This window comes from Microcoleus sp. BR0-C5, assembly GCF_036705045.1.
Classification (GTDB): Bacteria; Cyanobacteriota; Cyanobacteriia; order Cyanobacteriales; family Microcoleaceae; genus Microcoleus.
On record NZ_JAUBTR010000042.1, the window covers coordinates 1 to 57,671 of the forward strand.

Genomic DNA, 57,671 nt, shown 5'->3' on the forward strand with positions numbered 1-57,671 from the left:
ACGGGACGAAATCCGTTGGGAGAGAAGGCTCTCCACTCAGAACACGTAGCTTAACTACGTCGCGCAATGAGTGTGAAAGGGTAAAGCCTGAAAACTTTACAGTTGCCAACCTTTAACAGTTTGCGTGCCAAAGATGGTTTGCATGGTGTTAGTGGTTTGCGGTTAGCATCTAGAACAAAAACGTAATATGGTTGGATAGACATTGTTGTGTCCCTTCGATTTCTCGTAAAGTTCGCTTTGCCAATGTTATAAGGGCTTTTTACGCTTGCAACACTATTCCAGTGACCTGAGAATTGTTTAATTCCAAACAACAGATCGGAAAACTAGCGTCGCATTTTCCGGTGTTTTGACCCCAACAACGTAGCCAGTTAAGGCTTAGGCGGGTAAGCACGGCTTTAGCTTATTTGCCAAAGCCCCGTGTCTTCAGACCGGGGTTGCTTACTTTCAGTATTTAGCCGCAGGAAAGAATAGTTTTGAGATAGTCGCGCCGCACTCCCAACGTTGGGAGCATTTAACTTCTAAAATAACTCACCACTCAAAAATTATAACTACTGTTTCGCCGGCCAGGGAATCATGGGATCTTGAGCCAACCGCTTAGACACTGCAACAGCACCGTAACGGTTGAGGTGGCTGGGGTCGGAAAAAGATTCTCGCGCCTGGGGCCACAATAAACTCTTATCTAGGAAAATTAGTCCGCTTTGAGCTGCTAATTCTTGCATATATTGCCGGAATTCTTGTTCGTAACCTGTCCGCACTGGGTCTAAATAATCTTCAGTCAGAGGCATATTCACAAACACGAGATTGATGTTGCGAACTTTGGTAAATTCGATCAGATTTTTGAGTGCTAGAGCTTGTTCGCCTACCAATTTAAAATTTTGATAGTCGGAGTCGTAATAACCAGATACTTTCGGGTGCTTCTGAAAGTAAGTTTCGGGATTGAAGCGTATATCGATCGGCAAAAAGCCATTTGGTTGATACTCGCTGACGGGTTTACTCATAGCAGTGGGCTGAACGTTTTCAGTTGTTTGTTCACCCAGGGCTGCAGTTTGGAGGCTGTCGGTTGCAACAGGGGCTGATGAGGGATTAATGATCGATCGCAAAAACCCTTTAAGTCGATCGCGCTTTTTGTAAGTTGCAGAACCCTCAACCAACTTTTGACTAACCAATTGCTGAACATTAGCTTGAGCTTCTCCCAAATTGTTCACCAATTCAGTCGCAGTCGCCACCGGATTGTTGGCGCTTTCCTTCGATGTTTCGGATTCTAATTGATTGGTGCGGATCAGAAAACTACCCCGGCTCAATTGTCTGTAACCTTCCGAAGAAGCGATCGCACTAAAAGTCAAATCCGGCCGCCCGCTGTTGAGAGCCCTCGCCCCGTCAGCCAACACCAGCAATTTCGGCAGTTGTTGCGGCGGCAAAATCCGGCGGATGATCGAATCTACAACTTGGAGAGTAGCTCCATTAACCCCAAAATTGTAAGCCCTCAGCCCCGGATAACCCGAAGCTGCCAAAGCGGTTTCCAAAACCGCCGGATCGATGCCCCGCAGCGCCCTCGAACTACCGACAATTAAAATATCCGGCGGTTTTTTGTGCAGGTGAATGTACTCTTGATAGCGCGCTATCTGATCGTCAAGCTGCTCGCTCCTCAAAGTTGGGAACACCGCAGGAGCGGAAACATCAGCTACAGGAACGCTAGTATTTCCCGGTTTCGTAAACCCAGAGCCATTAAAAGCCTCTTGCCGGTTGGCTTCCGGCGACTGCTGCAACGGAGTTTGAGGCAAATTCACCTCCTCAGCAGCGGGAACGGGGTTCGGGGTTTCCTTCGGAAGTTGGGCTGTAACATCGTCCACAGCCTTGGGGGATGAATTTTGACAATTTGGGCCGCTGCAAACTTCGGAGGCGCTAGGAGCTTGACTGACCGTCGCAGATTGCAGAAATAGACCGAGGAGCCAATCGGTATTGAACGTCAGCAGACAGCCGGCGATCGCCCAAATCACAGCCATGCCGGCGGCGCGATCGGCTCTCACGCCCCCCGGCGCAGCAGCATTCGTGGATAAACCATCGTTGGGAACAAACAAACCCGAAGCGACAAGCGGTTGCACCGCAGCTTGAACTAACTGCTCGCCCAGATTGTATCCGGGGAGTCTGATTTTGAAACGGGGCCGCCAGGAGTTGGGCGTCGGAGCATCGAACACCAAATTGTCGCCCAAACCCGAAAAACTCCCATCCTCCTCCGGCGCAAACTCCGGCACCGGTTCTTTTTCCAACACCGCCACTGGCGAGGGAGCAGGTGCGGGTGCCGTCGCTGATTCCTCGTCAACAGCCGTTCTGAGGTCGATTGCGTAGCGCCACAGAGGCAGTTTCTGGCCGGCGCGCCGTCCGTAGACTCGCACCCCTGCCACTCCCGGAATTTGTAACTGTCGCAAAAATTTGACCACCGGCTGGCCTATCTTCGACTGAGAAGGGCAAGTCAGAGCTTCTGTCATGACGTGCAGCACGTTGGCTTTTTGCAGCACGACAGCCCGAATCCCTCCTGTTTCCAGCTTGCGTCTGAGATTGGGGTTGAGCAACCTGTTCAATAAAAAAGTCAAAGCCAATTGGTCGCCCTCGATCGCCAGCGTTCTAGCGTTCGCAGCCAAGTCGGGGTGGTGGGCTGCTGGCAAGTCTACCCAGTCTATCCACACGGGGGACTCCGGCGCCGCCTGAGAGTCCTTGGCTGGTTCTACGCCGTAGATAGTAGCTGCGCGGATGCCTTGGGGCGCAAAGGAGGCTAACAAAGGGGCGATCGCCTCGGTGGTTTGCTGCTTGTCGGGGTATTCTTGCCGTTTAGACTTTTGTCCTTTTTTGGCAGTTTTGCTGCAAAACAGGTGGAGTGTTGCTTCTTTGAGGGTAGCCCGCACTTCGACTCTCGATGCCGCCAAGTGTTGATTTAGCAGTTTGGCGATCGACTGTACGTCTCCCCACCTGGCCCATTCCTTAAGAATTTTGTCCGGCGAAGTCAAATCCACCCGCAGCAGCCAGTCCGGCTTCGCTTCGCCGCTGACTTGGCTGGCGATCACGGCTTCCCGGAAATCCTCTAGTTGCAGTTTCCGTAGCCTGCCGGCGATGGGTTCGGCCAGCAATGAGGGGTCGGGGCTGTAAGCTGACTCGCACAGCACCAGCAGTCGGCGTTCCTTGGGCTTGATATTTTCCGGCCCATTCACCGGCAGGGTTTCTCGGCTGGTTTTGAGTTCTTTTTCGCGAATGCTTACTTTCACCGAAACTCCCATCGGCCCTAGGATTTCGCTGAGATAGCTGGCGATCGCATCTGGATAGCCCCGGCGCGCCAACGTTTCCGGCGAAACCGTTAATGTTCCATCGCGCTCGCCCTCGCCTGAGTCAGCTTGGGGGGATTGAATCAAAGCCACTGCGCCACGGTTGGCTTTCTGCTGCGGGGGAACGGCGGAACCGACGGCTTCCCGCGTCGCAGCAGCCCCCGTGTCGATCGTCACGGGGGAAGTTTCAAAAGCTTCTGGGTATTCAATGCGGGAGGCGATGGGCAGACTGTCGGCGTCAAAATCCAGTTCTTCCCGTACTTGCGGCGGGTGGGCTGCTGTTTCTACTGGTTTTGGTGTCTGTTTGAGTTTCTGGTTGTCATTCTTAAATTTGCCGAAAAATCCGCCTCTTTTAGGGCTTGCTGGCGGTTCGTCGGGGGAACTCGCTGGCGGGGGCACTTCGGCAACTTTTGGTTCCGGTTGCTGTGGCTGTTGCTGTCGCTTGGGACTGCTGCAATCGAGCCGGACTGTCCAGTCATTTTGTCGGGAACCGATTTTGCGCCCACACAGAAACAACTGGTAAATTTTAGGTCGATCGGGCAGCAGTTGCGTTAAATCAGTGTGTTCGAGGGCGTTGGTAAATCTCGCCGTCACCAATTCTTGAGACGGACACTGCGCTGCTTCGCACAAAATGTGCAGGTGATTTCCGCGCAAACGCGCTTGTACTTGAACTTCGGGAAGCCCTAAAGCTTCCCCGGCCCACTGCGAGGCGCTCGATCGATTGTCTGCCAATATGCTCCCGTTCGCATTCAACATGAAACTCTAAATTTTGCCAAAGCTGGTTTTGTTTTCTAGAAATAGCACAGTTACAGATTTTACAGACAATTATTTGATTTGCCGAGCCTCACCGTTTTGTCTGGTTTAAGCCATGCTGGACTTAGTGTCTTGCCTTGTATCCCCTCGGCTTCGAGTCGTTGGAGAATATTTTTTTGATAATACCTCGACATTTTGGCACAGATAAGTCCAAATTAAGCCAAGCAAGAAGTTATTCGTCATTAGTCATATCGTTTCCGTTTGCATCCGAATAATAATTAAACCTCTCTCATAATTCTTGTGGAACAGGTCTCCTGCCTGTTCAAGACTGGCTTTTCGGGAAATGTCTATTATTTTCTGACTGTAGTGCTGGGGTTTCGCCATGCTCCGCGGAGAGAGTCCCACGAGCGCCTTCGGGGAGTATCCCGATTTTATACAAAGCGTTTTTTCCGAGTGCGAGCTTATGATCTCGCGACAAGATATTTATAGACTTGTCTACGGGGGGACGATCGCTTGCAGGAGATCTTTCGTCGGATGTCACCAAGAAACTGGGTCTGAAGCCCCGTCCTTCTAGGACGGCTTTTCTTTAACTTTGAGGCTCCTGATTAATTCCCTAAGTACATCGGTTTTAGTCCGACCTACAGATTTGCAGTGTTCTTCAAGAATTTTAAATTCAGACTCTTGAATCCGAAAATCTAAACGTTTCTTCATGATTTTATCCGGTGTTTTGCTGTACTATAGTATAATAAGGAGGATGACTCATGTTTGGCTGCCAACAAAACTTAATTCGAGCTGACTCAGAGATTAAGGCGATTCTCGAATATCTGTGTTCTGAGTCTGCAAAACTTTCTAATTGCGGGACTTACTATGCCCGCGAGTTATATTTTAAAACTGGCAAGGTTCCGAACCGCGCTCAGTTGCACAAGGTTCTAGGAACCGAAAATCGAAATCGACACTATCAAGCATTTTACTCTGATACAGCCCAACAAATCCTGACGGGTGTAGCAGAGTCTTTCAAGTCTTTTCTAGGACTAATGAAAGCGTTTAAAAATGGGATAATTATAGACCGCCCGAAGCTGCCGAAATATCGTCAAGGCGGAATGGCTGTGGTGACGTTTACAGGTAGGTCGGTAAAGCTCAAAGACGGAATGTTGAGATTTCCCCTAGGCAGCAAGGTCAATGTGTGGTTTGGTCTAGATGCGTTTTACTTGCCCATGCCATCTAATCTTGATTTCAAGGCTATTCGGGAATATCGCATTCTTCCTCGAAACGGCTGTTTCTACCTAGAGTTTGTCTACAAAACTACTGAAGTCCAATCAGATGTAGATATTGCCAGATGCTTGATGATTGACCACGGCGTAGACAATTGGCTAACTTGTGTGAGCAACGTTGGTACAAGTTTTATAGTTGATGGCAAGCACATAAAGTCTCTCAATCAAGGTTACAACAAGCAAGTTGCATTTTTGATGAAGGGGAAAGCTAACGGGTTTTGGTCTAAAAAACTTGCTAGCGTAACCGAGAGACGAAATCGTCAAATGCGAGATGCCGTCAACAAGGCAGCCAAAAAGGTGATTAATCATTGTTTGAGTCATCAAATAGGAACCGTTGTATTTGGCTGGAACAAAGGACAAAAAAAGTCTGCCAACATGGGAAGCAAAACTAATCAAAAGTTTGTGCAGATTCCTACGGGCAGACTGAAGGATAGAATTTGTCAATTGTGTGAGCAGTACGGCTTAAGATTTCTGGAGACTGAAGAATCGTATTCCTCAAAGGCTTCATTCGTTGATAATGATTTGCTACCTACATTCGGCGAGAAACCCGAAGGGTGGCTTCCATCTGGTAAACGAATTAAGCGTGGCTTGTATCGAACAGCTCAAGGTTGGTTGATCAATGCAGATTGCAACGGTTGTGGCAATATTGGTAGAAAAGTAGCGGTAATGCTTGGACTTGATCTAAGCGGAATCAGTAGGGGCGAATTGTCAGCGCCTTTAAGACATAAATTATGGGCTTAAGAATCCCTGTCGCTTCAGCGCAGGGAGTGTCAAATGATTTGATCTCAGAAGTTATTAGTCAGAAAACAGCGGTCAAGATGATTATTTGCCCTGTAAACTGAGGATTACGGATTGACACAGGAGGAATTTATGCCGTCGGAAAACCAAGACTTGCTCAAAACTCAAACACCTAACAGTCCAAAGTTGCCAGTGCCCTCAGACATTTTATTGAGCTTGGTCGCCTTACCCATGCTGGGCGGGTTGGTGGTGGCTAAAGCTGCTGCTGAGTTTGTTGCGTCGATCGGCGTTGAAAGCGAAGAAGTCTTTCGGGGTTCGCGCCTTCCCGTACTCAACTTTCCTCAATCACAGGATTAGAAAGCCCAAGGAAGGATGCTGCAGCTAGAAGTTAAATTTTGTGACCAGGAATTTCAAAGGTGGTACCCGCCACGTGATTTATCCGTGGAATCAATCCCAAATCTCAAATCGAAAATCCTCAAGAAAGAGCATTTATCTCGCGCAAGTCAATCTCAAATCTCAAATCTCAAATCTCAAATCGATTGACCCTGCCCAAAAACGGATACCAGCCCGCGACAGGAGTCGGGGACAGATAAAAATTTTCGACCCTAGTTCAACTTCCCAGATTCTTCTTTGGAGTAAATCTCAAATTGTTCGACTTGGCGCGACTCAACTCACTTCTGGCCGATCGTCTCACGCCGATCGTCTAAAATCTAAAATCGCAAGTCAAGTGACATAAAAGCTTGACAATAGGTACAATGTGTGGTTAAAAAACTAATCTTTGCTTATAATTTGTACATAAGTGCCTTCTACTTTCTACGTCTCAATAAGTTGTCTCAAATTTGACTGCAAACAAAAGTGTTTTAGGCGAAACTAAACCATACAATTTTCACAGACACCCGCAGCTATTGAGGAACAGCCCGATGAGTTCAGTCCTCCAGTCTTCAGAACAGGCTATTGATGCAACATCTATTTCCCATTCTCCCGCTTACTCAAAATCAGACCTGTTTCTGCGAAATCGCCTCAAAGTTGTAGAGGACTTGTGGGAATCGGTGCTGCGACAGGAGTGCGGACAGGAATTGGTGGATTTGCTCCAACAAATGCGATCGGTCAATTCCGCCGAGGGACAAGCCACTCACTTTCGCGAGTCGAATGTCGTACAGCTAATCGAAAAGCTCGACCTCAACGCCGCCATCCGCGCCGCTAGGGCTTTTGCACTGTATTTTCAGTTGATCAACATTGTCGAACAGCACTACGAACAGCGAGACCAACAGCTAGCTTACGCTAGCAGCAACGATGCTGGTGGTCGGATGTTTTCTAAGCTACCAGGACAAGCAACTGATGCCCCCGATCGCCCCCGCCACCGGGAAGGCCCAGTCCCAGCCCAAATGGCTCCTCGCGGTGCAGACAGCAGCGAGACGATCGCCCGAGATGCCGGCACTTTTCACCAACTGTTCCCCATGCTGCTGCGCTTGAACGTGCCCAGCCAGCAAATTCAGCGGTTGATCGATCAGTTAGACATCCGCTTGGTATTCACCGCTCACCCGACGGAAATTGTTCGCCACACGATCCGCACCAAGCAGCGACGAATGGCGAAGATTCTCCAACAGCTAGACCAAGTTGACGAGAAATTTCAGGCGCTCGGAACTGACTCTCAAAGCCCCTACCCGGTGTCTTGCTGGGAAGCGGCGGCTCTCCAAGAGCAACTGATGGAAGAAATTCGCCTCTGGTGGCGCACTGACGAACTGCACCAGTTCAAGCCGACTGTACTTGACGAAGTGGAATACACTCTCCACTACTTCGAGGAAGTTCTGTTTGATGCTATTCCCGAACTCTACCACCGCCTCAAGCAAGCTCTGCACGCTTCTTATCCTTATCTGAAACCGCCTAGTTACAATTTTTGCAAGTTCGGTTCTTGGGTGGGATCGGACAGGGACGGCAATCCTTCTGTGACTCCGAAAGTTACTTGGCAAACTGCTTGCTATCAGCGCCACTTAGTGCTACAGAAGTACATCAGCGCGGTGAAACGGCTGAACGAACTTTTGAGTTTGTCGCTGCACTGGAGCGACGTGCTGCCGGAATTGCTGGAATCTCTCGATCGCGACAGATCGGAATTCCCGGAGGTTTACGAGCAGTGGGCAATCCGCTACCGCCAAGAACCTTATCGGTTGAAGCTGGCCTACGTGCTGCAGCGGCTGGAAAATACGCGCGATCGTAATTGGCGGCTCTACAAAGGAGACGAGTTGCAGCGGGAACGCGAAGCTTTGTCAGAACATCCCGGAATGACCGGCCTTTATCGATCGGGCGCTGAGTTTTTGACCGAGCTGCAGCTCATCGAGCACAATTTAGTCGAAACAGGTTTGAGCTGTCGGGACTTGGAAAATCTGCTCTGCCAAGTAGAAATTTACGGATTTAATTTGGCTTACCTAGATATCCGCCAAGAGTCAACAGTACACTCCGACGCTTTGAGCGAAATTGCTGAATACTTGCAAATTTTGCCCAAGCCTTACAATCAAATGTCGGAATGCGATCGAATTATTTGGCTCGCAACTGAACTGCAAACTCGCCGCCCTTTAATTCCAGCAGAATTGCCCTTTTCTCCCAAAACTTGCGAGACGATTAATACCTTCCGCATATTGCGGCAAATGCAGCAGGAGTTTGGTCCTGAAATTTGCGAAACTTATGTGATCAGCATGACCCACCATGTCAGCGATTTGCTGGCGGTTTTGCTGTTAGCAAAAGAATCAGGACTGTACGATCCGGCGACAGGAATTAGCAGCATTCAAGTAGTTCCCCTGTTTGAAACGGTGGAAGATTTGAAAAAAGCGCCGGAAGTAATGCAAAAAATATTTGATTTGCCACTTTATCGAGCTTTGCTAACAGGAGGATACGCACAGGAAGTAGCGGAAAACAGCGAAGAAAAGCTGCACTGCTCAATCCAAAATCTTAAATTGCAAGAGGTGATGCTGGGCTATTCCGACAGCAATAAAGATTCTGGTTTCCTCAGCAGCAATTGGGAAATTCACAAAGCTCAAAAAGCTTTGCAAATGGTTGCGGAAAAATACAATGTAGAGTTGCGGATTTTTCACGGTCGAGGCGGTTCTGTAGGGCGCGGCGGCGGGCCTGCTTACAAGGCAATTTTGGCTCAGCCTGGAAAGAGTATTAGCGGGCGAATTAAGATTACCGAACAAGGCGAGGTTTTGGCTTCTAAATATTCTTTGCCGGAGTTGGCGCTTTACAATTTGGAAACTGTGGCGGCGGCGGTAATTCAAGCTAGTTTGCTGCACACTGGTTTTGATGGCATCGACCCTTGGAATGAGATTATGGAGGAGTTGTCGGTGAAATCGCGATCGCACTACCGCCATTTAATCTACGAACAGCCCGATTTAGTCGATTTCTTCCACCAAGTTACCCCGATTCAAGAAATCAGCCAGTTGCAAATTAGTTCTCGCCCAGCCCGTCGGGGTGGCAAAAAAGACATCAGCGGTTTGCGAGCAATTCCGTGGGTGTTTAGCTGGACTCAAAGCCGCTTTTTGCTGCCTTCTTGGTACGGTGTCGGCACAGCTTTGCAAGAGTTTTTGCTAGAGGAACCGGAAGAACACATGAAACTTTTGCAGTATTTCTACTTGAAATGGCCATTTTTTAGAATGGTAATTTCTAAGGTGGAAATGACTTTATCTAAGGTGGATTTGCAGATTGCAGAACACTACGTGCAGGAGTTAGCTTTGCCTGCTGATAAAGAGCGTTTTAAGGCTTTATTTGATCAAATTGCTGCCGAATTTCACTTGATTCGCGATTTGGTTTTAACGATTACCGGACACCAACGTTTGTTGGACGAAGATCCATCGCTGCAGCGATCGGTGCAGTTGCGAAATGCGACGATTGTGCCTTTGGGTTTGTTGCAGGTTTCGCTGCTGAAACGCTTGCGGCAGCACGGTAGTGGCGGGGTTCCGGGGGTGATTCACTCGCGTTATAGTAAGGGTGAATTGTTGCGGGGAGCTCTGCTGACGATTAATGGAATTGCTGCGGGGATGCGGAATACCGGCTAGGCCAAGAGTTTGGAGTTTTGAATTAGTGGTGAGGTGCGCGATGGAGCACCTTGCTACTGGTAATTTCAGAATTCAGGCGATCGCCCATTGTAGTCACAGCTATAGGAAACTGTTCGCTATCCTAGCTGAGATTTTTTTATGTCTAAACGCAAACAGTCTGAAGGTTGTCGCCCGATGCTGCGGCGCACTTTTTTATTTTTAACGGGTATAGCTTTGGCGCGGGTTGCGGCTGACTATTTTGCGATCGCCCAAAACCGAGATAGTTTCTTGACTCTCGCGGGTCAACTCTGGCAAAAGTCACTCGCTTTTTTATCCAGTATACAATCAAATCAAACTCCTCAACCTCTCCCTAGCAATCCCATTGTAAAATCGGAAAAAACCAATCAACCTCTGGCGAGTAATCCTATTGTAAAATCGCCCGAAAATTCTCCTGCTGTGCAGCCGTCTCAACCTCAAATTATCAAACGTTCTGCTAAGCAAGCAAAACCTGTACAAGTCAGCAGCCAAAATGTAGCTGGCGCAAGTTTTTATCTCACAACTATTGACCTCGCAGACCCAGAAATTTATATGACAATTGGGTTAGCTAATAATGCAGATTTTGCAAATACTTCTAAAGTCACGCGGGGCGACGAACCTTTTGAAAATATGGTGTCGCGTTACCGGGCTGCTGTTGTTGCTAACGGGACTTTTTTTGGTAAAGATGAGCAGAAATCTGTGCTGGGAAATATGGTGGCGGCGGGTAAGTTTCTGAAATACAGCCGATGGGAAAATTACGGCACGACTTTGGGAATTAAAGCCGGAAATCAATTGGAAATGGTGACGGCTAGGATTGAAGGTAAGCCGGATTGGAGTCAACATTGGTTTTCTCTGACTTGCGGGCCGAGATTGGTTAAAGCGGGGAAAGTTTGGCTGTCTCCTTTGTCGGAAGGTTTTAAAGATGCTGGTGTTTTGGGCGTGGGTTCGAGAACGGCGATCGGCTTTCCGGCTTCTAGAGATAAGTTATTTTTGGTGACTTTTCTTGATAGTTTGTCTTTGGAAGCAGAAGCTAAAGTTATGCAGAGGATCGGCTGTTTTGAAGCTATGAATTTGGACGGGGGCGCTTCCGTGGGTTTGGCTCATCAAGGGGAGATTTTATTGCCGCCGGGACGGAATTTGACGAATGTCCTAGTGGTTTACGATAAAGAATATCCGGCGCCGGCTCGATTAAAGCAGTCTTGGGAACGCTTTCAAAAGGGTGCTCGACCAACGCCGGACAAATCAGTGTTTTTTGATTGATCTAGCAGAAGGAAGTTCGGCTTCCGTTGCACCCTACGGGATGTAACGGATGTCAGAAAGAAGGAAGAAAAAAGAAGGAATCGAGGGAGCATCCCAATTTTGGGTAGTGCACCCTGGGGAAGGATGAGAGAATTAGAGACAATGCTATAACCAGTGGTTGGGATACGTCCTTTCTGCCGCTAAATTATTAAAGATGACGGCGCACAAGACCAAGATTATTGATCCCTCAAAAGCAGGTGTTAGCAAAAATTTCCAGTCTGGTTGGGTCATCATGACGACTAAGGCAACTGCTCCCGAAGGCGGATGTAGAGTTCTGGTAATCTGCATAATTCCGATCGCACTAGAAACAGCCATTCCCATCGCCCAGGGAGAAGAACCGAGAAAATGCAGAATGATTAAACTGGTGAGAGCAGCTAAGAAATTGCCCCCAATGACATTCCGGGGTTGAGCCAAAGGGCTGTCAGGGACACCAAAGATCAGAACGCTTGTAGCGCCAAACGGAGCCATTAGTAAAGGAGAATTAGTTTTTACAGCAAGATAGGACGTGGCAGTAATTGCCAAAAAACTGCCAATCCAACTCCAAAAAATATGCCGAGGATGAGGTCGGTCTATTGGGCAGCTCAATGGACACGATCGCCATCTCCCAAAGGTTTTAAACCAATAACTTTCCCATTTCAGTTTAATTTTTTTATGGTCAATCATAAATCAGGTTACTTGATAACCAGGTTTCTTAAATTGTCGGAACTAGCCTCCGCTAAAGTTAAGATATCATAACAATTTGTCAAAAAGTAGTTAAAGGCACAGATTTTTTACTTCTATGCCACTCAAGCTGCCGCTAACCACTCGGTTGGAACGGACTAGCAAGTTTGGTCGGTTTGGCAACAGACGTTATCGGCAGTCGCACAACTTCACCGTTACCCATCAGAGTTATTGATGAGGGTAAAGCGAGAGGTTCTTTGTAAGCTGCGATGCCCAGTAAGCATGAATTGAAGGATCGCACCCACACTTAAGTCTCTAGTTCAGAATGCGATCGCCGTTTTCTGGTTAGTGCGATCGTCTCGCTCGCACTCGGATATAATTATGAACTTAATCTGCGCTAGGGAGAGTTTTGCCACTCGGCGGTAAGCTTGCGGAAATTGTATTGAGATGCGCCGGGGTGACAAGTAACGCAACTGCTGATATTTGCGGGTTGTGACAGCTTGACTTTGGGGTGCAGTGCTTTGAAATAGCGAGAACTGGCGACTCGGTAGGCGAGTTCTTCGTCTTTGGCTTGGGGGCGGGAAAAAGTTTGCAGGTAGTTCCAGACTAGCAGGCGGGGCGGGTCTACTAGCAGTTTGAGGGTTTGTCCGTAGTGTTGGGAATCTTGCAGCAATCGGCGCCAAGTTTCTGTAGGTAAGACTTGCGGCGGTAAAGCGATGTGACAGGTGGCGCAGTTTTCTAGGTACAGTTGCTGTCCGAGTTGGTAGCGTTCGGGGATGCGATCGACCGTACCAGTATCCTCGATCGAAGACACCTGAGCAAGTCGCGCAGGAGTGCGAGAGTAGGCAGTCTGAGCTGCAACCCATCCGCCGCAGGTACAGCAGATAATTATCAACACTAGCAACGTTGAGTAAAGCCCCCGCAAGCCTACTCTGCGACGTTTGCGGGGTTTTTCCTGTTTCATAATTCTGAATTTATTTTTGGTTAAATTACTGGTATGCTCATGCCTTCGCGGGCTAAGCAGCTATTGGCGAACGCTGCCTGCACCTCTGCTTCGATTTGATCGAGAAAATTGTCGTCGTGACCCGGATCATGGTGAAACATCACGATTTTTTTGACTCCAGCAGCTTTCGCTATTTCTACTCCTGCTTGCCAAGTCGAGTGTCCCCAGCCGACTTTTGGGGTTTTGAAGTTGTAATACTCTTCGTTGGTGTAGTTAGCGTCGTAAATCAGCACGTCGGCGTTGCGAGCTAGGTGTAGCACGTTGTCGTCCAGGCGATCGGGAAAGTGTTCTGTATCGGTGCAGTAGACTGCTGTGTGTCCCTCCCAGGTGACTCGATATCCGATCGCGGTGTTGGGATGGTTCAGCAGTGCCGTTTCTATTTTCACATCGTCGAGTTCGATAATATCCCCAGGCGTCAAATCGTTGAATTTGAGGTCTGACTGCATCACCTGGATGGGGACGGGAAAATTGGGGTGCACCATTTGGTCGGCAAGACGGTGTTTGATTGTAGTGCCGTTGGGGGCGATCGCACCGTAAATGTGAAAGCAGTTCCCCGGGATAAAGGCGGGAGTAAAGAACGGAAACCCTTGAATGTGATCCCAGTGAGTATGACTAAAAAACATATGGGCTTCCACCGGCATTTGCCGCAGCAGATTGAGGCCCAGAACTCGCAGACCGGTGCCGCCGTCAAAAATCAGGCGTTTTTTGCCCAAGCGCATTTCTACACAGGAGGTGTTCCCTCCGTAGCGCAGTGTTTTGGTGCCGGGGGTGGCGATGCTGCCCCGCACGCCCCAAAACTGAACGACAAACTCGGTCAAAGGACTATTTTCCATAGTGGCTTGGCGATCGGAGGGCTGTGGATTGGCTAGAGAGGGTGCGGAATCTGGCATTTTTTTTAGTTTTGGCGGCAGGAACTTGGGAGTTGAAATCTTAGTTTTTACTTTTTAGCAATCTGTACTATAATAAAGCGCTTGATCGGGAAACCATTCGAGTGCCGCACACTTGGGCTGTTATAATTCTCAACCTTACCGATTCGTGTAGGAGATGTCACGCTTGAGAGATGATTTTTTGCATCATGCGGGCTGCCCGCCGTGTTCTGTGTTCTGAGATTAAGATAGCGCTGATCGATCTAAGTTTTGAGGTAAAATTTCCTCCAACGTAGAACGCATTTCCCAGGGGTAGAATTTGCGCTTCATCTTACTCTAGGAGTAGTATTTTTTTCAAGATTGGGGGCGGGGCGCGGTTTTGAGGAATGCTGTTCCGGTGAGTCGGCATTCACGACTGATTTGAGATTCTAGCCACCTGTTCCTCGACTGCATCCCTAGACGTGCAGCGATCGCCTTAAGTTCGGCCCCCTGAGTTTTTAGTCGGGTTGCAGTCGAGGAGTGCGGGCTAGGGGCTTATTTGCGATCGGCTGCGATGCACTTTTCCACTAAGGGCATGACTTGATCAACATCTTGCCAACCCAGAATTTCAGTGACTTTTTTCTCCAAATTTTTGTAGGTTCTAAAAAATTCGGCTATTTCGTCCAAGCGGTGGGGGGCTACGTCTTTGAGGGACTTATAGTGAGCGTAGCGGGGGTCTTTGTCGGGAACGCACAAAAGTTTTTCGTCCCTGTCGCCTCCGTCGATCATTTCCAGCATTCCGATCGGACGGGCTGCGATTATGCACCCTGGAAATGTGGGCTCATCCATCATCACCATGCCGTCGAGGGGGTCTCCATCATCGGCTAAGGTATTGGGTATGAAGCCGTAGTCGCACGGATATTGGACTGAGGAAGAAAGCACCCGATCAAGAGCAAAGGCTTGTAAGTCTTTATCAAATTCGTACTTGTTTTTGCTACCGGCGGTAATTTCGATGAGGACGTTGAGCAGTCCTGGTTTCGGCTGTGCCGGAATTAGCGATAAGTCCACAACAATATCTCCAAGTTAACAGATGATTGGGATGAGTGCTACTTGCCAAATCCCTTTGATAGCATTTTACGGGCGATCGGGCTTTTCGGCTGCATGAGATTGAGAGAAAGCGGGGGAGTGCGTCGCCGGCTGGGAGAATACACTGGACGGGCGGGACGCCCATCCCACAGTTTGAGAGGTACGGGCTGGACGCCCATCCCACAGGTTGAGAGGAGAATGCTTTGTTTGGGCGATCGGAGATATTTTCAGAACCATTTATTCTGTTTACCGTCTGTCAAAATTATTTTAATTTTCAAACCCAACCACAGGCTTAGTTCTGTTGCTAACCACTTGATTTCTGATTCACTTAGTCCCTCCTTCTCTCCTAACTGATATTTGTGGTTGCCTGCTTGAACTATCATCTGATAGACTTTCCCTAATTTCACTTCCGAGTAGCTCTTCTGCATAAGTAATGATGCCGTTTGATATAACCCTGTAGCGATTGACAAAGCAAAAATCATAACTTTTACACCAATACCGCTGTTTCTATATTCACGTTGTTGAATTTTCAACTGGCAAATCTCCTTCCTGGGAGATGGCTTGGCATGATTCCATCTCAACCCCAGCAGATTGCTTGTATGCGAGATTTGCAGCCGATCAATTCTGAGGCGCCTTTCCCTAAATAGTGCAAATATCAACTTTAGTCCTGCCATACATAACAAACTTCCTGATATTATTATAAAAAATTGGGGATTTATCTTTAACGCATCGCTCAACATATTCCTTGCTATAAATGAGACAGGACTCGCAGATACCACAGCCGAAAGCGTGGCAATTAAACCAAAACCGATGCCTGGTGGCGGAATTACAATTTCTATAAACTCCGAATTTTTTGTAAGTTTAATATCGCTGCCTTGTGGCTGCAGCACCACCATAGGACTTTTGTTGATAAGGTGGGGATTTTTAAGCCCTCGCCATGCTTCCCTAGCTGAAGATAACCGTTTGGACAAACTTGGTTCTGTCATCCACTCCAGCCAATCTATTAAATTAGGATTGAGCTGCGGTACCCGATCGGCAAATTGAATTTTCAAATCCTGTTGCGACAGTTCAGTGGGATGCAAACCTGTTACCAAATAAATTAAAGTTGCACCTAAACCGTAGAGGTCAGAAGCCGGAACCGAGCGCCCGCCAAATTGTTCCGGTGCCATATACCCGTAAGTTCCCACTACTGTAATTGTGCCGCCAAATTTTGCAGCTTGGTTTTGCACCGAACCGAAATCAACTAAATAAACTTGTCCGACCGAGTTACCCGATCTGCTGTGCAGTAAAATATTACTGGGTTTAATGTCACGGTGAATAACAGGCGGATTTTGCTTGTGCAAATAATTCAAAATGGCTAACAGCGATTTAGCTAATTGTTTGACCTCGCTTTCGCTAAAAGTACGCCCCGATCGCAAATGCTCTTGCAAAGTTTTTCCCTCTACATAAGTCTGTACCATGGCAAAGCTTTTACTGTTTACTTCGTCAATTTCCAGGTAGTCGAGGTAGCGCGGAATTGCTGGGTGAGAAAGTGCTTTTAAAGTTTCCGCTTCCCGTTCAAATAGCTTGAGGTCTTGCCATTCAAAATCGCTGCCGAGGAATAGCTGTTTGATGACAACTAATTCTTGAGTTTGTAAGTCACGAGCTAGCAGCGTTTGGCGACCAGTTTGTTTTCCTAGTTGCCGCTGCACTTCGTAGCGTTCTGCTAATATTTTGCTAGTCATCTTTTTTTACATTAATTTTAATTTGAGGGGAACGTCGGGGTTCAGAAACCGGGTTTTTTAGCGAGTCTGGCGGTTGTAACGCGTCTTTTCGTAAAAACCCGGTTTCTAGGAGTCGGAGTGCGTCCAGAACTGTAAATTTTAGATTACAGTCCACTTTCTTTTTGATACCACCGGGCAATAGACTTGCTACTTGCCCCCATTGACAGTCCTGCAATTAGCGACGGTGCAAGCACGAAGATAATCTCAACACTCAAATCGTTTAGCTTATTCCAATCCATTATCCGAAAGTAGACGATGCTTGTCGAGGTACAGAGTACGATACTAATTGCAGTTAAAACCTGTCGGTGAAGTTTGGGATTAGTTAGGGGAAAAAACCACAAGCGGGTCACAATTCCTACGATTATTCCGTTCCCCAACCCCAGCAGCAAGCCCAGAAAAAGACCGATTAATCCTCCGAAAATTGTCGCCACTACCGGCAAAAGAAAAGTGCCGTAAATTGCTGCACAAGCTCCTACACCTAGAGTGCCCATCCAAGTGCTGCGCCCGATCGCATTCCAGAACAACCTAGAGGTATCTAGCGTTTTTCCCAGTCTCAATGTCTGGGAATATTTATTTATTTCCTGTGGTTTTTCTAGAACTTCTTTGGCGATCTGGACTGAGGCGGGACGGCATTCTAAACTGGGATGGGTCATCCACTTCAGCCAATTGGTAAAACCGGGGCTCAGTTGGGTGAATTGCTCGAATTCGATCTGCAAATCTTGTTGCGGTAAATCGGCAGGATGCTGCTTGGTAATTAAGGCGATTAATGTTGCTCCCAAACTGTACAAGTCGGAAGCGGGAACCGCCCTCCCGCCAAATTGTTCGGGCGGCATATAGCCATAAGTTCCGACAACGGTGACTGTTTTCCCTTGTTGGGTTGCTAGAGTTTGAACTGCACCGAAATCAACTAGGTAGACTTCGCCGACGCTGTTTCCCGATCGATTTTTGAGTAAAATATTGCTGGGTTTAATGTCGCGGTGAATCACCGGGGGCTGTCGCTGGTGCAGGTAGGCGAGGATGTCTAATAATGCTGTTGCTAATTGTTTGACTTCGCTTTCGCTGAAGGTGCGCCCGTCTGAGAGATATTCTTGTAGGGATTTGGCTTCGATGTAACTCTGAACTAGGGCGAATCCTTTGCGCTTGGGCGTGTCGATTTCAAAGGAGTCTAGATATCGGGGAATTGCGGGATGGGATAGGGATTTTAAGGTTTCGACTTCTCGCTGGAACAGTTTTAAGTCTTCCCAGTTAAAATCGCTGCTGAATGAGAGGAGTTTGACTACTACTTGCTGTTGGGTTTTTAAGTCGCGGGCTAGTAAAGTTTGCCTTCCTGCTTGCTTGCCCAGCCGCCGATCGCACTGATAGCGATCGGCTAATATTTCTTTTGACAAATCGCCAATGTTTTGTCCGCTCATGTTCTCTTGCCCTAGAACCGATTAAACCTAGTGTAGTTGACAAAAGTGCAATAATCGGAAATGTTTGGGCTAGGGCAAAAAAAATTTTATGTCAAATAGCAACCGCCTTTAAAAGCCAGCGTTCTCGCACAATAAAGACCCCCCTGAGTTAAGCTGGAATTTAATTTTGGATTTGCTTGTAAATTGACTGCACTACGTCGAGCAGGCTCAAGACTTGCTGCCATTCGGGGGCATCGGGGTTGTAGCTTTTGGCGCGCTGAGTTTTCAAACTGTGGTGCAAGAGGGAAAGCAGCGCGTCTGGAGACTGTAAGGAATTGTCCTCTTCATCTGCTGGGGTTTGGGCTGCATTTTCTTCGATATCTTCTTTAATTTTTTGTGCTCGATCCGCGAGGGCTAAAGATCTGCCTGCAAGGTTTTCCGGCATTTTGGGCTGTTCGGACAAAGACGCGCTGGTTAGTTCTACCAATAGTTGGCAGACTCGATCGACCCATTCGTGATCGTTTACTGAAAAGGAACCTGATTTGAACACTTGCCCGTCAGGCCTTTGTTGAATGCTTTGTACCTTCTGGATCAGAGGGATAGCCTTAACAGTGATGTTTTCCGGGATTCTGGGGATATCTGACAGGGAGCTCCGAGCAATCTCCAGCAATAGTTGGTAAACCTGATCTACCCACTCAACATCTCCCGATTGCGAATTCCAATTATTCATAACTGACGCTAGTGGTTTTGTATATCTAAGACTAGAACATTGACTATCTGCGAAGGAAGCTCTTTTTAGGAGCCACTAACGCTATTAAGACTTAGGCGGACGGGGTGAGAAACCCGGTTTTTGAGCGGATGTTTTGTCGCCTTTCTCCCAGATTTTTCTCAGAAACCGGGTAACGCTGCCGCCCGTCATAACTATTTTTAAGCGCTTCAAATAATAGAAGTGCTAAGTTTGTTGCGGTAGGTAGTGCGATCGAAATACCTAGGGCGAAACCCCCGGCATCTCGCTTGCAAATTCAAATCCGGTTATTTGACATACTCACCGAGTTCTCTTCAGCGGTGATTCTTGACAGTTCATCGGGTCTTGCTACCGAAGTAGTCTTACAGTCCCTCCCTGTCCGTTTAAAGTCTCCCAATGCCCTATGGCGACTTTTACTCTTGCCGAACGGGTTAGAGTCAACCATTGCCCTTCTAGCTGTCTTTAAGTTTGCTCTCATCGTAGCTGTTTCAACGTGTCTTGAGCCTAAAGATCCTTTGAGTATTCAGCATTTTAATACAAAGCCGTCCTAAAACGACAGGGTTTTAAACCCATCTTCCTGATAACCATAATACCTGTTGGAGCTTATTTACAATTACCTCAATAGGATATTAAGGTTAATTGGTGGTGGGATGGGAGGCGCACCCCCGATCGCGATCGCCCCCACCCCGAACCCTGGCACCACCGCGAGGATTTGCTGTGGGCTACTGCTATTTTTCTGTGAGATTCCACACACCATCCCAGTTGAGTACGTCTGAAAACCGATGTTGAAATAACATACAGCGATCGACGTGCAATTTAGCTGCCTTGTTTTTCGGGTCAACTTCCAGAACGGCGTTAAATTCGCGTTCAGCGTCTTTAAAGGCTTGCTTGGCTTTTGGTTCTAAGGCTTTCTTAAACTCGCTCAGCAGTTTTTTCACCCGATCGAGTCCCAGGTTTTCAAATTCCTCATCTAACATTTCTGCAACTGTCTCGCAGGCTCGACTTTTAATTTTCGCCTGCAATAGCTGCCTGATCTCTGCAGGTTTCAGCCGCTTGATTTGGGGATTTGATGGTTCTAAGATGTCTGCTTCCAACAGCTTTTTGACTTCGCCTTCTTGCAAGTATTTAATATCGTCTGCTGATAGGGGCTTGATTTTTGCTTGCAGCAGCATTTTGGCTTCGTCTTCCGAGAGGTTTTTGATGCCTTCCAATTTCAGGAGTTGGATTTCTGTCTGTAACAGCACAATGAGTTTGTCTGCTTCGGACAGGTTTTTTGGGTCGTACTCTGACAGCTTTTTCAGTTGATATAACAGGTTTTTTAGTTCGTGTTCCAACTGTTGCTCTAAATTGTAGGACAGTTTCTTAATCTCTGCCTCCGGCATTTCGGCGACATCCTTTAAGATGTTTTTCACCTCACTTTCTGAGAGTCTTTGGCTGACTGGAGTTTTGTAATGTTCGCGCCCCTTCGTGTAATGTTCTATAATTTGTTGCTGTGTTTCGGTTAGTGACTTGCCCACTGGCGAGTATCCCTCGCGGATGCCGACGAGTTCGTAAACGATTACGGGTTCGCTTTTGCCTTTGACAGTAATAAAGTCTAGTTCTCGCACGTACAGCCGATCGGCATAATCTCTGTAAGTATTGTCGCTGATGATCAAGTCAGTGCCGTACTGCTTGCTAGCGCCTTCTAAGCGAGAGGCGAGGTTAACGCCGTCTCCTATAGAAGTCAATTCCATGCGTTTGCTACTACCGATGTTGCCGCTGACAACTTCATCGGAATGCACGCCCATACCGATGCCGATCGGCAGTTCGCCATGTGCCATACGCTCTCGATTAAACTGGGCCAGTTTTTCCCGCATTTTCACCGCCGTTTGCATGGCGCACCAAGCATGATCCTCTAGGGGCGCTGGAGAGCCAAAAACTGCCATCAGAGCGTCGCCGATGTATTTGTCGAGAGTCCCGCCGTACTCGAATACGACATCTACCATGACTTCAAAATATTTATTCAGCATCACTACCACTTCTTCGGCTTGCAATTTTTCCGTAAGTGTGGTATAGCTGCGAATATCTGAGAACAGCACCGAAACGTTTTTGCGCTTACCGCCCAATCCAGTATCCCCTGAAGCTAACAAAGCTTCGGCTACTTCTGGAGTCATGTAACGATACATCAAGTTTTTGACTTGCTTGGCACTGCTAATATCTTCCATGACGACTAACGCGCCGTTGACCTTGTTGGGGTCGGTAGCGTCAGTCATTGAATTAATCGAGAGATTGATACTCTGCGCTTCTCCTTCAAAGGAAAGCAAAACTTGATCTGGGTAATACTGCTGGCGGTCGTTATCGTCTTCGGGAGACAAAGACGCATCAAACCACTTGGCAAAATCGCCTTTTTCTAACTTAATTAACTCTCGCAAAGATTGACCTTCGCCTAATTCTGCATCGCTGACACCCAGTAATTTTTTGGCACTGGGATTGGTCGCTACTATATTGCCTTTTTTATCTGTAGAAATCACGCCGTTAGTCAAGGCGTGCAGCATATCTTTTTGTCTTTGTTCTTGCTGTTTGACTTCGGCAAACAGTTTGGCGTTTTGCAGCGCCACTCCTGCTTGGATGTTAAACGCCTTCATAAATTCCATGTCATTGCGATTGAAACTCGCTTTCCACTGTTCGGGGGCGTGAGGCCAATCTTGGGGGTTGTAGGGGGGGAATTCTCCTTGTCGTTTTTTATTAACTAATTGGGTGACGCCAATCAATTTTTTGTCCGAGTTAAAGACGGGCATACAAAGCATACTGCAAGTGCGGTAGCCCGACTTTTGATCTACTTCTTTGGAAGTGGCGGCGCGGGGGTCGTCGTACACGTCAAAGGGAATCAGCAGCGGTTCGCTAGAATGGGCGACGATGCCTGCAAAACCGGCGGTTCTGGGTATGCGAATTTCTTTAAGGTTGCCGCCCATCGGGATTTTCGTCCACAGTTCGTCTTTCTCTTCGTCGATCAGCCACAGGGTGCTGCGATCGGCGTTCATGAGTTCTTGGGCCTGATCCATCACCCTTTTTAGGGTATCTTCTAAGTCTAAACTGCTCTGAGAAAGAGCGTTGACGGCATTCATCAGCGCCGTTGCAGCTCGTTGTCTCTGAGTTGCTGCGTAGAAAGATTTGGAAGATTCTAGAATTAGGCGAATCGAGGGAGCAAATTCTTTAAAAACTTGTTCGTCTTCTTGAGTAAATCCGTGCCTGTCTATTTGTTCGTCTAAAGTCGGGTATTTTTCGTGGTTTGGTCTTAATTTATTAATCAGTTGAACAACTGCTACTAACTCTTTTGTGTCTTCATTAATTAGGGGCATTGCCAGCATTGTATAAGTGCGGTAGCCCGTTTTTTCGTCAAATTTTTTGGCGTTAGCCGATCGTTCGTCGTTGTAAAAATCGTAAGGGATATTAACCACTTTTTGGAACGTGGCTACTTCTCCGGCAATGCCTACATGGGCGGGAACTCTGATTTCTAGGTTTTTGCCATTTTCGTCTTTAGCGACGATCGCCCAGAGTTCATTTTTTTCGTCGTCTAATAAAAATATCGTGGTGCGATCGGCATTCAGCAATTCCCCTGTTTTGAGGGTAATCGACTGCAACATCTCGTTGAGGATGGCATCAAATCCCTCGCTCTCGAGGATATTGTCGAGCATTCCCAGGGTTTGATTGACAACCTTAAGTTTGTCTTCTACTTCCTTAACTACTACTGTGAAACTTTGCTTATTTAGAAGGTCGAGAATGCCGGAAAGGTTTCCTTGGCGCGGGATAATTGCACTGCTCCTAATTTCCGGGGGAGAATAATGTTCCTGATGATGATTTTCACCGCCGACAACAGCGACATCAATCACGTTGTCCAGAGAAGAGTAATTGGTGGAAGATGCAGATTTCATAGACCTTTACAGAAGCTTAAGTGTAAGGGTTAGTCTCTAAGCGAAGAGAGCCGGGAAGTTGATTAGTGAGTCACCTGTCGCACAAGACTCAAGTATGTGTGAAAGTATTTCCCAGTTTACAGAACTCCGGCCACAAGGCAAGGGAAATTCAGTTGGCCTTGCTGCCCAACGGAGGGTGGGAGAGTAACGAGGCTGTGGGAGTGCTGCAATCTTTTTAGATAACGCGAATCTTGTTTAAATGGTTTATTAACTGATTTTGACATTGTGCGTGCCTGGTTTAAGTAAGTTCTGCCGATCTTTGAGCCGATCGCCCGTAGGAACATGAATGCGTACTGGCGGGAGGACTGCTGAAAGAGGGGTGGCCTTGTGGGACTAGCCGCAATTGTGACACTACCAGTTGCTAGTGATGTGTGCCCTTCTCTACACAATTGTGGTTTTTAACTAGAATTTCTCTCTATTTGGCTGCTCTTAGGTTTCATCCCACTAAATTCACGGGGCTTTCAGCTTTTTTTTGTAAAATTTGCGGTTGACATTTTTAGTGTAACCTCCGACTCTCAAAAAACTCCGCCTTTTGACCCCCCGATCGCCTTGAGGGTCCGATCAGGGTTGGGCGGACTGAGTTTGGCGCAATCCGGCGGCTTCGACAAGCAGGGATTCGGCGAAGGCGATAGCTTCTGTTGCTGAGCGGCCACTGGCGAGTTGGGCGAGTTCTTCCCGCCGCTGGTCACTGTTGAGAGCGGCAACTCTGACTACTGTACGTTCGACTGGTTCGGAATTGGCTGCGGGTTCCTCGATACTTGCTTCTGCTTCGATCGTCTGTTTGTTGACGCGAAAATGAAAATCAGCCATCGCAGCGATCAGTGGCTGGTGGGTGACGCAGAGAACTTGGTGTTTGTCGGAAAGTTGGTAAAGTTTTTTGGCGATCGCCCCGGCGACTCTCCCGGAGACTCCGGCGTCGATTTCGTCAAAAATCAACGTACCGGCGCTTTCTATTTGAGAAAAACAGGCTTTGATGGCGAGTAGAAAGCGGCTCATTTCTCCCCCGGAGGCGATCGCGCCCAGGGGTTGCAAAGGTTCGCCCGGATTGGGGCTGAAACAAAAGGCGATTTGGTCTGCACCGGTGGCGGTTGGGGTACAAGGCGAGATTTCGACTTGAAATTGCACTTTTTCCATTGCTAACGGCTTAAGTTCTCCTACGAGGTGCGTTTCTAGTTTGAGGGCTGCTTCGCGTCGCAGGGTGGTGAGGTGGCTGCAAGCGTCTTTTAATTGCTCTAAAGCGGTCTGATATGCGAGTTCTAAGGCTTCCATTGACTCGCCTCCTTCTAAAAGTTCATTTAGTTCGTTTTGAATGCTTTGGTAGTAGGCGATCGCTTCTTTGAGCGGCCCGTATTTGCGACAAATTTGTTTGAGTTCGCGAATCCGATCTTCTACTTCTTCGAGTCTTTCGGGATCTGCTTCTAATTGTTCGCCGTAGCTACTAATTTGCCGGCTGGCTTCTGTGGCTTGAGCTAAAGCATCGCTGACCATTTCTAGGATTGGTTGCAACTGCACATCGTATACCGCCATATCGCTTAAAATTACTTCGGCTTTGCTCAACAAGTCGGCGGCTGATGCGCTGTCGCCATCGTTTTGGTACAGGGCTTGGTGGACTTGGTAACTCTGCTGCTGCAATTCGACGACGTGGCCTAGCCGGATTGATTCGTGTTCTAGCTGTTCGAGTTCGTCGGCGTCTTCGATGTGGGCTTCGCCGAGTTCTCGGACTTGGTATTCTAACAAATCAAGTCTTTGCAGTCGCTGCTGTTCCGACTGACGCCTGCGTTTGAGGGCTGTTTTGGCGCTGTTGGCTCCCAGCCACGCGGAGGTGATGATCGATCGCGCTTCAGTGAGCTTTTTGCCGCCGTATAAATCGAGCCATTCTCGCTGGAGAGTTTCTTGTCCGAGGTGGACGGTTTGGCCTTGGGCGGTAATTTCGACGAGCCGATCGCGCAGTTGATCCATTAACTGGCGGTTGACGAAAATTCCGTTCAAGCGCGATCGGCTACGCAGAGCACCGCTCGATGCGTTAATTTCCCGGCTGCAAACGACTAAATTTCCGTCTATGGGTTCGATTTCTTGCTCGCCCAGCCACAAAGCTGCGGCTTTGTCCAATTCAAAGGTAGCTTCCAATATTGCCCGCGCTGCTCCGGTGCGAATCGATCGGCGATCGACTTTCCCGCCCAAAACTGCATCGATCGCATCTAGGATAATCGATTTACCGGCGCCGGTTTCCCCTGTAAATACGTTCAAACTCGGGCCAAATTCTAGATCCAGGCAGTCAATTAAGGCAAAGTTTTCTATTCTGAGGGATATTAACATGAGGAATGGGGAATTGGGAATGGGGAATGGGGAATTGGGAATGGGGAATTGGGCATTGGGAATTGGGCATTGGGCATTGGGCCTAAAAGCATCGCACAATTTTAGATTTTAGATTGTAGATTTTAGATTGAGTGGTAATCTTAATCTAAAATCCCCTATGGGAAATCCCCCATCGGATGGGGCCTAAAAGCATCGACCAAACAGGGAATTGGCTATTGGCTCCTCCACTATCGGGCGCGTCGAATTTTCCGAGTCCTATTTTCCTTTTTAACTAGAATACTTTTGATTTTGCCATTCTAACGATCGAGTCTCAACCTCTATGCAAAATAAATTTCTGCTTCCCGTTGCTCTATTAAGCGTTGTCCTGATTGGAGTTTTTGGCTGGGAGGTGCACAAAGACAAGCAGCGAGTCTATGAATTAACCCTAGTGACGGGAACCAAGACAGGCTATTATTATTCTTTCGGACAAGCAATTGCTGAGGTAGTTATTCAACAAAATCCGCGCCTGCGGATTAAAGTTGTTGAGACTCAAGGCGCTGACGAAAATATGCGCCGGCTTCAGGCAAATGAGGCTCAGTTAGCTATTGCCCTGAACGATACGCCGGCAGTGCCCCAAGCGCGGGTAATTGCTTCTTTGTTTAAGGAAGTTTTTCATTTAATTGTTTCGGAAAAATCGGGAATTAAAAGCGTTTCTGATTTAAAAGGAAAACATATTGCGCTGAGGGAGCAAGGGAGCGGTTCTTATAGTTCTTTTTGGTTGATCAGCAAACATTACGGTTTGAAACCAAGCGATTTTCAGTTTACTGCTGGCTCTTGGGCTGAGGCTACTAAGTTGTTTGCTAGCGGCGAGGTTGATGCTATTTTTCGGGTGCAACCTCTGGGAAGCGATTTGGTTAGCGATTTGCTGAAAAATACGCGGGGCAAATTGGTGCCCATCGACCAAGCGGCGGCGATGAAAATTAAGTTGCCTTATCTGGAAGCTCACTTGATTCCTAAGGGTACTTACAAGGCCGCTCCAGCAGTACCAGATGTGGATTTGCCTAGCGTTGAGGTGGACGCAACTCTGTTGGTTCGCAAGGATGTCGATCCGGTAATAGTTAAGGAAATTACGCGGATTTTGTTCGAGCACCGCCGCAATTTGGTAGCTACTAATTCTTTGGCGGCCATGATTAGTCAGCCCTCCGAAAGCGGCGGTTTGGGTTTCCCCGTACATGAGGGCGCTCAGGCTTATTACGATCGCGAAAAGCCAGCTTTTTTAGCAGCAAATTCCGATGTTATCGGTTTGTCTTTTTCGTTTGTTACTCTGTTTGTTTCTTGGCTTTGGCAGTTGCGATCGCGCTTTTTGCAGAAACAAAAAAATCGAGCTGACAAGTTTAATTTGATTATTCTAAATTTGATTCAAAAAATCCGCCAAGCCGGAACTTTTGAGGAAATAGATCGGTTGCAAGAAGAGTTGTTTGATATTTTTAAGCAAGTTATGGCGGATTTGGAGGAAGATAAAATTGATGCGGATTCTTTTCATTCTTTTACTTTTACTTGGGAAACAGCGCTAAAAATTGCGACTGATCGAGAAAAAGCATTGCGGAATTTGTCGCTGGTTTCCCATGATTTAAAAGCTGATTTGACTGCTGTAAAAAAGATTGAAAAATAATTTACATTAGCAGTTATTAGTTATTGGTTAAGCTGTTCTGCCTTTAAATTGTATGTCAAAAAAAATTAAAGTCTTGTGGGGAGTAGGGGTTGGGCGTCCCGCCCGCCCTCAATATGCAATTTAAATGCGCGACAGCTTAGGAGTTCATTCCTGGACGCAAAAATAGGTTTCACACTACTTATAGCGGTAAGGTGCAGCGTACCCTACTTAATTTATAAGAGGAGTTATAAGTCATTAGTTATTAGTTATGTAGGAGTGGCTCCAATAATTAATGACCAATAACCAATGCCCATGCCCCATTTTTTATTCAATAAAACCCAAGTGTTTTCTAGCAGCAACCGTTACCATTCTCCCGCGATTAGTCCGCTGCAAAAATCCGATTTGCATTAAGTAGGGTTCGTATACATCCTCAATGGTTTGAGTGTCTTCTCCTGTAGAAGCTGCAAGGGTTTCTAAGCCCACTGGGCCGCCGTTAAAGTTCTCAATCATTGCTGTCAAAATTCGCCGATCTGTCCAATCTAAACCTAGCGGATCGACGTTGAATAATTCCAGGGCGAGTGAGGCAACTTCGGCATCAATTGGCTTTAAATTTTTGACTTCGCTGTAGTCCCTAACTCGTCGCAGCAAGCGGTTAGCTATCCGGGGGGTTCCGCGAGCTCGGCGGGCAATTTCTGTGGCTCCTTCTGGGGTGATTTGAGTGTCTAGAACTTGGGCGGTTCTTTGGACAATTAGACTAAGTTCGTCTATTTCGTAGTAGCGCAATCTTTGGATCAAGCCGAAGCGATCGCGCAATGGAGATGTCAGCGATCCGACTTTTGTGGTTGCTCCTACTAAGGTAAATGGTTTCAGGGGTATGCTGCGGATTTTGGCACTTTTGCCTTGACCGATCGTAATATCTAACCGACAGTCTTCCATCGCCGGATAGAGGATTTCTTCTGTAACTTTAGATAAGCGGTGAATTTCGTCGATAAACAGCACGTCGCCTGCTTTGAGGTTGATCAGCAATCCGACAATATCTCGCGGTTTTTCTAAGGCTGGGGCGGTGGTGATTTTGCATTCAACTTCCATTTCTGCTGCTAAAATTAGCGACATTGTGGTTTTTCCCAACCCTGGAGGCCCGTATAGTAACAGGTGATCCATAGGTTCGCCGCGAGATTTGGCTGCTGCAATTGCGATCGCCAAAACTTCTCTCAAGTCTTTTTGCCCGATGTATTCAGCTAAACGCTGAGGTCGGATTTTGTCGTCTTGTTTGCTGTTGATTTCGTCGGGTAGTTCTTGCGATTCTAGCAAAGATTCCGCCTGGGGTTTGGCGACTTTTTTGCGACGGGCCGGGGCTATGTCTTCGGGTAGATTTGGGTCGGGGGGCTGTTGTTTGGAGGAGATAATAGCCATATTTATTTGCGATCGGGCAGCGGGAATTGTTTACAATTATTGGCAGAATCTTTACAATTATTGAGTTCGTGATGAGTATTCCATCTTCTTTATTAGCATCGGAAAGCATAACTTTTGAGGGGGCGATCGAGCTGACTCAATCTTTACTGTCGTTGATTGAGGCCGATTCCCTACGGGATAGCTACGCTTCACGACTTTTAGAGGCCGAGATCGAGCAAGCTGTTAAATCTCTGGTGAAAACACCCAACGGTGCTAGGGGTTTTTTTGTCACCTATCTGACGGACGACGGACAGGAGGCAGATCGACCCTCGCCCGGAGTGATCGAGGCGCTGCGATCGGCTCCTGAGATCGTAGCAGAACTGCTGGTGAAAAATTTGGCGATGTCGGCGGCAATGGTTGTATATCATTCGCGCCAGCAAAAGGAGGAAATGGCGGCCGATTCTGCTAGAGTGCAGGAGCGATCGCGCAATTTAATTCAAATGCTGCAAATGCCAGCCTGTCAAACTATAGCGTCGCAAATGCTAGAAAGTTTGCAGAGTGCCAACGGCAAGTATGAAAAATTTTTCCAGCGGTGGGGCTACGACGACGAGCAAAAACTAGCGATCGGTTCGGCAGTTCGATCGGCGATCGGCTAAAATAACCTCCGAAGGAAGGGGAAAGAAGAAAGAAGGAAGAAGCCCAAGCCAGGGTGGCAGATGCTTGATCAAAACGACGGGGCTGTGGAATAATTGCGGTTTAGCAAAAGCTGCACAATTGTAGCTTGAGTTGATTTAGGTGTGAAGGTAGTGAACGAGGGCGAAAAAATTGCAGAGAACTGTGAAAGAAGTTGCCCAAAAAGCCCGAAGGGTGGGCGGCCTGCCGCCCGCAAGTAGGCAGCGGTGGGCGAAGCTGAATCTGCTGGCAACATTGGTGCGCCGGGACTTGGAAGCTCAATACAAAGGCTCGATTCTGGGCAATTTGTGGCCGCTGCTGAATCAGCTATCGCAATTGGTGATTTACACTTATGTATTCTCGATCGTCCTCAAGGTAAAGCTCAGCCTTGCAGGCTTCCCAGAAAACAGCGACATTACATTTGGAGTCTGGTTGTTTGCAGGTTTGCTGCCTTGGACTGCCTTCACCAGCGGTTTGATCAAGTCGGGAGTCTCCGTGGTGGGGCAGCCGAATTTAGTCAAAAAAGTGGTATTTCCTCTCGGTTTGTTGCCCCTAGTGCCGATTTTTACAGCTTTTCTTGAAAGTTCTCTGGGTTTAGTAGCTTTGATTGTGATAGTAGCAGTGTCGTCGCAAAAGCTCAACGCTACTTTATGCTTGCTGCCACTGGTGTGGATACCTCAGTTGCTGATAACTGCGGGTTTGGGATATTTGACAGCGGGCTTGACTGTATTTTTGCGAGACATTCCTCAGACATTAGGTGTTATTCTAAATTTTTGGTTTTATTTGACGCCGATCGTCTACCCAGCCTCAATCATCCCGCAAGAGTGGCGAGCGTGGATATTTTGGCTGAATCCAATGGCCGCCATCTCGGAGGTTTATCGAGACCTCATACTGCTTGGAGAAGTTAAGCATTGGGGCGAATGGGGTGTCGCCACGCTAATTTCTGCTGCTATATTTTGTGGAGGTTTGGCGGTTTACCGGCGTTTGCGTCCCGCTTTTGCTGACGTGCTGTAAATTGGTTTGAGATATGCTGTACATTTGTTTGAGATATACAGCATATTCTATGTATATGTAGTACACACAATTTTCTAGCAAGTAAGGTGCGTCGCCATCAACAATCTGCAAGTTTTATCCAATATCTCGCAGATCCGCACCCTACAGATTAACAGCACACAATATAGCTGCTAATGTACTTTATGAACCACCGAATATGCTGTAAAGTCAATCTAAAATCTAAAATCTAAAATCTAAAATCTAAAATCTAAAATCGGATGACAGAAAATGTAATTTCATTAAAAAATGTTTCCAAATGCTTTAAGCGGTACGATCGTCCAGGAGACCGCTTAAAGGAAATTATTTACCCCAGCAAAAAACTTGCTGACGAATTTTGGGCCCTACACGACATCAATCTGGAAATTCCTCAAGGACAAACTCTGGGAATCGTCGGTCGCAACGGTTCGGGGAAAAGCACTCTCCTGCAAATAATTGTGGGGACGCTGACTCCTACCGCAGGAAGCGTCGAGGTTAAAGGGCGAGTCTCCGCTTTGTTGGAACTCGGAAGCGGGTTTAACCCGGAATTTACCGGGCGACAAAATGTGTTTTTTAACGCTCAGTTACTAGGATTCAATCAAAAAGAAACTGAAGAAAAATTTGACGATATAGCTGCTTTTGCTGATATTGGGGATTTCATCGAACAGCCAGTCAAGACATATTCTAGCGGTATGTTTGTCAGGCTAGCTTTTGCCGTTGCGACTAGCGTCGAGCCAGATATTTTGGTGGTTGACGAGGCGCTTTCGGTGGGCGACGAAGCTTTTCAACGCAAGTGTTTTGCCCGCTTGCAAAGCATTCAGGAAGGTGGCGGAACCATTTTATTTGTTTCTCATGCTGCTACTTCTGTGGTGCAACTTTGTACGTCGGCGATTTTAATGGATAGCGGTGAATTGCTGCTCGCTCACACGCCGAAGGTGGTAATTTCTAAGTATCAAAAGCTGATTTATGCCGATCCGGATCAGGTTCTGGGGTTGAAGTCAGATATTCGAGCTCTGAACCAACTGACAAGACAGGAAACTCAAGACCACCTTCAGGATGCTAATTTAGAAAGCACAAAGAGGGAAGTTAAACCGGAGCAACATCTCTCCAAACCCAAGGAATATTACGATGAATTTTACGATCCGGGGATGATACCGTCGAATACGGTAAGGTATCCGTCTCGCGGAGCGGAAATTATCAACCCCCACATCGAGACGCTGAAGGGAAACGTGGTAAATCACTTGATCGGCCGTCAAGATTATATTTATACTTACTCTGTCACTTTCTCCAGGTCAACTTCCAAAGTTAGGTTTGGAATGTTGATTAAAACAATTAGCGGTTTTGAGTTGGCGGGTGCTTCTTTGAAGGGTTCTACTCAGTCAGTTAGGTATGTGGAAGCGGGAACGACAATTGTAGTGAAGTTTAATTTTAAATGTTTGCTGAATCCCGGTGTTTATTTTCTGAATGCTGGGGTTGTGGGAATGGTAGATGGAGATTTAACTTATCTGGATCGCTGTGTTGATGTGGCGATGTTTAGAGTTCAGTCTTGTACTGAGTCTTGCGGTAACGGCATCGTTGACTTGCTGATCGAACCGTGTTTAACTGTTGTTAATGCTGATACTCTAGTGAAAGAGCAGTCAACAGAGGTTATCTAAAATTCTGTAAAAAAAATGAGCGATATCAATTTAGATTTAGTCGAAAATCCCGTAATCAAAGCATTTATTCAAGATCAAACTAAGTTTCCCGAAAATTTTAAACTGAATATCTGCGAAGACGATGAAATGTATTTGTTCAGCTTGAACAACGTCAAAGACGATCGCGATCGGGCTTTGGTGCGCTATTATTCGATCGGGCGTCGCATCTTGGATACGGTTAAACAAGTTGTGGAATGGCATTTTGGCAGTTTTGAAAATGTACCTTCTTTTCTAGATTTTGCCTGCGGTTACGGTCGATTTACCAGGTTTTTGATTCAGGAAATACCGCCGGAACGAATTTGGGTTTCTGATATTTATGCTAACGCGGTTAAATTTCAAACTGAATACTTGGGCGTCAACGGTATTGTCTCAACTGGCAAACCAGAAAATTATTTAATTGACCGCAAGTTTGACTGCATTCTGGCTAATTCTTTTTTCAGCCATATGCCGGAAAGAACTTTTACAAGTTGGTTGCAAAATTTGTACGATTTGTTGACTCCTAACGGCATTTTGATGTTCAGCGTTCACGATGAGTGTTTGCGAAGTCCTCATATAGAAATGCCGGCCAACGGTATTTTGTTTAGTGCTCAAAGCGAAAGTCAGTCTTTAGATAAGGAGGAATACGGCACAACTTATGTAACTGAAAAGTTTGTGAGAGAATGTGTCGATCGAGTTAGCGGAGGCAAAGCTTTTGTTCACCGCATCAAAAAAGGCATATGCAGATTTCAGGATTTGTATGTTGTCACAAATGAGCTAGTTAGAGATTTTTCAGAGTTAAAATTCCATCATCACCCGGAAGGATATATTGATGTTGCTGCTTTTACCAATAAGGAGAATTTGTATCTAGAAGGATGGGTAGCTGATGTGAATCTCGACGGTCGAATTGAGGAACTGCAAGTGCTGGTAAACGGCGAGGTTGTACAGAGATGCGAGCCTTTTTACAATCGCCCGGATGTGGCTGGATATTTTGAAAATAATGGGGCTTTGCAATCGGGTTGGAGCTGTTATTTACCCAAAAACACTGTGGCGCTGCAGGATGTGTTAATAGTCAAAGCAATCAATAACTATGGTTGGGAATGGATTCTGGAAACTTGCACTGTTAAATCGCTAGTTAACCAAAGGCAATCGCAGTCTTTGTTGGGGTCTACTCAGACCAAACTAAAATTACTCGAAACTCAGTTAGCTTCGGCTAAGATAGAATGGGAGCAAAGCCAAAGTAAGTTAATGATTACTGAAACAAAGTTGGAAGAAACTCAAACTGAATTAGTTTTAGCTCAAACGCAATTGGAGCAAACTCAAAATCAGTTAGTATCTGTGCAAATGCAGTTGGAAAAAACAGAAAATCAGCTAAGTAATCTCAAGCAAGAACTAGAGCAAGCGAAGTGTCGAGTTTTAGCAATGGAAAGCAGCAAGTTCTGGAAGATAAGAAGCGCGTGGTTTCAAGTCAGGCGATCCCTGGGCTTAGCGGGAGAGTAGCGAGTAAATTTGGTTGGTGTGGGTATTAGGGCGAGGGAGATAAATTGTGAGTACAAATGACAACAAACCGTCGGTTTTTATTGTTACAGGAATGCACCGTTCCGGTACGTCTTTAACAGCTTCTTTGTTTCAGAAAGTCGGGGTTGATATTGGCAAAAAGTTAGTGGGCCCGGCCGACGGAAATGTGAAAGGTCATTTCGAGAATGTTGATTTTGTGGAGTTTCACAAAAGTGTTTTGCGATCGCACGGTATTGATGAACTCGGATGTACCTTTGAAAAAACGATTCCGGTAGCAGCAGAATACGTGGAAATCGCTAAACGCGCGATCGACCAAAATCAACTTCCTCACAAACATTGGGGTTGGAAAGACCCGCGAACAGCCCTTTTTTGGGATTTTTGGCTGAATTTGCTCCCGGAAGCTAATTTTATCTGTGTTTATCGATCGCCCTGGGAAGTAGTCGATTCCCTTTACCGCCGGGGAACCGATGTCAGCTTGCTGCAAAATCCCGAAATGGCAGTAAAAATGTGGATTCACTACAATCAAAAAGTTTTAGAACTTTACGAACGTTTCCCCCATCGCTGTCTCCTAGCCAACGTTTACCCCATCGGCAACACTCCTGAACTTTTCCTCGATCGAGTAAACGAAAAATTTAATGTTAACTTAGGTGCCATACCGGGCGACAATTTTGAAGAATCTTTATTAGTCAACGATATTGTCAAAAGTCACAGACCGAGTTTAATAGAAAAATATTTTCCCGAAGCATTAGAACTATATGAACTTTTAGAAACCCAAGCTGGAAATCTCAGCAGCGAATCGCAAGGTGCGATCGATCAAGTTATTCATTTCCCAGCATCTCCAGTCTGGCCATTTGAAGATTGGCTAAAAATCCGCTTGCTGGAAAAACAGCAAAAAACCAGCTATTCCGAACTCAAACAGTGGCAAGAACAATTTCACCAGGCCCAGGCGAAAGTGTTGGGCTTAGAGACTGAATTAGGAGCAACTCAAGTACAGCTTGCCGGCAAAGAATCAAATTTTCAAGAAGCTTTAGCAAAACTCCTCGGATTAGAAACAGAATTAGGACAAACTCAAGTACAGCTTGCCGGCAAAGAATCGCAATTTCAAGAAGCTTTAGCGAAAGTCTTAAAATTAGAAGCAGAATTAGGGGAAACTCAGGTACAGCTTGCCGGCAAAGAATCGCAATTTCAAGAAGCGTTAGCGAAACTCCTAGGATTAGAAACAGAATTAGGACAAACTCAGGTACAGCTTGCCGGCAAAGAATCGCAATTTCAAACAGCTTTAGCGAAAGTATTAGAATTAGAAGCAGAATTAGGGCAAACTCAGGTACAATTTGAAGAGACTGAATTTATATTGCAGCAAAAGTTAGCTGAGTTACTTCAGTTAGAAACAGCACAAAGTCAAAATCAGGAAAGATTAAAGGATACTAAAGAAAAATTAGAAGACTCCCGCCAGGAAACTGAAAATTTTCGCGCAGAAATTGCTCTAATCAAGTCTTCTAGATGGTGGCAATTGAGGGAAAATTTGTGGGAAATTCAGCGCAAAATTCGCGACTTGTTTCCTAAATTTATTTTTTCGTTAGATCAACCCACTACTTGGCAAGTTTGTGATTCCAACCTGCTAATTGTGGGCTGGGTTTTTAACCAAAAAAGAGAGACTACAGCAGTCCGCGCCAGAATTAAAGACCAGAGTTTTGCGGGCGTTTACGGCATAGATAGAAGTGATATAGCGCTAGCACACTCTAATATTCCGGCTGCGAAGAAATCAGGTTTTACAATTCAATTGGAAGCGCCAGCAGGACGGCACGAAGTGCTACTGGAAGCGCAAGACGATCGAGGTAAATGGCATTTATTGGCAGCTTATCCGTTGTTAGTTTCAACGATTCAAGCATCGTTAGATGTACCGGTGGTGTGGGAACAGCGTCAGGGTCAAATTTTGTTTGCAGGTTGGTGCTGCCACCACGATCGCAAAATTGCTAAATTAAGCTTGTTGTGCGGCGATACTTCTGTAGAATGCGCCTACGGTTTGCGGCGAAAAGATGTCGGCGAAGTGTTCCCCGACTGGATTAACAGTTCGGAAAGCGGTTTTGAGGCCCTTGTGGATTTGCCGCCAGGGGAATGGCACGTTTCTCTGCAAGCTGAGTTAGAAACAGGGGAAATTTTGTTTTTTCAAGCGCCTAAAATATTGACAGTGCGGCGCTACCATATCTGGCAGCGAAGTGCAGATAAATTTGAGGAGTTATCAAGGTTTACAGCGGCAATTCAGCAACGGGCGAGGGAGAGAAAACAGCGTCTTGGTAGAATTTTGCCCCTGCCCTGGGAAATTGTGAAGGTGCTCCGCCAGTTGGGGAAGATTTATCGGCAGCAAAAACAGTTTAGTGCGCCGGGAGATTTACTGCCACCTGCGGGTTTTGTAGTGCCTCAACCCATTGATAGGTATGACGCTTGGCTGGAGGTGAATCAGTGGAACGATCGCGCGCGCGATTATTTGATTTCTCGGTTAAAATCCTGCCGGGAACCCCTGCCAAAAATTTCGGTAGTAATGCCAGTTTACAACCCGCAGATAGATTTTTTAGAAAGTGCGATCGACAGCGTAATCAATCAAGTTTATCCAAACTGGGAACTCTGCATTGCCGATGATTGCAGTACCGATTTCACTGTTGCTGACACTTTGAAAAACTGGGTTCAAAAGGACGATCGTATCCGCATCACATTTCGCACAGAAAACGGCAACATCAGCGCAGCAACTAACAGCGCCGCCGCCCTCGCAACAGGCGACATCATCCTGTTTTTAGACAACGACGACGAACTCACTCCCGACGCATTAGGCGAAGTCGCCTTATATTTTGCCTCGCATCCAGCCACCGATTTTCTCTATTCCGACGACGACAAAATCGACACTAAAGGTCGCCGATTCGCCCCGCAATTCAAACCGGAATGGTCGCCGGAACTGCTGCTTTCCTATATGTATCTCGGTCATTTGTGCGCTGTCAGAAGACACATTTTTGAAGAAATAGGCGGTTTACGGATAGGTTTTGAAGGCTCGCAAGATTACGATTTTGCCTTGAGAGCCACCGAAATTTCTCGCCACGTCGCGCACCTGCCGCTAGTGCTGTATCACTGGCGCACCGCACCCGGTTCTACAGCCATATCTGGGGCAGCAAAACCAGCCAGTTTTTCCGCAGGTCAAAAAGCTATTCAAGACGCACTAAACCGCCGCAAAATTAATGGTAATGTCGCTCAGCACGCATGGGCTATTAAAGAAAATTTGGGCATATTTGCCCAGGATTTCCCGGATAACGGCCCATCAGTAACGGTAATTATTCCTACTAAAAATCAGCTAAAATTGCTGAAAGCCTGTCTGGATTCTCTAGAAACCACAACCTACAAAAATTATCAAGTTGCCGTCATCGACAACGAAAGCGACGACCCGAAAACTCTGGAATATTTAAAGGAATTAACTTGCCAAGTTTTGCGGATAAAAAATCCTGGCGGCAAGTTTAGTTTTGCAGCAATTAACAACCGCGCTGTCGAACAAGTTGATAGCGAATATGTTTTGTTTTTGAACAACGATACTGAAGTAATTAACCCCCGCTGGCTGAGTCAAATGGTGGGATATGCTCAAATCCATGGCGTGGGTGCAGTCGGCGCGAGGCTGCTATATCCCGACGGCAGAATTCAGCACGCGGGCGTAATTCACGGGCTGCATCACGGCTTGGCTGGTCATGCTTTTAAGCTGATGAACAGCGACAATCGAGGCTATCTTTCTCAAGCGATGGTAACGCGAAATTACTCTGCGGTAACAGCCGCTTGCACGATTACTCCACGTCAATTGTTCTTAGAATTGGGCGGTTTTGATGAGGAGAATTTTGCTGTTGCTTACAATGATGTAGATTACGGATACCGACTGTTAGAACGGGGTTATCGGTGCGTATATTGTCCTGATGCAGAGTTGTTGCACAAAGAGGGAACTTCTAGGGGTTTTACGGACAATCCTCAAGAAGTGGCGGCTTTTAGGCGCAAGTATGCGGGCAAAAATGACAGTTTTTACAGTCCTCACTTGTCTTTAGAAGATGAGTATTTTCATATTCAACCTCGACGGGTTTTTATGAAGGAAGAAGAGAGAAGGAAGAAGGAAGAAGGAAGAGGGAAGAAGGAAGAAGGTTATACATTGGAAGTTTCCGATTCTGGTTTGTTGGTAGCAGAAGCAGAGAATTTGATTCATCCTATCAAAGTTTTGATGTGCAGCAATTCGCTGGATTTTACTGGCGCGCCGCTGCATCAGTACGAAATTGCAGTGAAATTGACTGCTGACGGTGTGATTGAGCCGATCGTACTTTGCGTAACAGACGGGCCCCTGCGTCAAGCTTACGAACAGCAGGGAATTGAAGTAATTGTGCGCGACAATCCTCTCGAACACATCTACCAGCGCGATGCTTATGATGAAGCCATCCGCAGTTTTAGCACAGAAATTGCAAGTTTAAAAGTAGATGCAATTTATGCCAATACTTTAGAAAACTTTTTTGTAGTTGATGCGGCGCGGCTAATCGGAATTCCTGTGGTATGGAACGTGCACGAAAGCGAACCTTGGCAAACTTATTTTAACAGGTTTGGTTCGGAGATTGCGGCGAGAGCTTTAGAGTGTTTTCGCTTTCCTTACAAAGTGATTTTTGTGGCAGATGCCACGCGGGACAGGTATTTGCCTCTCAACAGCCACCACAATTTTACGGTGATTCACAACGGCTTAGATTTGAGCAAACTGGAAAATTCGGAGAACTCTGAATTGGCTAGAAAAACTTTAGGTGTTGCAGCGGAAGATGTGGTAATTTTGCTGCTGGGAACGGTATGCGAACGCAAAGGACAGCAGGATTTAGTTAAGGCACTTTCACTTTTGCCTGACAAATGGCACAATAAAATCAGGTGTTTTATTGTGGGCGATCGCCCTAGTATTTACAGCAATAAACTAGCCGAGTTGGTGGGGGAATTGCCAGCAGAGTTGCGGCAAAGGGTGACAGTAGTCCCGGAAACTGGGGAGACGGGAAAATATTACAAAGCGGCTGATATTTTTGTTTGCACTTCTCGCGTCGAAAGTTTTCCCAGAGTGATTTTGGAGGCTATGGCCTGCGATTTGCCAATTGTTACATCGCCGGTTTTTGGGATTAAAGAACAAGTGCGGCCTGGAATTAATGGTTTGTTTTATACGCCAGATCGCCCGGACGAATTAGTTGCAGCTTTGATTAGTTTATTGGAGGATAAATCTTTGCGCCAGCGGTTAGCAGAAAATGCTAAATATGTGTTAGAGTCTTTGAATAGTTTTGCAGAAATGACTCACGCTTATGGTCAAATTTTTAGAGAAGGTTATTTTACTACTAAAAAGTAATCCTTCAAGATTCAATGGTAAGAAAGTATGGCGTCAAATTTTCCGCATCAGGGAAGAGAACACCTCCAATGAATTAACAGCTAAAAATTACTGGGAGACTAACCCAACAGCCGCAATTGGGAAGCAGGGTTACTGGTTGTCTAATCCGATTATCGAAAAAGCTATAAACCATCGGCTGTCAGGTGGTAATACTCAAGGTTACTGGCTAACCTGGTTAGTCAAAAAATATTTCAAAAATCGACGGTTCGATCGTCTTTTGTCTATTGGTTGCGGTGTGGGGAATCACGAGATTCTCATGGCTAAATTAGGATTAGCAACTCAAATTGATGCCTTTGACTTTTCCGAAAGTTCTTTAGAAATTGCTAGAAAAGATGCCGCAGCAGCGCGAGTAGAGATTAATTTTTATCAAGATGACTTTAATTTGTTTGCGATTGATGATAATAAAAAATACGATCTAGTTTTTTGCTCTGGTTCGCTGCATCACGTCAAAGAACTAGAACGATGTTTATCAATTGTTCAGAAATGTTTAAAACCCGATGGATATTTTATTGTCAATGAATACATAGGAGATTGCTACAATATATATAATCAAGCTCAAGTGGATGTGATTAATCGCATTTACAAATGTTTTCATGACACGCTAAGGTCGGGAACAACTGAAAAATTTTCGAGTCCAAGTATTGAGAAAGTATTGGCGAGAGACCCTTCAGAAGCAGTCCGGTCAAAGCTGATACTTCCGTTTTTAGAATTCTACTTTGATGTGGAAGTCTTGAATCCAGCCGGTGGGGGGTTGCTTCACGAACTTTACCCTTTTTTAGATCACGCTCAACTTTCAGACGGAGAACCAAAGAGTGAAACAATCGTCAAGTTATTGCTGGAGATTGAAACAATCTTAATGCAGCAGCCGGGAGGACTATCAAGCGACTTTTGTTTGTGTATTCTGAGACCTAAAAAAAAATGGAAATAATACCGCCTAAAATAGATTACGAAGAAGCTTGGGACAGTTACGCCCAACAGTGGCAAAAAACTAATGCCGAACTTGCCCATATTGGCGACGAATGGATAGGTAAAGCTGCCGGTGCCGCTAACTCCCTAGCAGAATACGAAGCGCTGATAGAACAGCAATTTATTGCACCGTACATCAAAAAAGAACATACGGTTTTAGAAATTGGTATCGGCGGCGGAAAAACTGGTTCGCTGCTGCTGAAATATTGCGATCGACTAATTTGTGCCGACATTTCCAGTCAAATGCTGAAAGCGGCCCGATCGCGCTTGGGAGACGATCGCGTTTCTTACGTCAAACTCGACGGTTTAACATTAGACGGCATCGCTCCAGGTTCAGCCGATGTCTGCTTTTGTTACGATACAATGGTACACGTAGAGCCAGTAGATATATTCAATTACCTGACTCGAATTCCCAAACTGCTGCGGGGCGATCGAATTTGCGTCTTTCACCACGGGAATATTCTCAGCGAATTAGGGTGGCAAAAATTCGCCTGCGAGTGGGACAAAAACCTGCTGGGACGGAGAGACGGCACTGCATTTTCAGTTATGACTGATACAATTATGGAAAAATTTCTCCATCATTTAAACTATGAAATTATCCTGAAAAATACATCTTCAGTACCGCGAGATTGTGTCTGGATCTGCAAAGCACCAACCCCCAATGAATAAAACCAAAGCTTTTTAGCCGAATCAAAATATTTTATTCCAACTAACAACAGACAATAGACAACAGTCAACAGTCAACAGAAAACAGTCAACAGTCAACAGACAACAGTCAACAGTCAACAGTCAACAGACAACAGTCAACAGACAATGAAAGCATTATTTCTCCATCCCAACTTCCCCGCCCAATACCGCCACATTATCACGGCTTTAGGCGCAGATCCCAAAAATCAAATTGTTTTCGGTACTAAAAACGAGCGCCCAGAGTGGAACATTCCCGGCGTTCGCAAAGCAGCATTTACCCCCAGCCGGGAACCCCACGCGCAGACTCACCAATACGTCCGCCCTTTAGAAAGTGCCGTCATCTACGGACAAGCCGTATTTAGAATGGCAGAACAACTCAAAGCAGACGGTTTCGTACCTGATATTATCTGCGGACATTCCGGTTGGGGGCCGACATTGTTCGTCAAAGAAGCTTTTCCAAATACGCCGCTTTTGTGCTATTTCGAGTGGTTTTATCATGCTATTGGTTCCGACGCAGATTTCGATCCAGCGGAACCTTTAACAGTTGACGATATGGCCAGAATTAGAATCAAAAATGCGCCGATTTTGATCGATTTATACTCTTGCGATTGGGGTTTGTCGCCCACTTATTGGCAGCGATCGCAATTCCCGCCAGAATTACAACAAAAATTATCCACACTCCACGACGGCGTAGATACCGATTACTTCAAACCAGACCCCGGTGCTAAACTGGTTTTGCCTAACTTAGACTTGTCTGGCGTTGATGAAATTGTCACCTACGTATCGCGGGGAATGGAACCTTACCGGGGTTTTCCCGAATTCATTGAGTCGATCGCCTATGTACAAGAACGCCGCCCCAACTGTCACGTCGTCATCGTTGGTTCAGAAAGAGTTTGTTACGGTCGTTCTTTACCCAACGGCGAGTCTTACAAAGACTATATGCTCAAAAAAGTCCCCCTAGATTTATCGCGAGTTCACTTTGTCGGGCCCCTACCTTATGGACTGTATCTAAAAGTAATTCAAGCATCCGACGTACACGTTTATTTGACCAGACCTTTTGTGCTATCTTGGTCGATGATTGAATCTCTATCCACCGGATGTTTAGTAATCGGTTCCGACACAGGGCCAGTCAGAGAAGTTATCCGCGACGGAGAGAACGGTTTGCTAGTCGATTACTTCTCACCGAAACAAGTAGCCGATCGCATTGATGAAGTTTTAGACCATCCTACCCGCATGGCAGAAATTCGCATCAAAGCCCGTCAAACCGCCCTCGAACGCTACAGTTTAGCTAAAATGCTGCCGCAACATCTACAACTGATCGAGCAAGTAGCAAATCGTTCCATGCCGCCTACAGTTGGTATGGAACCAGAACGGGAATTAGCAGCATCTTTTGCAGTGAGAATTTAGCAATAATAGGGTAGTCCTGCATAGTCAGGACTACGCCAATTTTAACAGGAAGAAATGGCTGTACTTGCTTGAAAGTACCCATTTTTGTTACTATTGTTAAAACCCAACTCAATTCCTATGAAATCAACTACTAGGGCGCTGAAAGAATGGAATGTAGCAGTTAATGCTTTGGAACAAGGTCAAACGATTGTGCTGTTGCGGAAGGGGGGAATTCGCGAGCAAGCAGGACAGTTCAATGTCACTGACAAACAGGTTTTGCTGTATCCAACTTTTGAACACCAACAGCCGGATTTATTAAAGCCGGAGTTTGCACATCAAGTCAAGACAGTTGAATCTGGTTGGCATCCAGAACTTATTATAATTGGCAGTTGGGCGGAGATTACTGATGTTTTTTTGGTAGCTTGGGAACCGGCAATTACGGCGCTATTTCCGTACCATATTTGGAATGAAAATTTTGTCAGCGATCGCCTGAAATGGAAACAAACTCAGCCAATTTATATTTTATTGCTGCGGACTTATCGCCTTGCAGAAATCCGCGAAATTCCCTACATTCCTGAATACGGCGGTTGCCGTTCTTGGATCGATTTGGCAGATGCTATTTCGCTGGAGGGAAGCCAAGCTGTTTTGAGCGATCGCGAGTACATTGAACGGTCAAATGAAATCCGCAATCTGATAGCGAATCCAGCGAATGCTTCTGGTTCGCAGAGAGTGACAACCCTGACGGAAGGTAGTCAGGATTTTACTCCTCATTAATAGTTTTTAATGTACTTTTCGAGAGGCGCGCTTCTACCAAACCCAGCCCAAAATCCGCAGCTAAGGCCATTAAAGCCGCCGGAATTGCCCCAGCCAAAAGTAACTGATTGTTGACGGTAGCAACGCCGCGAAAAATAAACACCCCCAAGCCGCCGGCGCCAATTGCAGCGGCGATGGTAGCGAGTCCGATCGCAATTACTGTGGCCACTCGCACGCCCGCCAGAATCACGCCCAGGGCCAGAGGAATTTCCACTTGCCATAACAGTTGCATATCAGTCATCCCCATGCCTCTCCCGGCTTCCGTAATCGCTGGATCGACACCGACAATACCAGTATAAGTATTGCGGATAATAGGCAGTAAAGAATACAGAGTGAGGGCGATAATTGCCGTGCGATCGCCTATTCCACCCACTACTGGCACCGGGATTAGCAAGCCAAACAAAGCTAAACTAGGAATTGTTTGCATAATATTAGCAAATCCCAAAATCGGCTTTTTCAATTTGGGTTTTCTGGTGACTAAAATTCCGAGGGGAATTCCTACAAGAATAGCGATAAAAATTGCAACAGTTACTAAATATAAGTGTTCGATCGCGCGCTGAATAATCTCAGCACCATAGCGATTTAAAAATTCTATCATTTGGTAATTGGCAATTGTGGTATAATTAAAAATATCGTAGGGGCGGGTTCACCAATATCTTTAATTCCCAACCATCAGCTTCAAAAACCCGCCCCGCCCATACTCATAAACGAAGGATGCGATCGCACATTATATTATTACCCCATCATGGGTAATTGCAAACATTCAAGAAATGCCCCCGCTTCTGGATGCTGAGATTTGAGAAAATCATCAGGTGTTGCCAATTCAACCAACCGTCCATCTTGCATCAAACCAATTCTAGAAGCTAACAAAAAAGCTTCTTGAATGCCGTGAGTCACAAAAATCACAGTTTTGCCAAGTTGCTGCTGCAATTGACCGAATTCTCGCTGCAATTCCAGACGAGTAATGGGGTCTAAAGCACCAAACGGTTCGTCCATTAACAATATCGGAGGGTCAGCCGCCAGTGCTCTAGCGACGCCTACCCGCTGCCGCTGTCCGCCGGATAACTGATGCGGATAGCGTTTGGCGAAGTGCTGGGGGTCGAGGTTGACTAATTCTAACAGTTGTCGGACGCGAGATTGAATACGATCGCCCTCCCAACCTTCTAATTTGGGGACTAAACCGACGTTTTGCTCCACGGTAAAATGGGGAAACAAACCGATTTCTTGAATCACATAGCCAATTTTTCGGCGCAGTTGAATTGGGTTCCACTGAGTTGTCGGTTTTCCCATGACAAGAACTTCGCCGCTGCTTGGCGTTAGTAAATTGTTAATCAATTTCATGGTAGTAGTTTTGCCACTACCGCTGCGTCCCAGCAATACTAAAACTTCTCCTTGCAGCACTTTGAAATTAAGTTTGTCTACTAAATGCCTGCGGTTGAGCCGATATGTAACGTCGAGGCATTCGACAGCAACTTCATTATTGAGAGGCATGATTATTTTTGGTGATTTGGGTTTTCAGCAACTTAAAATCGGCGACCCTCGGAAAACAATTCCTAATCTAAAATCTAAAATCTAAAATCTAAAATCTAAAATCGACTTGATTTTTCCATTCTAGCAGTAAGGCTCGACATTGGAGGCAAGTTAATTTTTTGAGCAAGTCGCGAATTCCGTCTGGGGTGACAGGATATTCAGCACCGATAAATTCGGGGTTTACTGTTGCTGTCGGGTGCAACTCGGCCACAAAACCGTAGAGTTTTTGATTGGAAAAGGAACTGTTTACTGCCCAGCCAATGGTGTTAATCGGTTCGAGGCGGGCGATCGCACTTTCTGTCACCCCTAGTTCTTTCTTGATTATAGCTGGAACGGCTGCTGCTGGCGTGGATTCGGCTGGTACGCGACCTCCGGGAAAATCCAGGGTTGATTCTGCCACGCCGGGGCGATACATCGGTGTGGGAAACAGCAATTTGTCAGCTTGAATTGTCAAGATTACAACTGAATCTGCTCTTTCTACTCGCCAATATTCTACTGTTTTTCCTTCGGTTGTTTCGAGATGTTCGGCGATTAGTTTTACCCAATGAGAGTTGATCTCTACAAAGCGGTCTAGAGTCTTCCACTGGGATTTTGCAGTTTGGTTCATGTGGGAATTTTTGGAATAAATCAGATGTTGTTTGCTATGGTAGGCGATCGTTGCCGAGCGCAACAATAGCCGATCGACGTTTTCAGCTTTGAGCCCGTTTTTTCCTCTCGATTGTAAATTTTTGCTACAACCTTACACATTCGCCTAGATAATTCCGTAACATAGACTACATAATCAAAGTTTATCTGCGCCGTCGCTCTGGGTTGTTGCAACCCCGACCTGGTTCAGAGTCTTAGCCCAAAAGGAGTTGTGATGAAACTGCAAACAGATATTCGTACTTGGCAATCCCAACCAACGCCCGGAAGCTTCGCCAATGTCCGCGACTGGGAAAAATTTGGCTGCGCCGTACCTGCACCAAAATTGACTCCTTCTATGTGGGTTAAATTGTTCAACCCGCCAACCGCATTCAGCTTTGACGAAGCGTGGCTGTTGTGTGAATCTTCGGAAGAACAGTGGCTAGCTTGGATTCCTGATTATGGCGAAATTTTACTGAGTACACATGAATTTTGCGCTCCTAAATCGTGAATTACGCAGACAAAGTTTCATAAACCAGGTGTTAAAATCCATATCCCTCCGGTTCCACGGGATTTTTGGGAAACAAGCTGGTTTCTGCGTAATAATGTCGTTTGTAGTGAGGAATGCAAGTCCTTAAACCTTGATAAGGACTTGCATTCCTCACTACAAACCTCTTATATGATGTCGTTTCAGCCGATATCATATAATATCATGTCCCATAGATTGACTGCGATTAAAGGCCGGGGCGGGTTTACAGATTTTCCCGTTTCTATTCAATATCTTGGCGAGGGGAACCCCTACAGGAATCATGGTTAATTGACCAGACATGATATAAGTCCTAATAGATATTAATAGAAATTTCGCCAACAAAAAGAGCAATAGGTTTTCTATTGCTCTTTTTGTTCAAAAACACTCTCTAGTTTTTATCTTTAGATAGCGGAAGTTATATCAACTGGCCTCGATTGACCCCAATATTGCTGCGGTGACGGGTTTACTGTATCGATGCTTGCATGGGAGATATTTGTGAACCCGCCCTTACAGCAATTACGGTCAATTTAGCCCCTGTGATATTGCTGGCTTATTTGCAAACTGCACGGTTATTTGCGTTTCTGACAATCGTGCCTACTCTACCATTAATCTGAATCGGGTTCTTGGTGCTGGCTCGAATCAAGAGTGGTTGTTTGGCCAGACATTCTCTGATTGATGCTGCCCAGGCGGTGAGAGCTCCGGTGTATTCTGTACGACCCGCTGGGGCGCGAAACTGATCGGTAATTAGGAAATCCGAGGTGATGCTAGTGTCAGTACCAACATTGGTAATAATTGGAAAATCAAAGGCTCTGGGCAAGGTTCTGTCCTGGATTCTGCCCGGTACTAACTGGTATTTCTTCGAGCCACCCTTGTAGTCAATACCTGCTTGAGGGCTGGTGGGAGGGCTGGTTTGAGCCAAGGCGGGAACAGGCAAGCTTGCTACCAAAACGGTGCAGACACTCCAAAATAATTTCGATTTCATCTGATTCATCTCCTCAACTTTATGACGATTAGCACTAATTTAGGTATGCTCTAAAAACAGTTGCTTGTATGAAAAAAGCGCCTGATGATATTGAGCTTTTGAGTTGGATTTCAACTTATACTAATTTAATGTGAAGTTGCACATATCTCGCTCCCCCTCGCATACCCCCTACTCCCCCTGATTGTTGGGGAGTAGGGGTTGACTTTGAGAAGAATCTTGTCCCCCCCTTGTAGGGGCGGTGCTAAGAGTGCCCGCCCTCTTTAGGGGGGATCGGATTCTATGCAACCTCATAAAAAATTGGTATTACCTAATTTATTACCAAACATCTTCAAAAATGTTAAAAATGGTTTGCCTGACAAACTGTAGAAAAGTTTCAGTTGAGTTAGATATTTACACATCTGAAGTTGTTACAGCATTGGGGAGTCGGTTTTACCAGAATGATTCATTTTTGAGCGATGTCATTGGAACTTTATCAAATTTTGTCTCAGATATCAAGTTTTGCCGATCGCGTATCCTGTTTTAACACTGGTTTGTGGCTCGATCGAGGTTTGAGTGTGGCGCGCTATACCAGGGCGAGAAAGATGCTACAGTGCATCGATGGGCGTTTGAGTATTTTCAGGCGACAATAGACAGAGAAGGGGCTTGAAAATAGGTGATTTTAGTGGAAGATAGTAAATTTATCGACGTATCGGGCATTATGGGTGTTCCCGCGGCTCCGGCGGGTTACAAATCTGGCTTTGTGGGTATTGTCGGACGCCCGAATGTCGGAAAATCAACGCTGATGAATCAGTTGGTGGGGCAGAAAATTGCGATTACTTCGCCGGTGTCTCAGACGACGCGTAACAGGCTGCGAGGCATCCTAACGACACCGGAAGCACAAATTATTTTTGTAGATACTCCCGGAATTCACAAGCCACATCACGAATTGGGCAAGGTTTTGGTGCAGAATGCCCGCACAGCGATTCAGTCGGTGGATGTCGTGCTATTTGTGGTGGATGGTTCGGTGGAATCGGGAGGGGGCGATCGATATATTGTCGAAATTCTCAGCAATTGCAAAGTTCCGGTGATTTTTGGGATGAATAAGTTGGACGAACAACCGGAGGATTCCGTGTTGATCGATCGAACTTACGAGCAAATTGTCAATCCTGAGTGGCCTGTAGTGAAATTTTCCGCTCTCACGGGCGAGGGTGTCGAGCCGCTGCAACAATTGTTAATCGAACATTTGGAGGTTGGGCCTTATTATTATCCGCCCGATTTGGTGACTGACCAGCCGGAACGCTTTATTATGGGCGAATTAATTCGGGAACAGATTTTGCTACTGACGCGGGAAGAAGTACCGCATTCCGTAGCAATTGCGATCGACATTGTTCAAGAAGAAGCAAAAATTACCCGCATTCTGGCGACAATTCACGTCGAACGGGATTCCCAAAAAGGTATTTTAATTGGTAAAAGTGGCAGTATGCTCAAGTCGATCGGCAGTGCGGCCCGGGAACAGATTCAAAAGTTAATTGAAGGCAAAGTATATTTGGAGTTATTTGTCAAGGTGCAGCCGAAGTGGCGGCAGTCTCGCACTCGTTTAGCCGAATTGGGCTATCGCGTGGAAGAGTGAAACTTTGGCAGTTGGCAGTTGGGGTTCTTCAGTCCTTTAGACCTCTTGCAAAAAATCCTTTTCATCAATTGATGGGACGGGCAAGATGCCCATCCCACAAGAAAAAATAAATCTTGTGGGATGGGCATCTTGCCCGTCCTAATTATTTTTGCAAGAGGTCCTTTGAATCAAGAATCGAGCACGACTTTCACTCAGAGAGAGTTTCATCGGGTGGGGAGAGTCGGTACAAACCCTCGCTTAACAACTAGAACGCCATTCCAACAACACTACAGTAAACTGAGAGCAGCCCATTCGCCCCAGTTGACCTATGCCGCGTTGGTTCAATACCGCTGGCCCCTGCCGCGAGGATATCCACTACGTACTTCCTGCTACCCGTCGCATTCCTAGCCTGGAACGACTGATTGCTCAGCAGAACTATTTCGTCATCCACGCACCCCGACAAGTGGGAAAAACCACCGCCATGCTGGCGTTAGCCAAACAACTCACCGAAAGCGGACAATACACCGCCGTGATGCTGTCAGTTGAAGTGGGCGCACCCTTCAGTCAAGACATCGCGGGTGCAGAGGATGCTATTTTGGGTGCTTGGCGACGGGCGATTTCGATTCGACTTCCCCCTGAATTGCAGCCGTCTGCTTGGCCCTCGTCGGAACCGGGACAGCAAATCGGCGATGTACTCAGCCTGTGGGCACAATCTTCTCCTCGTCCTTTGGTGGTTTTCATCGACGAAATTGACGCACTACAAGACCAAGCTTTGATTTCTATCCTGCGACAACTGCGCGATGGTTATCCCAATCGCCCGAAAGCGTTTCCGCAATCGGTGGGTTTAATTGGTTTGCGGGATGTTCGCGATTACAAAGTGGCTGCTGGGGGAAGCGATCGACTCCATACATCGAGTCCGTTTAATATTAAAGTGCGATCGATTACTCTCAGAGATTTTAATGCCTCAGAAGTCGCCGAACTCTACGCGCAACATACCCAAGATACCGGACAAGTTTTTACACCTGAAGCCGTAGCCTTAGCTTTTGAACTGACTCAGGGACAACCTTGGTTAGTGAATGCTTTAGCTAAGGAAATTGTAGAAGAATTAGTAACAGATGAATCGCTTGCTATTACACCAGACCATATTTTAGAAGCCAAAGAAATCCTCATAAAACGACAAGATACGCATTTAGATAGTTTGGCAGAACGCCTGCGAGAAAACAGAGTCAAAGCCATTATCGAGCCGATGTTGGCGGGTTTGGAACTGGGCAATATCCCCAATGATGATATTCAGTTTTTAATCGATTTGGGTTTGTGTAAGATGGATGTTCAGGGTGGATTGACGATCGCTAACCCAATTTATCGGGAAGTTTTGCCGCGCGTGCTCACCGTAACGCCAATGGCTTCTCTGCCCCAAATTGCACCGAGTTGGTTAACGCCCCAGGGGACATTAGACACGCAAGCGTTACTCAAAACTTTTCTGGAATTTTGGCTACAGCATGGCGAACCGTTACTCAAAAGTGCGTCTTACCCGGAAATTGCCCCGCATTTGGTGTTAATGGCATTTCTGCATCGGGTGATTAATGGTGGGGGAACGTTGGAGAGGGAATATGCTATTGGACGCGACAGAATGGATTTATGTTTGCGTTATGGTGAGGTAACGTTGGGAATTGAATTGAAGGTTTGGCGAACTCGGAAAGTCGATCCGTTGAGTAAAGGGTTGGAACAGTTAGATGGATATTTGGCTCGATTGGGACAAGATGAAGGGTGGTTGGTGATATTCGATCGACGCGAGAATGCGCTCGAATTAGAAGAACGACTGAATACTGAAATTCATCTGACACCAATGGGGCGAACGGTTACAGTTATTCGTGCGTGAAAAAGTTCTGATGAATGTCTCGATTTTTGCGATCGCCGAGGGTGTGCGATCGACTCTCATCTAAAATATAATTAAGAAGGGGTTGACATACACTATCGAGCTGCGGTATTACTCGATTATATCCAGTATTGTACCGCAACTGCAATACAATTATTCGATCGCGCACCCATGTAACAAGCTAGTATATCTAATCTTTTCGCCCAACCTCAAACGAGGAGATTCTCAAAAATTCCAACTATGAACTACCGAAACCACATCACGATCGAAGCAAATAAACGCGGTGGTAAGCCTTGTGTACGCGGCTTGCGAATTACGGTTTATGAAGTGCTTGAGTACCTGGCTTCCGAGATGACCGAAGCAGAAATTCTTGACGATTTTCCCGACTTGACGCGAGAAGATTTAAAAGCCTGCATTGCTTATGCTGCTGACCGCGAGCGTCGGTTTATGACCGCGACCTTATCCGCATGAAATTACTTTTTGATGAAAATTTGTCGCCCAAGTTGCCGAATCGTTTGAGCGATATTTTCCCAAATTCGCTTCACGTTCGAGATGTGGGAATGAAAGCAACGATCGACCCAATTGTTTGGGATTATGCAAAAGACAATAATTTGATGATTGTCTCGAAAGACGCGGATATGCACGACCTAAGCTTAGTATTTGGGAACCCACCGAAAGTTATTTGGCTTTGCCTTGGAAACTGTTCGACATTGCAAATTGAAAATTTGCTGCGTCGGGATTTTAACGCTATCGAGTTATTTTATGAAGATGAGACTTTATCGCTGCTTGCTTTATCATAATGCACCGATCGCCGAGGGTGTGCGATCGACTCTAAATGCTCTCTAATCTAAAATCTAATATAGATAGGTTTTTTCAGTGCGGCGGCTTCAGTGATTGAGTCAAATCGTGCGGCGAATTCGATCTAGGAAAGGAGATTGTGATGGGGAGTAAGAAGGGGTTGACATACATCCTTGAGCTGCGGTATTATTGACTATATCCAGTATTCTACCGCAACTGCGATACAATTATAAGCTAGATAGCAAAAAGGTACTATGGACGAAATTGAAAAGGTTAGCTATGCAGAACTAATTGACCCACAAGCACAAATGGTTGTGGCTTTTCTAAAACAAATGGGGCTTCCCTCAGATAACATCATTGCGGATCAGCCAGAACGAGCAATTATTGGTCAAAATTTACCTACTTACATTCAGTCACTTCCTGATGACATTAAAAGAGACGCACGTTACTTATCTAAGTTTGTAGTTGGCGCAGGATTTGGGTTGTTTGACTACGCACTCAACGCAGTATGGAATGAAGTTACTCTGGATTTAAGAAAGAAAGCTATTGCATACGGAATTGATATTTTCTTTGATGCCGCAGTAGGGGGTAAAAGCCGAGATTTTTACGAAAAAGAAGAAGATCTCGCTTCTCTTAAAGATTCAGTTTTACTAGACACCTGTAGAAAGCTTGAGCTTATTTCTGACACAACGTACAAAAAGTTAAAACATATTCTTGAGATGAGAAATGACATAGGAATTTCTCATCCGACTAACTATACAATTAACGCTTTTGAACTGCTTGGATGGTTACAAACATCGATTCAAGATGTCCTAAGAGATAGACCAACTGAAGCAGCACTTCAGGTACAAGCATTTATTAAAAACTTAAGAACTTATAATACACCTATAAATAATGCAACTCAAAAAACAATTGAGCTAAACATATCCGAACTACCTAGCCATCTATGCGGAAATATACTTAGAACTGTTTTTGGGATATTTGTATCTATAGAGACGGATGTTCAGGTAAGGAAAAATATTTCTTTAATAGCCCCCTCTATTTGGACAAATTGTTTAGATGAACCCAAATATAAGTTAGGGCTTACTCTTGAGGGATATAATACTAATCTTCATAAAGATAAATATGAATTGGGTGAGCAGTTTCTCCAGGTTGTAGGGGGAAATCCATATCGTTCCCCAAGCGAAAGAGCAGGAATTGTTGACGATTTATTGGAGCAGCTTCTAGCTAAACATAATGGTTGGGATAATTTTCATCATGAAGCTCCTGTCGCTGACTCTGTCGCCTCATATATCGCTGGGCAATCAGATATTCTTCCAAACTATGCAGGAAAATTAGTGAAAGTAGTTTTGATGTGTCGGATTGGTCGAGGAGTTAGTTACTGCAATGGTGTATCACCCAGAGGAAAAGTATACTATGACAATTTGCTTTCTCTTTTAGGTGACAAATATTCACCCATTGCTATAAGCACACTCACTCATTATGAGATACAACGGAAATTAGAAAACAGCGAATGTAGAAAACAAGCTCGATTAGCCCTAGAAATGATAAAGCAAAGCGTAGTTAATGCAAGATTAGCTGAATGTTTTGACTATTTGATAACTCAAATAGAGAAGAATGGTCGCTGCGTATTGAATAGTGATTTCAAAAAGCTGACAGCACAATATGTGAAGTGGTAGTTATCTAACAAATCGTTGCAACGGCGGAATAAAGATAATCGGTAGGGATGCCAAGGTTACTGACCGCCGTTGAACTCAATCGTTATCTCGTAAACGCTGCCTGACCTTGGAGATGATTCGGAAGCTCGATCGAGAGCTTGACCTACAGAAACTTGGTAGAATAAATAGACACGCTTCGATCGCGCACCATGCAACAAGCTAGTAGATCCAATCTTTTGGCCAAACCTCGAACGAGGAGATTCTCAAATGCCATTGGCTGAACTAATGTCACAGATCCAGGAACTTTCAAAAATTGACAAGCTTCGGCTGATGCAGTTTCTGGCAACAGAACTGGTCAAAGCAGAGGATGCAATAAACTTTTTTGTTGCCGATCAAGAGTATCCGGTCTGGTCGCCTTACAATTGCTCTGAAGCTGCCAATGTTTTAATGAATCTTCTGACGACAAAACAACAAGAACAGAATGATTGACGCTCAGAGATTTCCCTACAAAATCATTAACCTGGCATTTGCCTGGACACAAGCAACCAATTTACCTTTGATTTTGGGGCAAGCTAATTTCTTCTTCGAGTTTGAGGTCTGTTTCTTCCGGGCACGTTCAGAATTTGAAATCCGTCCTAAGCAGAGTGAATAGAAATGAAGACACTCCAACTATACCGTTATCTTCTAAACGCTGCCTCACCTTGGAGATGGTTCGGAATCTCGATCGAGAATTAAGGATTCCTTACGAGATTCCGATCGAGCCTTATCCTGCACAAAAACTTAGAAACCTGAACGCGAAGAAAAAGCCGCCCCAAAAGGACGGGACTTTAGCACTCCGCTACACTCCGCTTATTACCAACAACTATCAAGGCAACTCAACCGAACTCGGTTTAGCAATGTGAGGCAAACCCCAGCCCAATTTTTCCCGCAAAATGTGGAAAAACTCAAAAGATTGCACGCGAATAAAGCGGGCTTGGTAGGGAGCTCGCTCGACTTGCACCCAATCCTCCGGCAAAACATAACATCCCCCGTTACCGTCTACCACCATTACCAGGCGGTTTGGACTCGCCGGCAAAATCTTGACCGGCTCGGTGTTGGAAAACACCAAAGCCCGCGAAGCCATTGAATGCGGGCAAATAGGCAGCAACTGCAGCACCGGCACTCCCGGAATGATCACAGGGCCACCGGCAGAAAGGGCGTAAGCTGTCGATCCTGTCGGAGTCGCGATGATGACTCCATCTGCGGCAATGTCAATAGAGGCGTGCTGGCCGATCGCCACTTCAAAATGACACATACAAGTCAGCGGTTCCCGGTGCAGCACCATTTCATTGAGACAAAGGGCTTCCCAGAGGCAGTCGTTTTCTCGAAACAGCCGTACCGCCAGCATTGATCTTTCTTCTATTTCATATTCTCCGGCGATTACCTTTTCCAAAGCTTGCGGCAGCAAGTTCAGGTAAGTTTCTGTTAAAAAGCCCATGTGACCGGTATTGACAGTCAGCAGTGGCACTCCAATCGGAGCGACTTGGCGAAATGCCGACAGCACCGTACCGTCGCCGCCCAAAACCACTGCAAACTCCATGTCGCTGTCAAAACCGGGGGGGACGAGTTGGTCGATCTGAGTATGGCACAGGGGGCGATCGGGGCTAGAATACCCCAGAATTCCTCCCGAACCAGAAACCGAGCAAACCTCCCAGCCGCGGGCAGTCAGCTTGTCTTCCAACTCTGCGGCGATGCGACAAGCCACAGGTTTAACATCGTTGTATATAATTCCTGCTTTCGGCACTTTAAAATGTAAAGGGCATTTTTTGTTTACTCCGTTTTTTAGTTTTAAGCTGCTCGTACTCTATTTCCTTGAGCTTCTTCATAATCAGATTAAAGTATTCTTCGAGATAAGACTCCAAAGTAGTAGTTTCTTTGGGGTCGATTCCGAAGACACTGTAAACGTCATCCATCGGAGCTTTCAAGGGTTTTCCGGCTGCCAAAACTTCTGAAAAAGCCAATCTGTCAGCTACGTTCCAACTCCACTGAAAGAACTTAGCAAATTGACGAGTAGCCTTCAACAAGGCGTCTGGGGTGCGCGTAATTTTGGCTTGCTTCCCTGACAGCCGTTCGCACAACCGCACAATTTCTTCTGCATCCCAAGCGCGATTTCCCACCACCGGAAAGCTTTTTTTCTCGGTTTCGGGAACGGAAAGGGCCCGGACGGCAAATTTAGCAACGTCCTGAGTGTTCATGTAGGCAAGGGCAGATGGCTTATTGGGCAGCCAGACTGCCTGATTGTCCAAAATCGGCATTGCATACAGGCTCAGCAGTCCTTGCAAAAAGCCGCAAGGTCTCAAGATTGTGTAGTCTAGACCGGATTCTGCTAAGAACAGTTCGGTACAACGCTTGATTTCCAACAAGGGGACTTGGGGATATTTCTCCGCGTCTAGAAAGGAAAAGAATATGTAACGCTTGATGCCTGCTGCTGCTGCTGCTTGGATCAGCGATACTTTTCCGTCCCAGTCTACTCTTTTGATGCTGACAGAATCGGCTGCACTGGCTGTTGCTGCATCGATAATAGCACTGACGCCTTCTAGGGCCGGAGGCAGACTGTCTGGCTGGCAAAGGTTCCCCGGTACGAGTTCAGCGCCCCATTCTTTCAAAAATGCAGCTTTTCTGTAACTTCTGACTAAACAGCGCACCTGGTAGCCCTCGTCTAGGGCGCGGCGGGCTATTTGGCGGCCGAGAGTGCCGGTGGCACCTAAAATCAATAAAGTCATCTAGGGATTAATTATGAATCTTAAACTTTCTATAAGATGGTATCAGGTTTTGGTTAAGTTTGTTATAAAAACTTAACAAAAACCTGAAATTTTCTCATTTTAGGCTTGAGATATTCTGCACAAGGCTGACTTTCGGCAGCAAGTAGACTCTAGAAGGCAGAATTTTGAAGGCTTCTGAAGGATTGGTTGAAAAAAACTTATTCTTCGCCGCCTTGCAATTTGAGCAAGAGGAAGCCTCCACCTATACCCACGAAAATTAGGGAAAAGGACAAAAAGGCTGCATTGAAAATTTCAGGATTCATGGTTTTATATGTCTAATTGGGCGATCGCATTAAATAAAGATAATATAATTTGGGGCAACCAGGTACATGAATGCTAAAATTTCAGTGCCGAAATTCCTGTATTTTGTTGGAGAAAACTGCCTTGAGTCTTGATCGGGAATCAAAACTAGCTGTAACTCTGGGAGATCCGGCGGGAATTGGCCCGGAAGTGATTCTCAAGGCATTGGCAGATCCGGCTGCTGGTTTGAACGTAACGGTTATAGGTTCTAGGATAGTTTTGCAGCAAACTTACGATAAGTTGCGATCGAGCAATCCTGCAGTACAAGCGGCAAATCCCGAAACATTAAATATTATTGATATCGAACCAGACAGCAAGTGGGGCGAAATTGTCCCAGGTGTCGGGAATGCAGCTAGCGGGGCGGCTAGCTTTGCTTACATGGAAAGCGCGATCGCCCGTACCATCGCCGGCGAATTCTCCGCCATCGTGACAGGCCCGATTTCCAAAACTTGCTGGCAGGCTGCCGGTTACAATTATCCCGGACAAACAGAACTCCTCGCAGAAAGAGCAAAATCGCAGCGATTCGGAATGCTGTTTGCCGCCACATCTCCACACAGTGGCTGGACGCTGGTAACTTTACTGGCTACCACACATATTTCTCTGCGTCAAGTCCCCGATGCTTTGAGTCCAGAATTACTGAGTGAAAAACTAGAATTACTGATAGACTGTTTGCGGGAAGATTTTGGGCTGGAAAGACCGAAAATTGCGATTTCTGGCTTAAATCCTCACAGCGGCGAAAATGGCAAACTGGGAAATGAAGAGCAAGACTGGATGATACCTTGGTTGGAAACGCAGCGCGATCGCTTTCCTCAAGTGCAGTTAGACGGGCCAGTCCCCCCAGATACCCTGTGGGTAAAACCGGCTAAAGTTTGGTACGGTTTAGCCACAGAAGCTCACGACGGTTACTTGGCAATGTACCACGACCAGGGGTTGATTCCAGTAAAATTGATGGCTTTCGATAAAGCAGTCAACACTACAATTGGCTTGCCTTTTGTCCGCACCTCTCCGGATCACGGCACAGCTTTTGATATTGTAGGTCAAGGGGTTGCGGATGCCTCCAGCATGAAGGCAGCATTGCAGTTAGCGGCCCAGTTGGCTAGTCGCAGAACAGCAGTTAAAATAGGGCGATAGCTTTAGTACGCTTGACGCTTGGAAAAATTGTGTCATTCCTATTGATTTTCGCTGGGGTGAGGCGGCAAGCAAGCTGGTAATTTCCTTCGGTAGATTAAAATCAACTATTGGTAGCGCAGTATGGCAGAATCTAATGATAATTCAGGCAAAATATATCAGTCAGAAAAAGAGGTTTCTGATGCAACTCTGGCAAGTTCTAAAGCTGGAGAGCAACTTCAGGAATTGCTAACCATACTGACTGAATTTCAGTTATTAAAAAAATCAAAAAAAGAACCAAGCGAGCTGAAGTTACCGCTTTCGGAAAAGTCCGTGCAGCGGTTGGAGGATGAGGAAAATCGGCGCAAACAATTGTCTTTTCGGATCGAATCACCGAGTATTGTACCGGAAGTATTAACTAATGATGAAGAGATCCCCTCTCAAAGACGAGAAAACAAGAATGAGGAACCCGATTTATCGATAGCCGGAAAGGTATCTAAAAAAAATCGGCCGTCTGAGGAAGAATTAGAACAAGCAGTAGAGGAGTTTAAGCGGTTGCAAGAACTGCTGTTTGAAAGGGATTTACCGGAATTTTACAGTAATGTTTTGAGCGTGGAACAAAGGTTAGAAAATTTTGAGAATTTGATGTCTGAACCCCAAGAGTTGATGGTTTTACTGAAACCGTTAATTCCTGAGTTAGTGAGAGAAGAATTAGAGGAGTTGAAGTCTGAATTAAAAAAGGCGATCGACCTCGCCAGCAATAATAAAATTAATCGGATCGAGTTGGAGGCTAAATTAGCAGATTGGGAAAATCAAATTGCTAACTTTAACCAGCAGCCGCTGCCGAATACAGAGCACTTAATCAAACGGCTGATGCCAGTGGTGGGCGATATGCTCAACCGTAAGGTAGAGGAGTCTAAGTTAGAGGTAGCTTCGGCGATCGCACCGAGAGTCAATCAAGTAATTCACAATCAAAACGGACTTGAAGAACAGGTAGTAAGAATTGAAGATAGAATTGCGAATATTCAGCAGCGTTACCAGCAGCAACCGGAAGATTTAATCAAGCAGCTAGTACCAGTAGTTAGCGATTTACTGAACCGCAAAATTAGTGAATTAAAATTAGAGGTGGTAGAAGCTGTTGCCCCCTCAGTACAGGTAAGAATAGCTTGGGTAGAAATAGAAGAAAAAGTATTGAGCATCATCGAACGCCGACTGGCTACGCAACAGTCGCCAACTCAGAAGCCTGAAGAGATAATGGCGATGCTAATGCCGGCAATAACTGATTTGCTGAATCAGAAAATCGATGAATCAAAATTACAAGTAGCAGCGACGATCCAACCTTTGATAGAATCAGCAATTCTTCAAAGAGAAGTTCAAGGCAAATTGAGCGACGTAGAAAGTAGACTAAATAATCTTCAACGACAGCAAAAAACTCAGCCGGAAGATATAATGGCAAGGTTAATGCCGTTAATGATTGAGTCGCTGAACCGGAAAATTGAGGAGACAA

Annotated in this window: 45 protein-coding genes (1 of these 45 running past the window's edge); 25 read left to right on the top strand and 20 right to left on the bottom strand. The window is 46.1% G+C overall.

Annotated features, from left to right (window positions below):
- Positions 1–50 precede the first annotated feature (50 nt).
- The gene (locus tag QUB08_RS19675) at positions 51–203 is read right to left on the bottom strand and encodes an RRXRR domain-containing protein (RefSeq protein WP_445300937.1); all 153 of its coding nucleotides are present in this window, start codon (positions 201–203) and stop codon (positions 51–53) included.
- Between the two features lie 345 nt (positions 204–548).
- Positions 549–4,070 (bottom strand): hypothetical protein, encoded by a 3,522-nt coding sequence (locus QUB08_RS19680; protein WP_333226318.1) that lies wholly within the window; start codon positions 4,068–4,070, stop codon positions 549–551.
- A gap of 758 nt (positions 4,071–4,828) precedes the next feature.
- Here QUB08_RS19680 and QUB08_RS19685 point away from each other — a divergent pair.
- From QUB08_RS19685 to QUB08_RS19700, 4 genes are all read left to right on the top strand, one after another.
- The gene (locus QUB08_RS19685; protein WP_333226320.1) at positions 4,829–6,079 is read left to right on the top strand and encodes a transposase; all 1,251 of its coding nucleotides are present in this window, start codon (positions 4,829–4,831) and stop codon (positions 6,077–6,079) included.
- A gap of 111 nt (positions 6,080–6,190) precedes the next feature.
- Positions 6,191–6,433, top strand: coding sequence for a hypothetical protein (locus tag QUB08_RS19690; protein WP_333204646.1), 243 nt, complete (start codon positions 6,191–6,193; stop codon positions 6,431–6,433).
- Positions 6,434–6,996: 563 nt separating this feature from the next.
- Entirely contained in the window at positions 6,997–10,122 is a 3,126-nt protein-coding gene (gene ppc, locus QUB08_RS19695) for a phosphoenolpyruvate carboxylase (RefSeq protein ID WP_333226322.1), read from the top strand.
- A gap of 138 nt (positions 10,123–10,260) precedes the next feature.
- Complete coding sequence (locus QUB08_RS19700; protein WP_333226323.1) at positions 10,261–11,397, top strand: phosphodiester glycosidase family protein; 1,137 nt, start codon at positions 10,261–10,263, stop codon at positions 11,395–11,397.
- A gap of 144 nt (positions 11,398–11,541) precedes the next feature.
- Here the strand turns inward: QUB08_RS19700 and QUB08_RS19705 are convergent, their stop codons facing one another.
- From QUB08_RS19705 to recN, 10 genes are all read right to left on the bottom strand, one after another.
- Complete coding sequence (locus QUB08_RS19705; protein WP_333226325.1) at positions 11,542–12,099, bottom strand: HPP family protein; 558 nt, start codon at positions 12,097–12,099, stop codon at positions 11,542–11,544.
- A 394-nt stretch (positions 12,100–12,493) separates the two neighbouring features.
- A complete protein-coding gene (locus QUB08_RS19710) occupies positions 12,494–13,060 on the bottom strand; it encodes a diheme cytochrome C (protein WP_333226327.1) in 567 nt (188 codons plus the stop codon).
- A gap of 20 nt (positions 13,061–13,080) precedes the next feature.
- Positions 13,081–13,989: an MBL fold metallo-hydrolase gene (locus QUB08_RS19715; protein WP_333226329.1), complete on the bottom strand. Its 909-nt coding sequence runs from the start codon at positions 13,987–13,989 to the stop codon at positions 13,081–13,083.
- 510 nt (positions 13,990–14,499) lie between these two features.
- Entirely contained in the window at positions 14,500–15,012 is a 513-nt protein-coding gene (locus QUB08_RS19720; protein ID WP_006634582.1) for an inorganic diphosphatase, read from the bottom strand.
- Positions 15,013–15,078: 66 nt separating this feature from the next.
- Positions 15,079–15,267: a hypothetical protein gene (locus QUB08_RS19725; RefSeq protein ID WP_333226331.1), complete on the bottom strand. Its 189-nt coding sequence runs from the start codon at positions 15,265–15,267 to the stop codon at positions 15,079–15,081.
- A complete protein-coding gene (locus QUB08_RS19730; protein ID WP_333226333.1) occupies positions 15,258–16,754 on the bottom strand; it encodes a serine/threonine-protein kinase in 1,497 nt (498 codons plus the stop codon). The genes QUB08_RS19725 and QUB08_RS19730 overlap by 10 nt, the downstream gene beginning before the upstream one ends.
- 143 nt (positions 16,755–16,897) lie before the next feature.
- Entirely contained in the window at positions 16,898–18,205 is a 1,308-nt protein-coding gene (locus tag QUB08_RS19735) for a serine/threonine-protein kinase (protein ID WP_333226335.1), read from the bottom strand.
- 160 nt (positions 18,206–18,365) lie between these two features.
- On the bottom strand, positions 18,366–18,914 hold the full coding sequence (locus QUB08_RS19740; RefSeq protein ID WP_333226337.1) for an inorganic pyrophosphatase: 549 nt from the start codon (positions 18,912–18,914) through the stop codon (positions 18,366–18,368).
- A 743-nt stretch (positions 18,915–19,657) separates the two neighbouring features.
- Positions 19,658–22,840 carry a GAF domain-containing protein gene (locus QUB08_RS19745; protein WP_333226339.1) on the bottom strand — a complete coding sequence of 1,061 codons (3,183 nt, stop codon included), beginning with the start codon at positions 22,838–22,840 and terminating at the stop codon, positions 19,658–19,660.
- Positions 22,841–23,440: 600 nt separating this feature from the next.
- Complete coding sequence (recN, locus tag QUB08_RS19750) at positions 23,441–25,195, bottom strand: DNA repair protein RecN (RefSeq protein ID WP_333226341.1); 1,755 nt, start codon at positions 25,193–25,195, stop codon at positions 23,441–23,443.
- Between the two features lie 319 nt (positions 25,196–25,514).
- Between recN and QUB08_RS19755 the strand changes: the two genes are divergently transcribed.
- On the top strand, positions 25,515–26,846 hold the full coding sequence (locus QUB08_RS19755) for a TAXI family TRAP transporter solute-binding subunit (protein WP_333226344.1): 1,332 nt from the start codon (positions 25,515–25,517) through the stop codon (positions 26,844–26,846).
- A 303-nt stretch (positions 26,847–27,149) separates the two neighbouring features.
- Here the strand turns inward: QUB08_RS19755 and ruvB are convergent, their stop codons facing one another.
- Positions 27,150–28,238, bottom strand: coding sequence for a Holliday junction branch migration DNA helicase RuvB (gene ruvB / locus QUB08_RS19760; protein WP_333226346.1), 1,089 nt, complete (start codon positions 28,236–28,238; stop codon positions 27,150–27,152).
- Positions 28,239–28,309: 71 nt separating this feature from the next.
- Between ruvB and QUB08_RS19765 the strand changes: the two genes are divergently transcribed.
- The 9 genes from QUB08_RS19765 to QUB08_RS19805 all read left to right on the top strand — a co-directional run bounded on the left by QUB08_RS19765 (position 28,310) and on the right by QUB08_RS19805 (position 42,335).
- On the top strand, positions 28,310–28,873 hold the full coding sequence (locus QUB08_RS19765; protein ID WP_333226348.1) for a hypothetical protein: 564 nt from the start codon (positions 28,310–28,312) through the stop codon (positions 28,871–28,873).
- A 181-nt stretch (positions 28,874–29,054) separates the two neighbouring features.
- Positions 29,055–29,903 (top strand): ABC transporter permease, encoded by an 849-nt coding sequence (locus QUB08_RS19770; RefSeq protein WP_445300938.1) that lies wholly within the window; start codon positions 29,055–29,057, stop codon positions 29,901–29,903.
- A 257-nt stretch (positions 29,904–30,160) separates the two neighbouring features.
- Positions 30,161–31,573, top strand: a complete 1,413-nt coding sequence (locus tag QUB08_RS19775) for an ABC transporter ATP-binding protein (protein ID WP_333226350.1) — start codon at positions 30,161–30,163, stop codon at positions 31,571–31,573.
- Between the two features lie 15 nt (positions 31,574–31,588).
- Positions 31,589–33,088, top strand: coding sequence for a methyltransferase (locus tag QUB08_RS19780; RefSeq protein WP_333226352.1), 1,500 nt, complete (start codon positions 31,589–31,591; stop codon positions 33,086–33,088).
- A gap of 46 nt (positions 33,089–33,134) precedes the next feature.
- Positions 33,135–38,483 carry a glycosyltransferase gene (locus QUB08_RS19785; RefSeq protein WP_333226354.1) on the top strand — a complete coding sequence of 1,783 codons (5,349 nt, stop codon included), beginning with the start codon at positions 33,135–33,137 and terminating at the stop codon, positions 38,481–38,483.
- 136 nt (positions 38,484–38,619) lie between these two features.
- Positions 38,620–39,450 (top strand): class I SAM-dependent methyltransferase, encoded by an 831-nt coding sequence (locus QUB08_RS19790; protein WP_333226356.1) that lies wholly within the window; start codon positions 38,620–38,622, stop codon positions 39,448–39,450.
- A complete protein-coding gene (locus QUB08_RS19795; RefSeq protein ID WP_333226358.1) occupies positions 39,441–40,157 on the top strand; it encodes a class I SAM-dependent methyltransferase in 717 nt (238 codons plus the stop codon). Before QUB08_RS19790 ends, QUB08_RS19795 begins: the two co-directional genes overlap by 10 nt.
- Before the next feature lie 144 nt (positions 40,158–40,301).
- Entirely contained in the window at positions 40,302–41,582 is a 1,281-nt protein-coding gene (locus QUB08_RS19800; RefSeq protein WP_333073645.1) for a glycosyltransferase family 4 protein, read from the top strand.
- Between the two features lie 117 nt (positions 41,583–41,699).
- Positions 41,700–42,335: a DUF1802 family protein gene (locus tag QUB08_RS19805; RefSeq protein ID WP_333226360.1), complete on the top strand. Its 636-nt coding sequence runs from the start codon at positions 41,700–41,702 to the stop codon at positions 42,333–42,335.
- On the opposite strand, the gene QUB08_RS19810 is transcribed toward QUB08_RS19805, so the two are convergent.
- The 3 genes from QUB08_RS19810 to QUB08_RS19820 form a co-directional block, all read right to left on the bottom strand.
- The gene (locus tag QUB08_RS19810) at positions 42,322–42,972 is read right to left on the bottom strand and encodes an ABC transporter permease (protein ID WP_333226362.1); all 651 of its coding nucleotides are present in this window, start codon (positions 42,970–42,972) and stop codon (positions 42,322–42,324) included. The two genes, QUB08_RS19805 and QUB08_RS19810, sit on opposite strands and share 14 nt — an antisense overlap.
- A gap of 137 nt (positions 42,973–43,109) precedes the next feature.
- Entirely contained in the window at positions 43,110–43,865 is a 756-nt protein-coding gene (locus tag QUB08_RS19815) for an ATP-binding cassette domain-containing protein (protein ID WP_333226364.1), read from the bottom strand.
- Between the two features lie 88 nt (positions 43,866–43,953).
- Positions 43,954–44,511 carry an NUDIX hydrolase gene (locus tag QUB08_RS19820; RefSeq protein WP_333226366.1) on the bottom strand — a complete coding sequence of 186 codons (558 nt, stop codon included), beginning with the start codon at positions 44,509–44,511 and terminating at the stop codon, positions 43,954–43,956.
- Positions 44,512–44,763: 252 nt separating this feature from the next.
- On the opposite strand from QUB08_RS19820, the gene QUB08_RS19825 reads away from it, so the two are divergent.
- A complete protein-coding gene (locus tag QUB08_RS19825) occupies positions 44,764–45,036 on the top strand; it encodes a hypothetical protein (protein WP_333203460.1) in 273 nt (90 codons plus the stop codon).
- A 568-nt stretch (positions 45,037–45,604) separates the two neighbouring features.
- Here QUB08_RS19825 and QUB08_RS19830 read toward each other — a convergent pair.
- Positions 45,605–46,036, bottom strand: a complete 432-nt coding sequence (locus QUB08_RS19830) for a hypothetical protein (RefSeq protein WP_333208954.1) — start codon at positions 46,034–46,036, stop codon at positions 45,605–45,607.
- A 461-nt stretch (positions 46,037–46,497) separates the two neighbouring features.
- On the opposite strand from QUB08_RS19830, the gene QUB08_RS19835 reads away from it, so the two are divergent.
- The 8 genes from QUB08_RS19835 to QUB08_RS19870 all read left to right on the top strand — a co-directional run bounded on the left by QUB08_RS19835 (position 46,498) and on the right by QUB08_RS19870 (position 52,858).
- Entirely contained in the window at positions 46,498–46,665 is a 168-nt protein-coding gene (locus QUB08_RS19835) for a hypothetical protein (RefSeq protein ID WP_333226368.1), read from the top strand.
- 68 nt (positions 46,666–46,733) lie between these two features.
- The gene (gene era, locus QUB08_RS19840) at positions 46,734–47,645 is read left to right on the top strand and encodes a GTPase Era (RefSeq protein ID WP_333226388.1); all 912 of its coding nucleotides are present in this window, start codon (positions 46,734–46,736) and stop codon (positions 47,643–47,645) included.
- A 307-nt stretch (positions 47,646–47,952) separates the two neighbouring features.
- A complete protein-coding gene (locus tag QUB08_RS19845; protein WP_333226370.1) occupies positions 47,953–49,503 on the top strand; it encodes an ATP-binding protein in 1,551 nt (516 codons plus the stop codon).
- A gap of 237 nt (positions 49,504–49,740) precedes the next feature.
- On the top strand, positions 49,741–49,971 hold the full coding sequence (locus QUB08_RS19850; RefSeq protein WP_006634608.1) for a DUF433 domain-containing protein: 231 nt from the start codon (positions 49,741–49,743) through the stop codon (positions 49,969–49,971).
- Positions 49,968–50,300 (top strand): DUF5615 family PIN-like protein, encoded by a 333-nt coding sequence (locus QUB08_RS19855; RefSeq protein WP_333226372.1) that lies wholly within the window; start codon positions 49,968–49,970, stop codon positions 50,298–50,300. Before QUB08_RS19850 ends, QUB08_RS19855 begins: the two co-directional genes overlap by 4 nt.
- A 252-nt stretch (positions 50,301–50,552) precedes the next feature.
- Positions 50,553–51,977, top strand: coding sequence for a hypothetical protein (locus QUB08_RS19860; protein ID WP_333226374.1), 1,425 nt, complete (start codon positions 50,553–50,555; stop codon positions 51,975–51,977).
- A 246-nt stretch (positions 51,978–52,223) separates the two neighbouring features.
- Positions 52,224–52,445, top strand: coding sequence for a hypothetical protein (locus tag QUB08_RS19865; protein ID WP_333226377.1), 222 nt, complete (start codon positions 52,224–52,226; stop codon positions 52,443–52,445).
- A 155-nt stretch (positions 52,446–52,600) separates the two neighbouring features.
- Positions 52,601–52,858, top strand: a complete 258-nt coding sequence (locus tag QUB08_RS19870) for a hypothetical protein (protein WP_333226379.1) — start codon at positions 52,601–52,603, stop codon at positions 52,856–52,858.
- Here the strand turns inward: QUB08_RS19870 and QUB08_RS19875 are convergent.
- The 3 genes from QUB08_RS19875 to petM form a co-directional block, all read right to left on the bottom strand.
- Positions 52,822–53,739: an NAD(+) kinase gene (locus QUB08_RS19875; protein WP_333226380.1), complete on the bottom strand. Its 918-nt coding sequence runs from the start codon at positions 53,737–53,739 to the stop codon at positions 52,822–52,824. The genes QUB08_RS19870 and QUB08_RS19875 overlap by 37 nt on opposite strands.
- A gap of 1 nt (position 53,740) precedes the next feature.
- Positions 53,741–54,718 (bottom strand): NmrA family NAD(P)-binding protein, encoded by a 978-nt coding sequence (locus QUB08_RS19880; protein WP_333165488.1) that lies wholly within the window; start codon positions 54,716–54,718, stop codon positions 53,741–53,743.
- 197 nt (positions 54,719–54,915) lie between these two features.
- The gene (petM, locus tag QUB08_RS19885; protein ID WP_172189541.1) at positions 54,916–55,020 is read right to left on the bottom strand and encodes a cytochrome b6-f complex subunit PetM; all 105 of its coding nucleotides are present in this window, start codon (positions 55,018–55,020) and stop codon (positions 54,916–54,918) included.
- A 70-nt stretch (positions 55,021–55,090) separates the two neighbouring features.
- On the opposite strand from petM, the gene pdxA reads away from it, so the two are divergent.
- Together pdxA and QUB08_RS19895 are read left to right on the top strand one after the other, a co-directional pair.
- Entirely contained in the window at positions 55,091–56,188 is a 1,098-nt protein-coding gene (pdxA, locus tag QUB08_RS19890) for a 4-hydroxythreonine-4-phosphate dehydrogenase PdxA (RefSeq protein ID WP_333226382.1), read from the top strand.
- Positions 56,189–56,308: 120 nt separating this feature from the next.
- Positions 56,309–57,671: the beginning of an OmpA family protein gene (locus QUB08_RS19895; protein ID WP_333226384.1), read on the top strand. Its footprint extends 2,249 nt past the window's final position; 1,363 of the gene's 3,612 nt are visible here — the first part of the coding sequence; the start codon lies at positions 56,309–56,311; its stop codon lies beyond the right edge, outside the window.

Coding starts and splice junctions, on each gene's coding strand:
- QUB08_RS19700 (WP_333226323.1), top strand. CDS start 10,261: ATGTCTAAACGCAAACAGTCTGAAGGTTGTCGCCCGATGCTGCGGCGC.
- ruvB (WP_333226346.1), bottom strand. CDS start 28,238: ATGGCTATTATCTCCTCCAAACAACAGCCCCCCGACCCAAATCTACCC.
- QUB08_RS19850 (WP_006634608.1), top strand. CDS start 49,741: ATGAACTACCGAAACCACATCACGATCGAAGCAAATAAACGCGGTGGT.
- QUB08_RS19735 (WP_333226335.1), bottom strand. CDS start 18,205: ATGAGCGGACAAAACATTGGCGATTTGTCAAAAGAAATATTAGCCGAT.
- QUB08_RS19715 (WP_333226329.1), bottom strand. CDS start 13,989: ATGCCAGATTCCGCACCCTCTCTAGCCAATCCACAGCCCTCCGATCGC.
- petM (WP_172189541.1), bottom strand. CDS start 55,020: ATGAATCCTGAAATTTTCAATGCAGCCTTTTTGTCCTTTTCCCTAATT.
- ppc (WP_333226322.1), top strand. CDS start 6,997: ATGAGTTCAGTCCTCCAGTCTTCAGAACAGGCTATTGATGCAACATCT.
- QUB08_RS19865 (WP_333226377.1), top strand. CDS start 52,224: ATGCCATTGGCTGAACTAATGTCACAGATCCAGGAACTTTCAAAAATT.
- QUB08_RS19825 (WP_333203460.1), top strand. CDS start 44,764: ATGAAACTGCAAACAGATATTCGTACTTGGCAATCCCAACCAACGCCC.
- QUB08_RS19775 (WP_333226350.1), top strand. CDS start 30,161: ATGACAGAAAATGTAATTTCATTAAAAAATGTTTCCAAATGCTTTAAG.
- QUB08_RS19880 (WP_333165488.1), bottom strand. CDS start 54,718: ATGACTTTATTGATTTTAGGTGCCACCGGCACTCTCGGCCGCCAAATA.
- QUB08_RS19745 (WP_333226339.1), bottom strand. CDS start 22,840: ATGAAATCTGCATCTTCCACCAATTACTCTTCTCTGGACAACGTGATT.
- QUB08_RS19765 (WP_333226348.1), top strand. CDS start 28,310: ATGAGTATTCCATCTTCTTTATTAGCATCGGAAAGCATAACTTTTGAG.
- QUB08_RS19855 (WP_333226372.1), top strand. CDS start 49,968: ATGAAATTACTTTTTGATGAAAATTTGTCGCCCAAGTTGCCGAATCGT.
- QUB08_RS19685 (WP_333226320.1), top strand. CDS start 4,829: ATGTTTGGCTGCCAACAAAACTTAATTCGAGCTGACTCAGAGATTAAG.
- recN (WP_333226341.1), bottom strand. CDS start 25,195: ATGTTAATATCCCTCAGAATAGAAAACTTTGCCTTAATTGACTGCCTG.
- QUB08_RS19860 (WP_333226374.1), top strand. CDS start 50,553: ATGGACGAAATTGAAAAGGTTAGCTATGCAGAACTAATTGACCCACAA.
- QUB08_RS19805 (WP_333226360.1), top strand. CDS start 41,700: ATGAAATCAACTACTAGGGCGCTGAAAGAATGGAATGTAGCAGTTAAT.
- QUB08_RS19730 (WP_333226333.1), bottom strand. CDS start 16,754: ATGACTAGCAAAATATTAGCAGAACGCTACGAAGTGCAGCGGCAACTA.
- QUB08_RS19675 (WP_445300937.1), bottom strand. CDS start 203: ATGTCTATCCAACCATATTACGTTTTTGTTCTAGATGCTAACCGCAAA.
- era (WP_333226388.1), top strand. CDS start 46,734: ATGGGTGTTCCCGCGGCTCCGGCGGGTTACAAATCTGGCTTTGTGGGT.
- QUB08_RS19710 (WP_333226327.1), bottom strand. CDS start 13,060: ATGAAACAGGAAAAACCCCGCAAACGTCGCAGAGTAGGCTTGCGGGGG.
- QUB08_RS19820 (WP_333226366.1), bottom strand. CDS start 44,511: ATGAACCAAACTGCAAAATCCCAGTGGAAGACTCTAGACCGCTTTGTA.
- QUB08_RS19680 (WP_333226318.1), bottom strand. CDS start 4,070: ATGTTGAATGCGAACGGGAGCATATTGGCAGACAATCGATCGAGCGCC.
- QUB08_RS19795 (WP_333226358.1), top strand. CDS start 39,441: ATGGAAATAATACCGCCTAAAATAGATTACGAAGAAGCTTGGGACAGT.
- pdxA (WP_333226382.1), top strand. CDS start 55,091: ATGCTAAAATTTCAGTGCCGAAATTCCTGTATTTTGTTGGAGAAAACT.
- QUB08_RS19780 (WP_333226352.1), top strand. CDS start 31,589: ATGAGCGATATCAATTTAGATTTAGTCGAAAATCCCGTAATCAAAGCA.
- QUB08_RS19725 (WP_333226331.1), bottom strand. CDS start 15,267: ATGGTTCTGAAAATATCTCCGATCGCCCAAACAAAGCATTCTCCTCTC.
- QUB08_RS19810 (WP_333226362.1), bottom strand. CDS start 42,972: ATGATAGAATTTTTAAATCGCTATGGTGCTGAGATTATTCAGCGCGCG.
- QUB08_RS19740 (WP_333226337.1), bottom strand. CDS start 18,914: ATGAATAATTGGAATTCGCAATCGGGAGATGTTGAGTGGGTAGATCAG.
- QUB08_RS19845 (WP_333226370.1), top strand. CDS start 47,953: ATGCCGCGTTGGTTCAATACCGCTGGCCCCTGCCGCGAGGATATCCAC.
- QUB08_RS19815 (WP_333226364.1), bottom strand. CDS start 43,865: ATGCCTCTCAATAATGAAGTTGCTGTCGAATGCCTCGACGTTACATAT.
- QUB08_RS19830 (WP_333208954.1), bottom strand. CDS start 46,036: ATGAAATCGAAATTATTTTGGAGTGTCTGCACCGTTTTGGTAGCAAGC.
- QUB08_RS19705 (WP_333226325.1), bottom strand. CDS start 12,099: ATGATTGACCATAAAAAAATTAAACTGAAATGGGAAAGTTATTGGTTT.
- QUB08_RS19800 (WP_333073645.1), top strand. CDS start 40,302: ATGAAAGCATTATTTCTCCATCCCAACTTCCCCGCCCAATACCGCCAC.
- QUB08_RS19755 (WP_333226344.1), top strand. CDS start 25,515: ATGCAAAATAAATTTCTGCTTCCCGTTGCTCTATTAAGCGTTGTCCTG.